The sequence below is a fragment of the Kitasatospora sp. NPDC059160 genome, from assembly GCF_042755465.1.
Lineage (GTDB): Bacteria > Actinomycetota > Actinomycetes > Streptomycetales > Streptomycetaceae > Kitasatospora.
In genome coordinates this window covers 1-57,671 of sequence record NZ_JBHZCN010000040.1, presented here as the reverse complement: position 1 = coordinate 57,671, position 57,671 = coordinate 1, and the positions used below count along the sequence as shown (strand labels likewise).

The 57,671-nt window shown below is 73.3% G+C and carries 52 protein-coding genes and 1 pseudogene (1 of these 53 running past the window's edge); 46 read left to right on the top strand and 7 right to left on the bottom strand.

Going from position 1 to position 57,671, the window contains the following annotated elements; all coding sequences use genetic code 11:
* Together ACFXOZ_RS19110 and ACFXOZ_RS19105 are read left to right on the top strand one after the other, a co-directional pair.
* Positions 1–632, top strand: the 3' portion of a protein-coding gene (locus ACFXOZ_RS19110; RefSeq protein WP_380396348.1) for an NAD(P)H-dependent glycerol-3-phosphate dehydrogenase. It extends 352 nt beyond the left edge of the window; 632 of the gene's 984 nt are visible here — the last part of the coding sequence; its start codon lies off the left edge, out of view; it ends in the stop codon at positions 630–632.
* A 99-nt stretch (positions 633–731) separates the two neighbouring features.
* Positions 732–1,877 (top strand): D-alanine--D-alanine ligase family protein, encoded by a 1,146-nt coding sequence (locus tag ACFXOZ_RS19105; RefSeq protein WP_375891727.1) that lies wholly within the window; start codon positions 732–734, stop codon positions 1,875–1,877.
* Between the two features lie 72 nt (positions 1,878–1,949).
* On the opposite strand, the gene ACFXOZ_RS19100 is transcribed toward ACFXOZ_RS19105, so the two are convergent.
* Together ACFXOZ_RS19100 and ACFXOZ_RS19095 are read right to left on the bottom strand one after the other, a co-directional pair.
* On the bottom strand, positions 1,950–2,471 hold the full coding sequence (locus ACFXOZ_RS19100) for a DUF3515 domain-containing protein (protein WP_375891729.1): 522 nt from the start codon (positions 2,469–2,471) through the stop codon (positions 1,950–1,952).
* A 19-nt stretch (positions 2,472–2,490) separates the two neighbouring features.
* Complete coding sequence (locus tag ACFXOZ_RS19095; protein ID WP_375891731.1) at positions 2,491–2,724, bottom strand: Lrp/AsnC family transcriptional regulator; 234 nt, start codon at positions 2,722–2,724, stop codon at positions 2,491–2,493.
* Between the two features lie 229 nt (positions 2,725–2,953).
* Here ACFXOZ_RS19095 and ACFXOZ_RS19090 point away from each other — a divergent pair, with 229 nt between their 5' ends.
* The 3 genes from ACFXOZ_RS19090 to thiD all read left to right on the top strand — a co-directional run bounded on the left by ACFXOZ_RS19090 (position 2,954) and on the right by thiD (position 5,948).
* On the top strand, positions 2,954–3,919 hold the full coding sequence (locus tag ACFXOZ_RS19090; RefSeq protein ID WP_375891732.1) for a thiamine-phosphate kinase: 966 nt from the start codon (positions 2,954–2,956) through the stop codon (positions 3,917–3,919).
* A 167-nt stretch (positions 3,920–4,086) separates the two neighbouring features.
* Positions 4,087–5,112: an ATP-dependent 6-phosphofructokinase gene (locus ACFXOZ_RS19085; RefSeq protein ID WP_380591578.1), complete on the top strand. Its 1,026-nt coding sequence runs from the start codon at positions 4,087–4,089 to the stop codon at positions 5,110–5,112.
* A 38-nt stretch (positions 5,113–5,150) separates the two neighbouring features.
* Positions 5,151–5,948, top strand: coding sequence for a bifunctional hydroxymethylpyrimidine kinase/phosphomethylpyrimidine kinase (thiD, locus tag ACFXOZ_RS19080; protein WP_380591576.1), 798 nt, complete (start codon positions 5,151–5,153; stop codon positions 5,946–5,948).
* A gap of 157 nt (positions 5,949–6,105) precedes the next feature.
* Here the strand turns inward: thiD and rpmB are convergent, their stop codons facing one another.
* Entirely contained in the window at positions 6,106–6,291 is a 186-nt protein-coding gene (gene rpmB, locus ACFXOZ_RS19075; protein WP_014138233.1) for a 50S ribosomal protein L28, read from the bottom strand.
* A 281-nt stretch (positions 6,292–6,572) separates the two neighbouring features.
* Between rpmB and ACFXOZ_RS19070 the strand changes: the two genes are divergently transcribed.
* From ACFXOZ_RS19070 to mutM, 10 genes are all read left to right on the top strand, one after another.
* On the top strand, positions 6,573–8,204 hold the full coding sequence (locus tag ACFXOZ_RS19070) for a DAK2 domain-containing protein (protein WP_380525276.1): 1,632 nt from the start codon (positions 6,573–6,575) through the stop codon (positions 8,202–8,204).
* A gap of 49 nt (positions 8,205–8,253) precedes the next feature.
* Positions 8,254–10,485, top strand: a complete 2,232-nt coding sequence (gene recG / locus ACFXOZ_RS19065) for an ATP-dependent DNA helicase RecG (protein ID WP_380591574.1) — start codon at positions 8,254–8,256, stop codon at positions 10,483–10,485.
* A gap of 104 nt (positions 10,486–10,589) precedes the next feature.
* On the top strand, positions 10,590–11,123 hold the full coding sequence (locus ACFXOZ_RS19060) for a hypothetical protein (protein ID WP_350508249.1): 534 nt from the start codon (positions 10,590–10,592) through the stop codon (positions 11,121–11,123).
* Positions 11,124–11,255: 132 nt separating this feature from the next.
* Positions 11,256–11,840 (top strand): 16S rRNA (guanine(966)-N(2))-methyltransferase RsmD, encoded by a 585-nt coding sequence (gene rsmD, locus ACFXOZ_RS19055; protein WP_380591572.1) that lies wholly within the window; start codon positions 11,256–11,258, stop codon positions 11,838–11,840.
* A 49-nt stretch (positions 11,841–11,889) separates the two neighbouring features.
* Positions 11,890–12,381, top strand: coding sequence for a pantetheine-phosphate adenylyltransferase (gene coaD / locus ACFXOZ_RS19050; RefSeq protein WP_375891741.1), 492 nt, complete (start codon positions 11,890–11,892; stop codon positions 12,379–12,381).
* Between the two features lie 195 nt (positions 12,382–12,576).
* Positions 12,577–13,827 (top strand): ATP synthase F0 subunit B, encoded by a 1,251-nt coding sequence (locus ACFXOZ_RS19045; protein ID WP_380591570.1) that lies wholly within the window; start codon positions 12,577–12,579, stop codon positions 13,825–13,827.
* A 162-nt stretch (positions 13,828–13,989) separates the two neighbouring features.
* Positions 13,990–14,634: a DUF177 domain-containing protein gene (locus ACFXOZ_RS19040; RefSeq protein WP_375891745.1), complete on the top strand. Its 645-nt coding sequence runs from the start codon at positions 13,990–13,992 to the stop codon at positions 14,632–14,634.
* Between the two features lie 2 nt (positions 14,635–14,636).
* The gene (gene rpmF / locus ACFXOZ_RS19035) at positions 14,637–14,810 is read left to right on the top strand and encodes a 50S ribosomal protein L32 (RefSeq protein ID WP_030056747.1); all 174 of its coding nucleotides are present in this window, start codon (positions 14,637–14,639) and stop codon (positions 14,808–14,810) included.
* A 20-nt stretch (positions 14,811–14,830) separates the two neighbouring features.
* Positions 14,831–15,619 (top strand): ribonuclease III, encoded by a 789-nt coding sequence (rnc, locus tag ACFXOZ_RS19030; protein WP_350508254.1) that lies wholly within the window; start codon positions 14,831–14,833, stop codon positions 15,617–15,619.
* 54 nt (positions 15,620–15,673) lie between these two features.
* Positions 15,674–16,549, top strand: coding sequence for a bifunctional DNA-formamidopyrimidine glycosylase/DNA-(apurinic or apyrimidinic site) lyase (gene mutM / locus ACFXOZ_RS19025; protein ID WP_380591568.1), 876 nt, complete (start codon positions 15,674–15,676; stop codon positions 16,547–16,549).
* A gap of 36 nt (positions 16,550–16,585) precedes the next feature.
* On the opposite strand, the gene ACFXOZ_RS19020 is transcribed toward mutM, so the two are convergent.
* The gene (locus ACFXOZ_RS19020) at positions 16,586–17,506 is read right to left on the bottom strand and encodes a hypothetical protein (protein ID WP_380591566.1); all 921 of its coding nucleotides are present in this window, start codon (positions 17,504–17,506) and stop codon (positions 16,586–16,588) included.
* 318 nt (positions 17,507–17,824) lie between these two features.
* Here ACFXOZ_RS19020 and ACFXOZ_RS19015 point away from each other — a divergent pair, with 318 nt between their 5' ends.
* The 5 genes from ACFXOZ_RS19015 to ftsY all read left to right on the top strand — a co-directional run bounded on the left by ACFXOZ_RS19015 (position 17,825) and on the right by ftsY (position 25,451).
* Entirely contained in the window at positions 17,825–19,174 is a 1,350-nt protein-coding gene (locus tag ACFXOZ_RS19015; RefSeq protein ID WP_380525270.1) for a hypothetical protein, read from the top strand.
* Positions 19,175–19,298: 124 nt separating this feature from the next.
* Entirely contained in the window at positions 19,299–19,598 is a 300-nt protein-coding gene (locus ACFXOZ_RS19010) for an acylphosphatase (protein WP_380525269.1), read from the top strand.
* 411 nt (positions 19,599–20,009) lie between these two features.
* Entirely contained in the window at positions 20,010–20,213 is a 204-nt protein-coding gene (locus ACFXOZ_RS19005; RefSeq protein WP_030243474.1) for a hypothetical protein, read from the top strand.
* A 157-nt stretch (positions 20,214–20,370) separates the two neighbouring features.
* The gene (gene smc, locus ACFXOZ_RS19000; RefSeq protein ID WP_380591564.1) at positions 20,371–23,991 is read left to right on the top strand and encodes a chromosome segregation protein SMC; all 3,621 of its coding nucleotides are present in this window, start codon (positions 20,371–20,373) and stop codon (positions 23,989–23,991) included.
* Positions 23,992–24,230: 239 nt separating this feature from the next.
* Entirely contained in the window at positions 24,231–25,451 is a 1,221-nt protein-coding gene (ftsY, locus tag ACFXOZ_RS18995) for a signal recognition particle-docking protein FtsY (protein WP_375891757.1), read from the top strand.
* Positions 25,452–25,577: 126 nt separating this feature from the next.
* Here the strand turns inward: ftsY and ACFXOZ_RS18990 are convergent, their stop codons facing one another.
* A complete protein-coding gene (locus tag ACFXOZ_RS18990; RefSeq protein ID WP_375891758.1) occupies positions 25,578–26,255 on the bottom strand; it encodes a bifunctional DNA primase/polymerase in 678 nt (225 codons plus the stop codon).
* Between the two features lie 595 nt (positions 26,256–26,850).
* On the opposite strand from ACFXOZ_RS18990, the gene ACFXOZ_RS18985 reads away from it, so the two are divergent.
* From ACFXOZ_RS18985 to ftsH, 7 genes are all read left to right on the top strand, one after another.
* Complete coding sequence (locus tag ACFXOZ_RS18985) at positions 26,851–28,347, top strand: hypothetical protein (protein WP_375891824.1); 1,497 nt, start codon at positions 26,851–26,853, stop codon at positions 28,345–28,347.
* A gap of 336 nt (positions 28,348–28,683) precedes the next feature.
* Positions 28,684–30,081: an ammonium transporter gene (locus tag ACFXOZ_RS18980; RefSeq protein WP_375891760.1), complete on the top strand. Its 1,398-nt coding sequence runs from the start codon at positions 28,684–28,686 to the stop codon at positions 30,079–30,081.
* Positions 30,081–30,419, top strand: a complete 339-nt coding sequence (locus ACFXOZ_RS18975; protein WP_350508264.1) for a P-II family nitrogen regulator — start codon at positions 30,081–30,083, stop codon at positions 30,417–30,419. The genes ACFXOZ_RS18980 and ACFXOZ_RS18975 overlap by 1 nt, the downstream gene beginning before the upstream one ends.
* Positions 30,420–30,594: 175 nt before the next feature.
* Positions 30,595–33,030 (top strand): [protein-PII] uridylyltransferase, encoded by a 2,436-nt coding sequence (locus ACFXOZ_RS18970; RefSeq protein ID WP_380591562.1) that lies wholly within the window; start codon positions 30,595–30,597, stop codon positions 33,028–33,030.
* Between the two features lie 145 nt (positions 33,031–33,175).
* Complete coding sequence (gene ffh / locus ACFXOZ_RS18965) at positions 33,176–34,744, top strand: signal recognition particle protein (protein ID WP_380525289.1); 1,569 nt, start codon at positions 33,176–33,178, stop codon at positions 34,742–34,744.
* Between the two features lie 136 nt (positions 34,745–34,880).
* Positions 34,881–35,423, top strand: coding sequence for a GNAT family N-acetyltransferase (locus ACFXOZ_RS18960; protein ID WP_380525265.1), 543 nt, complete (start codon positions 34,881–34,883; stop codon positions 35,421–35,423).
* Between the two features lie 113 nt (positions 35,424–35,536).
* A complete protein-coding gene (gene ftsH / locus ACFXOZ_RS18955) occupies positions 35,537–37,456 on the top strand; it encodes an ATP-dependent zinc metalloprotease FtsH (protein ID WP_375891766.1) in 1,920 nt (639 codons plus the stop codon).
* A gap of 64 nt (positions 37,457–37,520) precedes the next feature.
* Here ftsH and ACFXOZ_RS18950 read toward each other — a convergent pair whose 3' ends face one another.
* Positions 37,521–38,225 carry a class I SAM-dependent methyltransferase gene (locus tag ACFXOZ_RS18950; RefSeq protein WP_380525264.1) on the bottom strand — a complete coding sequence of 235 codons (705 nt, stop codon included), beginning with the start codon at positions 38,223–38,225 and terminating at the stop codon, positions 37,521–37,523.
* 392 nt (positions 38,226–38,617) lie between these two features.
* Here ACFXOZ_RS18950 and proS point away from each other — a divergent pair, with 392 nt between their 5' ends.
* From proS to ACFXOZ_RS18860, 18 genes and pseudogenes are all read left to right on the top strand, one after another.
* Positions 38,618–40,030, top strand: coding sequence for a proline--tRNA ligase (gene proS / locus ACFXOZ_RS18945; RefSeq protein ID WP_380525263.1), 1,413 nt, complete (start codon positions 38,618–38,620; stop codon positions 40,028–40,030).
* A 444-nt stretch (positions 40,031–40,474) separates the two neighbouring features.
* Positions 40,475–41,053 (top strand): hypothetical protein, encoded by a 579-nt coding sequence (locus ACFXOZ_RS18940; protein WP_375891771.1) that lies wholly within the window; start codon positions 40,475–40,477, stop codon positions 41,051–41,053.
* Between the two features lie 374 nt (positions 41,054–41,427).
* Positions 41,428–41,856: a 30S ribosomal protein S16 gene (gene rpsP, locus ACFXOZ_RS18935; RefSeq protein ID WP_375891773.1), complete on the top strand. Its 429-nt coding sequence runs from the start codon at positions 41,428–41,430 to the stop codon at positions 41,854–41,856.
* Positions 41,857–41,858: 2 nt separating this feature from the next.
* Positions 41,859–42,098, top strand: a complete 240-nt coding sequence (locus ACFXOZ_RS18930; RefSeq protein WP_030056773.1) for an RNA-binding protein — start codon at positions 41,859–41,861, stop codon at positions 42,096–42,098.
* Positions 42,099–42,287: 189 nt separating this feature from the next.
* A complete protein-coding gene (gene rimM / locus ACFXOZ_RS18925) occupies positions 42,288–42,848 on the top strand; it encodes a ribosome maturation factor RimM (RefSeq protein WP_375891775.1) in 561 nt (186 codons plus the stop codon).
* A 170-nt stretch (positions 42,849–43,018) separates the two neighbouring features.
* The gene (gene trmD / locus ACFXOZ_RS18920) at positions 43,019–43,837 is read left to right on the top strand and encodes a tRNA (guanosine(37)-N1)-methyltransferase TrmD (protein WP_380525288.1); all 819 of its coding nucleotides are present in this window, start codon (positions 43,019–43,021) and stop codon (positions 43,835–43,837) included.
* A gap of 154 nt (positions 43,838–43,991) precedes the next feature.
* Positions 43,992–44,342 (top strand): 50S ribosomal protein L19, encoded by a 351-nt coding sequence (gene rplS / locus ACFXOZ_RS18915; protein WP_030243502.1) that lies wholly within the window; start codon positions 43,992–43,994, stop codon positions 44,340–44,342.
* Positions 44,343–44,419: 77 nt separating this feature from the next.
* A complete protein-coding gene (gene lepB / locus ACFXOZ_RS18910) occupies positions 44,420–45,352 on the top strand; it encodes a signal peptidase I (protein ID WP_380591559.1) in 933 nt (310 codons plus the stop codon).
* 136 nt (positions 45,353–45,488) lie between these two features.
* Positions 45,489–46,295, top strand: coding sequence for a signal peptidase I (lepB, locus tag ACFXOZ_RS18905; protein WP_380591557.1), 807 nt, complete (start codon positions 45,489–45,491; stop codon positions 46,293–46,295).
* A 242-nt stretch (positions 46,296–46,537) separates the two neighbouring features.
* On the top strand, positions 46,538–47,542 hold the full coding sequence (gene lepB / locus ACFXOZ_RS18900; RefSeq protein WP_380591555.1) for a signal peptidase I: 1,005 nt from the start codon (positions 46,538–46,540) through the stop codon (positions 47,540–47,542).
* Positions 47,543–47,687: 145 nt separating this feature from the next.
* The gene (gene lepB, locus ACFXOZ_RS18895; RefSeq protein ID WP_375891784.1) at positions 47,688–48,443 is read left to right on the top strand and encodes a signal peptidase I; all 756 of its coding nucleotides are present in this window, start codon (positions 47,688–47,690) and stop codon (positions 48,441–48,443) included.
* Between the two features lie 112 nt (positions 48,444–48,555).
* Positions 48,556–49,029 carry an NUDIX hydrolase gene (locus ACFXOZ_RS18890; protein WP_380591553.1) on the top strand — a complete coding sequence of 158 codons (474 nt, stop codon included), beginning with the start codon at positions 48,556–48,558 and terminating at the stop codon, positions 49,027–49,029.
* Between the two features lie 55 nt (positions 49,030–49,084).
* Positions 49,085–49,411 carry a DUF2469 domain-containing protein gene (locus tag ACFXOZ_RS18885; protein ID WP_030056781.1) on the top strand — a complete coding sequence of 109 codons (327 nt, stop codon included), beginning with the start codon at positions 49,085–49,087 and terminating at the stop codon, positions 49,409–49,411.
* 168 nt (positions 49,412–49,579) lie between these two features.
* Entirely contained in the window at positions 49,580–50,098 is a 519-nt protein-coding gene (locus ACFXOZ_RS18880) for a YraN family protein (protein WP_380591551.1), read from the top strand.
* 1 nt (position 50,099) lies between these two features.
* Positions 50,100–51,815: a YifB family Mg chelatase-like AAA ATPase gene (locus ACFXOZ_RS18875; protein ID WP_375891790.1), complete on the top strand. Its 1,716-nt coding sequence runs from the start codon at positions 50,100–50,102 to the stop codon at positions 51,813–51,815.
* Positions 51,812–52,996 carry a DNA-processing protein DprA gene (gene dprA, locus ACFXOZ_RS18870; RefSeq protein WP_375891792.1) on the top strand — a complete coding sequence of 395 codons (1,185 nt, stop codon included), beginning with the start codon at positions 51,812–51,814 and terminating at the stop codon, positions 52,994–52,996. The genes ACFXOZ_RS18875 and dprA overlap by 4 nt, the downstream gene beginning before the upstream one ends.
* A 694-nt stretch (positions 52,997–53,690) precedes the next feature.
* A pseudogene (whiG, locus tag ACFXOZ_RS18865) lies at positions 53,691–54,446 on the top strand (RNA polymerase sigma factor WhiG); the annotation flags it as partial.
* A 112-nt stretch (positions 54,447–54,558) separates the two neighbouring features.
* Positions 54,559–55,143, top strand: coding sequence for a TetR/AcrR family transcriptional regulator (locus ACFXOZ_RS18860; RefSeq protein WP_380527453.1), 585 nt, complete (start codon positions 54,559–54,561; stop codon positions 55,141–55,143).
* Between the two features lie 106 nt (positions 55,144–55,249).
* Here the strand turns inward: ACFXOZ_RS18860 and ACFXOZ_RS18855 are convergent, their stop codons facing one another.
* Entirely contained in the window at positions 55,250–55,990 is a 741-nt protein-coding gene (locus ACFXOZ_RS18855) for a peptidoglycan DD-metalloendopeptidase family protein (protein WP_380591548.1), read from the bottom strand.
* Positions 55,991–56,587: 597 nt separating this feature from the next.
* On the opposite strand from ACFXOZ_RS18855, the gene rpsB reads away from it, so the two are divergent.
* Entirely contained in the window at positions 56,588–57,490 is a 903-nt protein-coding gene (rpsB, locus tag ACFXOZ_RS18850) for a 30S ribosomal protein S2 (protein ID WP_380591546.1), read from the top strand.
* The last annotated feature ends 181 nt before the right edge of the window (positions 57,491–57,671 follow it).

Sequence of the window (57,671 nt, the reverse complement as noted above, 5' to 3'; positions counted from 1 at the left end):
CCAAGGTCGGCCCGGAGCGGGTCGCGGTGGTCAGCGGGCCCAACCTGGCCAAGGAGATCGCCAACCGGCAGCCCGCCGCGAGCGTGGTCGCCTGCACCGACGAGGCGGTCGCCAAGCGGCTCCAGGCCGCCTGCCACACGCCGTACTTCCGGCCGTACACCAACACCGACGTGATCGGCTGCGAGCTCGGCGGCGCGGTCAAGAACGTGATCGGCCTGGCCGTCGGCATGGCGGCCGGCATGGGGCTCGGCGACAACACCAAGGCCACCCTGATCACCCGCGGACTGGCCGAGACCACCCGGCTCGGCGAGGTGCTGGGCGCCGACCCGCACACCTTCGCGGGGCTGGCCGGGATGGGCGACCTGGTCGCCACCTGCTCCTCGCCGCTGTCGCGCAACAACACCTTCGGGATGAACCTGGGCCGGGGCATGTCGCTGGCCGAGACCATCGCGGCCACCCGGCAGACCGCGGAGGGCGTCAAGTCCTGCGAGTCGGTGCTGGACCTGGCCCGGCGCAGCGGGGTCGACATGCCGATCGTCGAGGCGGTGGTGGACGTGGTGCACAACGGGCGGCCCACCCAGGAGGCGCTGCAGGTGCTGATGTCCCGCTCGGCCAAGGCGGAGCGGCGCTGAGGCCCGGCCCGTCGGGCCCCGCACCCGGTGGTGGGCGCGGACTCTCCGGGCCGGCGTTGACTTCCCGGAAACACCTCGCACGGTAGTCTCAAACCCGATATGAGCATCGAACAGACCACCCCGGACCCGTCCGCCCCCAAGCCGCGCGTCGCGCTGGTCTTCGGCGGGCGCAGCTCCGAGCACGCGATCTCGGTCTCCACCGCGGGCAGCGTCCTCCGGGCGATCGACCGTGACAAGTACGACGTGCTGCCGATCGGCATCACCCACGAGGGCCGCTGGGCGCTGACCAGCGACGAGCCGTCCCGGATGGCCATCACCGACGGCCGGCTGCCGGACGTGGCCCACGTCGCCGAGGCCGTCGACGGGCAGGTCGCGCTGCCGGTCTCGCCGGGCAGCCGGGAGGTGCTGCTGAGCGAGCCGGGGAGCGCCCCCAAGGCCCTCGGCGAGGTCGACGTGGTGTTCCCGCTGCTGCACGGCCCGTGGGGCGAGGACGGCACCCTCCAGGGCCTGCTGGAACTCTCCGGCGTCCCGTACGTCGGCAACGGCGTGCTGGCCAGCGCGGCCGGCATGGACAAGGAGTTCGCCAAGCGGATCCTGGCCTCGCACGGCCTGGGCGTCGGCCACTACACGATCGTGCGGCCGCGCGACTGGGAGACCGAGCAGGGCCGCGCCGCGGTGCGCGAGCGGGTCGCCGAGCTGGGCCTGCCGGTGTTCGTGAAGCCCTGCCGGGCCGGCTCCAGCATCGGCATCACCAAGGTCAAGGACCTGGCCGAGCTCGACGCCGCGATCGAGGAGGCCCGCCGGCACGACCCCAAGCTGATCATCGAGGCGGGGGTCTCCGGCCGCGAGATCGAGTGCGGGGTGCTGGAGTTCGAGGACGGCCCGCGGGCCAGCGTCCCGGCCGAGGTGCTGGTCGGCGAGGGCTTCGACTTCTACGACTTCGAGGCCAAGTACATCGACTCCTCCGAGGTGCGGATCCCGGCCGAGCTGACCGCCGAGGAGGTCGCGGAGATCCGGCGCCAGGCGGTGGCCGCGTTCGAGGCCTTCGGCTGCGAGGGCCTGGCCCGGGTCGACTTCTTCCTGCTGGACGACGGCAGCTGGATGATCAACGAGATCAACACCATGCCGGGCTTCACCCCGATCTCCGCCTACCCGAAGATGTGGGAGGCCAGCGGGGTCTCGTACGCGGAGCTGATCGACCGGCTGCTGCAGACCGCGCTGCGCCGCTCGACCGGGCTGCGCTAGCGGGCCCGTACGCGTGACAGGGGCGGGCCGGGACTTCCCGGCGCGCCCCTTCGGCTCGGGGCGGGTACGGGCTCAGCCCGGGATGTTCGCCTTCACCGCGGGGGTCAGGGCGGCCGCCGGGTCGAAGGGGTTCTGCGCGGCTCCGGCCGGGACGGTCACCTCGACGTAGGCGGCCCGCATGGTCGCCACGAAGCGGTAGCCGCCGTCGGCGAGCTGCTGCGACCACCAGGTGACGTCGTCGACGGTCGGCGACAGGTCCTTGGCGTGCGGGCCGTCCAACTCCTCCGGGCGGTCGATGCCGCACCGCAGCACCACCCGGGGCGAGTCGCCCCAGGCCGCCACGTACGGGGAGGCCGGGGACGGGTCCCGGCGGGCGCGGCCGAGCAACTCCTGGGGCAGGGCGGCGCCCAGCGCCCGGCAGTGGTCCGCGGCCTTCCCGCTCGGCCGCGGGACCTCCACCGCGGGGTCGTCGGCGGAACTCCAACTGCCGATGAGCACCACCACGGTGCAGGTCAGCGCGACCGGCGCGGCCAGCCAGCGGACCGGCGCGGGAAGCGCGGTCAGCGCCCTGGGGATGCGGAGTTCTCTGGCCACCCGCCGATGGTAGCCGGGGTCAGAGGTGCACCACCGGACAGGTGAGGGTGCGGGTGATGCCCTCCACCTTCTGGACCTTGGCGACCACCAGGCGGCCCAGGTCGTCGACCGTGTCGGCCTCGGCCTTGACGATGACGTCGTACGGGCCGGTGACGTCCTCGGCGGTGATCACACCGGGGATCTTCGCGATGGTCTCGGCCACCGCGGTGGCCTTTCCTACTTCGGTCTGGATCAGGATGTATGCCTGTACCACGGGTGACCTCCCGGCGGCCGGTTGGGGGGATCGCCGCCGGGACCGCCCGGGCTGGTGCAGGGGTGGGTGCGGGCGCACCGGCAGGCTGATCACCACGCTACCGCGCAGCGGGCCGGGGAGGGGAGACTTCGGTGCCCCCGGAGGGCGTACGCTGCGCGCGGGGGGGAGCGACGGGGACCGTATCCCGGGCGGCGGTGCCGTCCGGGGAGGAAAGGCGAGAGGACGGCAGATGCAGGGGACCGTGGGCGAGCTCGGCGAGTTCGGTCTCATCAGGGAGCTGACCGCCCGGGTACCGCTCACCGACGCGGTCGACCTCGGCCCCGGGGACGACGCCGCGGTGGTGAAGGCCCCGGACGGCCGGGTGGTGGCCACCACGGACGTCCTGATCGAGAACCGGCACTTCCGCCGGGACTGGTCCACCGCCTACGACGTGGGCCGCAAGGCCGCCGCCCAGAACCTCGCCGACGTGGCCGCGATGGGCGCGGTGCCGACCGCGATACTGCTCGGGCTGGTCGCCCCCGCCGACCTGCCGACCACCTGGGCCACCGAGCTGATGGACGGGCTGCGCGACGAGTGCCAGGTCGCCGGGGCGACGGTGGTCGGCGGCGACGTGGTGCGCGGCGACACCGTCATGCTGGCGATCACGGCGCTCGGCGACCTCCAGGGGCGCCCGGCGGTGACGCGCTCCGGCGCCCAGGTCGGCGACGTGATCGCGGTGTGCGGCTGGCTCGGCTGGTCGGCGGCCGGACTGACGGTGCTGCAACGCGGCTTCCGCTCCCCGCGTGCCTTCGTCGAGGCGCACCGCCGGCCCGAGCCGCCGTACCACGCGGGCCCGGCCGCCGCCGAGTTGGGCGCCACCTCGATGATCGACGTGAGCGACGGGCTGGTCGCCGACCTCGGCCACGTGGCCCGGGCCAGCGAGGTGGACATCGACCTCAGGGCCGCCGACTTCGACGTCCCGGCGCAGATGGCCGACATCGGCCAGGCGGTCGGGGTGGACCCTTTGGTCTGGGTGCTGTCCGGCGGCGAGGACCACGCGATCGTGGCGACCTTCCCGCGCGGGGTCCAACTCCCCTCCCGCTGGCGGGTGGTGGGCGAGGTGACCGGCCGCCCGCGGGGATCGCGCAGCGGACGGGTGACGGTCGACGGCGCACCCTGGGACCGGGTCGGCGGCTGGGACCACTTCGCCGAGTGAGGTACGGAGGACGGCTGACGGGGCGTGGACGCCGGTACGGCGCGTGACGCTCCGGACGTGCGGCGGACGGGCTTCGAGGGTGCGTTCTGCGTAGGCTTGCGCCATCCGAGCCCGCCCGCCGTCGGCTGCGGCCGGGCCGAACCACGGCGAGCGGGAGCACACCACACATGCGCATCGGTGTCCTGACCAGCGGCGGCGACTGCCCCGGCCTCAACGCGGTGATCCGCTCGGTGGTGCACCGGGGCACGGACGTGCACCGCGACGAGATCGTGGGCATCGAGGACGGCTTCCTCGGGCTGATCGAGGGCAGAACCCGGCCGGTCTCGCACGACGACGTCACCGGTCTGCTCACCCTCGGCGGCACCATCCTGGGCTCGGCCCGGGTGCAGCGCGAGCGGATCGCCTGGGCGGTGGAGAACGCCAAGACGCTGGCCCGGGACATCGGCATCGACGCGCTGGTCGCGATCGGCGGCGAGGGGACGCTGACCGCCGCCAAGCTGTTCAGCGACGCCGGACTCCCGGTGGTCGGGGTGCCCAAGACCATCGACAACGACATCGACGCCACCGACGTCACCTTCGGCTTCGACACCGCGGTGCACGTGGCGACCGAGGCGATCGACCGGCTCAAGACCACCGCCGAGTCCCACCAGCGCGTCATGGTGGTGGAGTTGATGGGCCGGCACACCGGCTGGATCACCCTCACCGCGGGCATGGCCGGCGGCGCCCACGGCATCCTCATCCCGGAGAAGCCCTTCGACATCGAGGCGGTGGCCCGGATGGTCGAGGACCGCTTCGCCCGCGGCAAGAAGTTCGCCATCATCGCCGTCGCCGAGGGCGCCGCCCCGACGCCCGGCACCATGCGCTTCGACCACGGCGAGGTCGACCAGTACGGCCACCGGACCTTCGGCGGGATCGGCAACCGGCTCGCCCACGAGCTGGAGAACCTGCTCGGCAAGGAGGCCCGCCCGGTCATCCTGGGCCACACCCAGCGCGGCGGCACCCCGACCGCCCGGGACCGGGTGCTCGCCACCCGCTTCGGCTGGCACGCGGTGGAGGCCGTCCACCGGGGCGCGTTCGGGCACTTCACCGCGCTGCGCCGGACCGGCATCGAGCTGCTGCCGATCGGCGACGCGGTGACCAGGTTGAAGACGGTGCCGCAGGACCGCTGGGCGGAATCGGAAGCGGTGCTCTGACGGCGGCGCCCCGAACGCGCGCGGGTAGGTTGGGGGCCATGGATTCGACCGCACCTCCCCGCGTCCTCACCGTCGCCGGTTCCGACTCCGGCGGCGGCGCCGGCATCCAGGCCGACCTCAAGGCGATGCTCGCCCTCGGCGTCCACGGCATGAGCGTGATCACCGCCGTCACCGCGCAGAACTCGCTCGGCGTCCAGGGCTACTGGGAACTGCCCGCCGAAGCCGTCCGGGCGCAGTTCTGCAGTGTGGTGGACGACATCGGGGTGCAGGCGGTGAAGACCGGCATGCTCGCCTCGATCGAACTGGTCGAGACCGTCGCGGAACTGCTCGCCGGGGTGGACGCCCCGGTGGTGGTCGACCCGGTCGGCGTCTCCAAGCACGGGGACGCGCTGCTGGCCGCCGAGGCGGTCGCCACCGTCCGCGAGCGGCTGCTGCCGGTCGCCACCGTGGTCACCCCCAACCTGCACGAGGTGACGCAGCTCACCGGCCGGACCGTCGAGGACGAGTCGCAGATGCTGGCCGCCGCCGAGGCGCTGCTGGACCTCGGGCCGCGCTGGGTGCTGGTCAAGGGCGGGCACCTGGCCGGCGAGGCGGCCGACCTGCTGTACGGCGGGCCCGGCGAGGTGCACTGGTACCGCGCGCCGCGCTACGACAACCGGCACACCCACGGCACCGGCTGTACCCTGGCCAGCTCGATCGCGGCCGGCCTGGCCAAGGGGGAGTCGGTGCCCGGGGCGGTGGGCTCGGCCAAGGAGTACGTCACCGGCGCGATCGCCGGGGGCTTCGCCCTGGGCGCCGGGATCGGCCCGGTCGACCACGCCTGGCGCTGGCGCTGACCCGCGGCCCCGGCCGGAACGCGGCGACGGGCGGACCCCCGAGGGGGTCCGCCCGTCACGTGTGCGTCCGGAAAGCCTGACCGGTCCCGGAAACAGCGAAGCCGGTCCATCCGGGGATGAACCGACTCACTGGAGGACCGGCATGCCGGTCTGCGCGTCAGCGCGAGACCTTACCGGCCTTGATGCACGAGGTGCAGACGTTGAGCCGCTTCGGCGTACGCCCAATCACAGCGCGCACCGTCTGAATGTTGGGGTTCCAACGACGGGGGGTACGGCGGTGAGAGTGGGAGATGCTGTTGCCGAAGCCCGGCCCCTTGCCGCAGACGTCGCAGTTGGCAGCCACAGGAGTCACTCCAAGACTTCAGATCAGATACTTTCGAAAACCCACTCACCCACCAGAACACTCGCGTGCACCGGACCGGACAAGGGGGTGAGCCTGGACGGTTCCAGGCAACCGGAAGAGCATACAACGCTTGCTTCCGTCCCACGAAACTACCATGACCGGCCGGGTGATCGCTCCGGTCAGGGGCCCCGGCGGCCCTCCCCGAGCCCCGATAACCTGCCGGTATCACCCCTCGCCGCGGCCCCCGGGCCGGTCCGGCGGCCCGTCCCGGAGGAGACCTGGTGCTGCACACGCTCGACGCCCCGGCCGTGCGCACCTGGTGCCAGCTCGCCCTGCGGGCGCTCGGCCAGGCCCGCGAGGAGATCGACGCGCTCAACGTGTACCCCGTCCCGGACGGCGACACCGGCACCAACCTCTACCTGACCGTCGAGTCCGCCGCCGCCGAGGTGGAGAGCCGCTTCGCCGACCCCGAGTCCGGGCCGGCGCCCGGGCTGGCCGACGCCGTCCGCGCGATGGCCCGCGGCGCGCTGATCGGCGCCCGCGGCAACTCCGGGGTGATCCTCGCCCAGTGGCTGCGCGGCACCGCCGAGACGCTGGCCGAGGGCGGCGGCGCCGACCAGCTTCGGGCCGCCTTGCTGCGCGCCGCCGACTCCGCCTACCAGGCCGTCGCGGAGCCCGTCGAGGGCACCCTGCTCACCGTCGCCCGGGTCGCCGCCCGCGAGGCGGTGCGGGCCGGGGACGGGCTCGCCCAGGTCGCCGACACCGCCCACCGGGCCGCCCGGGACGCCCTGCGGCACACCCCCGAGCAGCTCGCCGTGCTGGCCGAGAACGGGGTGGTGGACGCCGGCGGGCGCGGCCTGGTGGCCGTCCTCGGCGCGCTCGCCGACGCCGTCGCCGGGCAGCAGCCGATGGGGCCGGTCGCACTGCGCGGGGACGTCCGGGCGGTGGAGAGCTGCGAGCCGCACCGGCGGCCGCCCGGCCCGGGCCACCCCGCCTTCGAGGTCATCTACCTGCTGGACGCCGAGGACGAGGCGCTGCCCGCGCTGCGCGAGCGGCTCGGCGGGCTCGGCGACTCGCTGGTGATCGGCGGCGGCGACGGCCTGTGGAACGTGCACGTCCACGTGGACGACGCGGGCGCCGCCGTCGAGGCCGGGGTCCGGGCCGGGCGCCCGCACCAGATCCGGATCACCCACTTCGCCGAGGCCGCCGCCCGGTCCGGCACCGCGGCCGAGCGCGGCGAGCGCGAGCACCGGACCCGCGCGGTGCTCTCGGTGGTGTCCGGCGACGGGCTGGCCGACCTGTGCGAGCAGGCCGGCGCCGTCGTCCTGCACGCCGACCCGGACCGCCGCCCGGCCAGCGCCGAACTCGCCGACGCCGTCCGCGGCGCGGCCGCCCGCGAGGTGGTGCTGCTGCTCAACGACCCCGAACTGCGCGCCGCCGCCGGGGCCGCCGCCGACCAGCTGCGTGAGGAGGGCGTGCGGATCGCCGTCCTGCCCACCCGCTCGCCGGTGCAGGGCCTGGCCGCGCTCGCCGTGCACGAGGGCGGCCGCCGCTTCGACGAGGACGTGGTCGCCATGACCTCGGCCGCCGGGGCCACCCGGTACGCCGAACTCGCCGTCGCCGAGGGGGAGTCCTGGACCATGGCCGGGGTCTGCCAGGCCGGCGACGTGCTCGGCCTGATCGACGGGGACGTCGCGGTGATCGGCGCCGGACTGGCCGAGGTCGGCGAGAGCGTGCTCGACCGGATGCTCGGCGCGGGCGGCGAACTCGTCACCCTGATCCTCGGCGAGGGCGCCGACCGGGCGCTCGCCGACCGGCTGGTGGCGCACGTCCGCCAGCAGCGGCCGGAGGTGGACTCGGTGGTCTTCCACGGCGGCCAGGAGTTCACGCCGCTGCTCATCGGCGTGGAGTAGCGGTCCGTTCGTCGGTGTTCGTCGGTGCCTTGGTGTAAACAAGGGCCTGATGGGCGCTCTCGATGAACCACTGACCAAGCTCGTCGGCGACCGCACCGCGAAGGTGCTCGCCGACAGTCTCAAGCTGCGCACGGTCGGGGACCTGCTGCACCACTACCCCCGCCGCTACGTCGAGCGCGGCCAGCTCACCAGCCTGGACGAGCTGGAGGTCGACGAGCACGTCACCGTGCTGGCCCGGATCGAGAAGGTCACCCTGATCCCGTTCCGCGGCCGCAAGGGGGACCGGCTGGAGGTGGTCGTCACCGACGGCCGCAGCCGGCTCTCGCTGGTGTTCTTCAACCAGGGCTGGCGGCAGAAGGAGCTCAGGGCCGGTGCCCAGGGCCTGTTCGCGGGCAAGGTCGGGGTCTTCAACCGCAGCCGCCAGCTGGTCTCGCCCGACTACCAGCTGCTCGACGAGGAAGCGGGCTCCGATGCGGCGAAGCAGTTCGCCGGCCGGCTCATCCCGGTGTACGGCGCCAGCGCCCAGATGCCCAGCTGGAAGCTGTCCATCTGCATCGAGACCGCGCTCACCAAGCACCTCGGCGACGTCGGCGAACCGCTGCCCGCCGAACTGCGCGAGCGCCACGACCTGATCCCGCTGCCGGAGGCGCTGGAGCTGATCCACCGCCCGGGCAGCCAGGCCGACCGCGAGCGCGCCCAGGGCCGGCTGCGCTGGGACGAGGCCTTCGTCCTCCAGGTCGCCCTCGCCCAGCGCCGGGCCGCCGACTCCGCGCTGCCGGCCAAGCCCCGGGTGGCCCGGGCCGGCGGCCTGCTGGACGCCTTCGACGCCCGGCTGCCGTTCACCCTCACCGAGGGCCAGCGGAAGGTCTCCGCCGAGATCGCCGCCGACCTGGCCACCGAGCACCCGATGCACCGGCTGCTCCAGGGCGAGGTCGGCTCCGGCAAGACCTTGGTGGCGCTGCGGGCGATGCTCGCGGTGGTGGACGCCGGCGGCCAGGCCGTGCTGCTGGCGCCCACCGAGGTGCTGGCCCAGCAGCACCACCGCTCGATCGTCGAGATGATGGGCGACCTCGCCCAGGGCGGGATGCTCGGCGGCTCCGAGCACGCCACCCGGGTGGTGCTGCTGACCGGCTCGATGGGTGACCCCGCCCGCCGCCGGGTGATGTCCGACATGGCGTGCGGGAACGCCGGGATCGCCATCGGCACCCACGCGCTGATCCAGGACAAGGTCCAGTTCCAGGACCTCGGCCTGGTCGTGGTGGACGAGCAGCACCGCTTCGGCGTCGAGCAGCGGGACGCGCTGCGCGCCAAGGGGCAGCAGCCGCCGCACCTGCTGGTGATGACCGCCACCCCGATCCCGCGCACCGTCGCGATGACCGTCTTCGGGGACTTGGAGACCTCCGTCCTGGACCAGCTCCCGGCCGGCCGCTCGCCGATCTCCACCCACGTCGTCCCCGCGCTGGAGAAGCCCAACTTCCTCACCCGGGCCTGGGAGCGGGTCCGCGAGGAGGTCGGCAAGGGCCACCAGGCGTACGTGGTCTGCCCCCGGATCGGCGACGAGGAGCCGGCCGCCGACCCGAAGGCCGCCAAGAGGAGGCGGAAGGCGGCCGAAGGGGACTTCGAGGAGGTCGGCGACGCCGACGCCGGCGCCGGGAGCGACGAACGGCGGCCCCCGCTCTCGGTGGTGGAGACCGCCGAGAAGCTGGTGAAGGGCCCGCTGGCCGGACTGCGGGTGGAGATCCTGCACGGCCGGCTCGCCCCCGACGCCAAGGACGACGTGATGCGCCGGTTCGCCGCCGGGGAGGTGGACGTGCTGGTCGCCACCACCGTCATCGAGGTCGGCGTGAACGTCCCCAACTCCACCGTGATGGTCATCATGGACGCCGACCGCTTCGGCGTCTCCCAGCTCCACCAGCTGCGCGGCCGGGTCGGCCGGGGCAGCGCGGCCGGACTGTGCCTGCTGGTCAGCGACATGCCGGCGGCCAGCCCCGCCCGGGCCCGGCTGGACGCGGTGGCCGGCACCCTGGACGGCTTCGAGCTCTCCCGGATCGACCTCGAACAGCGCCGCGAGGGCGACGTGCTGGGCCAAGCCCAGTCCGGGGTGAAGTCCTCGCTCAAGGTGCTGTCGGTGCTGGAGGACGAGGAGGTCATCCTGACCGCCCGGACGGAAGCCACCCGGCTGGTCGCCGAGGACCCGGAGCTGGCCGCCCACCCGGAGCTGCGCACCGCGCTGGAGAGCCTGCTCGACGAGGACCGCGCCGCCTACATGGAGAAGGGCTGAGCGGGCTCCGGCACCGCCCGACTGTCAGACCCCCGGGAGAGAATGTAGTTGTTCAGGGCGCACCCCCAAGGTGCGTTCCTGGCACGACACTTGGGGGTCCTGCCATGGCATTCCGTCATCTCAACGAGCTCCCGCTGGGCGACAAGGTCTTCCGGATCGAACTCGCCAGCGACGACGACCGCGAGGTCACCCTCACCCTCACCGGCTGGCGTGAGGGGGCGGCCGCCGCGCCGCTGGCCTCGGGCAAGCTCCGCCTGCCGGTCGAGGACGTCGCCTCGCTGCGGATCGCGCTCAACCGCGCGCTGCGGGCGCTGGCGATCGTCGCGGACGTCGCCGAACCCATCCCCGACCGCGACGTGCTGCGCGAGCTCTACCCCGGACACGGTGCCCCGTGGGTGCCGCAGCACGAGGAGGAGCTGGTCCGGCGCTTCCACGACGGCGAGACCGTCGCCCGGATCGCCGCCCGCTTCGGCCGCACGCCCGACTCCGTCCGGACCAAGCTGCGCGAGCTCGGGCACGACCCGCGCCGCCCCGAGTTCTGCCCGCCCGACGGCTGCCTGTCGTGGTCCCGCTACGCCTCGCCGGCGCTGCTCGGCGCGGCGGTCCCGAGCCAGGGGGCCGGCTCCGAGGCGAGCTAGCGAGTGTCCGCCGGGGCCCCGCCGACCCGTCGGCGGGGCCCCGGTCGTTATCCACCGCTCGCCGGCGTTTGCCCGCTCGCAGCCGGGGCGGGATAGCGTGGTCGGGCAGCGACGAAAGGACCTCCCACCACCATGACCCGCGTGATCGCCGGGGCGGCCGGCGGCCGCCGACTGGCCGTACCGCCCGGCCGGGGCACCCGCCCGACCTCCGACAAGGCCCGTGAGGCGATGTTCTCCACCCTGGAGGCGTTCCGCGGCACCCTGCACGGGGCTCGGATGCTGGACCTGTTCGGCGGATCGGGCGCGGTCGGCCTGGAGGCGCTCTCGCGCGGCGCCGAGCACGTCCTGCTGGTCGAGGCGGATACCCAGGCGGCCCGGGTGATCCGGGAGAACGTCCGCACGATCGGCCTGCCGGGCACGGAGGTCCGGGCGGCCAGGGCGGAGAAGGTGATCGCCGGGCCGCCCCCGCAGACCCCGTACGACCTGGTGTTCCTCGACCCGCCCTACGTGGTGACGGACGACGAGGTGCGCGAGATGCTGATCACACTGTCGGCTGGGGGCTGGCTCGCGGAGGACGCACTCGTCACCGTGGAGCGCAGCACCCGCGGCGGCGAGTTCGGCTGGCCCGAGGGCTTCGAGGTGCTGCGCTCCCGCCGCTACGGCGAGGGCACGCTCTGGTACGGTCGCGCCGCCGCCGAGGCCAGCGATCAGGAGTAGCGGGCCGCGGCCCGCAGCAGCCGTCACCCCACGAGGGAGCACACACGCCATGCGCCGAGCCGTCTGCCCCGGTTCGTTCGACCCGATCCACAAGGGCCACCTGGAGATCATCGAGCGGGCCTCCAAGCTGTACGACGTGGTGCATGTCGCGGTCCTGATCAACCGCAACAAGCAGGGCATGTTCACCGTCGAGGAGCGGATCGGCCTGATCGAGGAGGTCACCGTCCCGTTCGGGAACGTGGTGGTCGAGTCGCACCACGGCCTGCTGGTGGACTACTGCCGGCAGCGCGACATCCCGGCGATCATCAAGGGCCTGCGGGCGGTCAGCGACTTCGACTACGAGCTGCAGATGGCCCAGATGAACCACGGCCTGACCGGCGTCGAGACGCTCTTCGTGCCGACCTCGCCGACGTACAGCTTCCTCTCCTCGACGCTGGTCAAGGAGGTCGCCTCGTACGGCGGCGACGTCTCGCACCTGCTGCCGGAGACGGTGCACCGCCGGCTGGTGGAGCGGATCGCGGAGCGTAAGGCCGAGCAGTAGGGCCGGACGGCGGGCCGGGCCCCTTTCTGCCGGTTCGTCATGGCTTGTCCGGGGCGGTGGAGGCCGGTTCGGCGCAGGCGTTGTGAGCTCGCCGCGCGGGGGCCGTACAGTCTGTAGTCCTGCCCTGCGGTGAGGTCCACCGCGCCGGGCCTGCCTCCGCCGGACCGTCGGCGGCACACGGAAAGACGAAGCCCCGTGGACGTGCAGAACAAGGTCGACGAGATCGTGGCGGCGGTCGAGAACGCCCGCTCGATGCCGATGTCGGCCTCCTGCGTGGTGAACCGGGCCGAGCTGATCGGCCTGCTCAACGACCTCAAGGCGGCCATGCCCGCCGAACTCGCCCAGGCCCAGTCGGTGATGGCCGACCACGAGCAGGTGGTGGCCGACGCCCAGGCCGAGGCGGACCGGATCATCCAGGGCGCGCACTCCGAGCGCGGTTCGCTGATCTCCGACACCGAGGTGGTCCGCCGGGCCCAGAACGAGGCCGACCGGATCCTGGCCGAGGCCCGGGCCGACGTCGACACCCAGCGTGCCGAGGCCGACGACTACGTGGACAGCAAGCTCGCCAACTTCGAGGTGGTGCTGACCAAGACGCTCGGCGCGGTCGGCCGCGGCCGGACCAAGCTGCGCGGCGACGCCGGCTTCGAGGTCGAGGCCGAGAGCGACGGCGAGGAGTTCCAGCCGCAGCGGCACAGCCCGAGCCCCGAGGTCGACGAGTACGTCGACGTGAAGCTCGCCATGCTGGAGAACGTGCTCAGCGCGACCCTGGAGGCGGTCGGCAAGGGCCGGGACAAGCTGCTCGGCAAGAAGCCGATCGACGACCTGGGCGCCTACCTGGCCGCCGCCGACGAGGCCCAGCAGGCCAAGGAGCGCGCCGAGGCGGTGGCCGCCGGCTTCGCCGAGGACGCCGACGGCGCCGACCTCGCCTGGTACCGCGAGGACGTCCCGCAGCAGCAGACCTGGCCGGAGCAGACCCCGGCCGCGGCGGGCTGGCAGGCCCCCGGCGCGGACCAGTACGCGGCCACCGCCCAGCACCAGACCGGCCAGCACCAGGGCGACCAGCACCAGCACCAGCAGCACCAGACCGGCCAGCACCAGGCCGGGCAGTACGCCGAGGTGTACGGGGGCGGCTTCGACCCGGCCGGCCAGGGCGACCCGTACAACACCCAGTGGGGCCAGCAGCAGGGCGGCTACCCCCAGCAGCAGCCCCACTACGACGGCCAGCAGCACCAGGTCCAGCACCAGGGCCAGCACCAGGACGCCTACGGCTATCCCCAGCAGCAGGACGGCTACGCGGCCCAGCCGTACGACGGCTACGCCTACCCGCAGCAGCCCGCCCTGCCCCCGGCCGTGCCGCACCAGCAGCAGCAGAACCTGGACGAGACCAGCTTCTTCGACACCAGCATGATCGACATGACCAGGCTGAGGGAGCTCGGCGGCCGCTGAGCGGCCGCCCCGGAGCCTCCCGACGGGACCGAAGTTGGGCCTGGCGGGAGACTCCGGTAGTCTGACCACTCCGGCATCCCCATGTCCGGCTGTCGGCTTGCCCTCGCAACGCCGGCGCGTGACGGGGGGCACGGCGTTGATCCCTATGGAAGTCAGGACACCTTGAACCGCCTCGACCACCGCGACCCCCTCGTGTTCGACACGCACGAGCTCGGCCGTCGCCCGGGCTCGATGCGTAAGGTGAGCCGGACCCTGGAGGCCCCCGAGGGCTTCGGGATCATCGACGTGATCGGCGTCCCGGAGAAGAGCCCGATCGAGCTGGAGCTCCGCCTGGAGTCCGTGGTCGAGGGCGTGCTGGTCACCGGCACCGCCGACGCCCACGTCGAGGGCGAGTGCGTCCGGTGCCTGGAGCCCGTCGACTTCGACATCGACGTGGACTTCCAGGAGCTGTACTACTACCCGGAGTCCGACGAGCGTCACCGCGCCCGGACCACCGGGACCGAGGACCTCGACGAGGACTCGGAAGAAGAGACTTACCGCCTGGAGGGCGACCTGTTCGACCTCCAGCCGGTGCTGCGTGACGCGGTGGTGCTCGCACTGCCGCTGCAGCCGGTGTGCCAGGAAGACTGCCTGGGCCTGTGCTCCGAGTGCGGAGCACGCCTGAGCGACGACCCGGCGCACCACCACGACGCCGCCGACCCCCGGTGGGCGGCTCTGCAGGGACTCTCCGCCGCCCCCGGCGACGAGGGTGACGGGATCAAGAACAGCGACACCCGTGAGGGTGCCGCCGAGAACCAGGAGAAGTAGCCGTGGCTGTTCCGAAGCGGAAGATGTCGCGCAGCAACACGCGCCACCGTCGGTCCAACTGGAAGGCCGTTGTTCCGGCTCTCGTGGCGTGCGACCGCTGCCACGAGCCGAAGCTCGGCCACATCGCGTGCCCCAGCTGCGGCACGTACAACCGCCGCCAGGTCCTCTCGGTCTGATCGGCGGGGTGCACGGATCGATGTCGGACGGTAACTCCACCCGCAAGGCGTCCTCTGCCTCGAAGGGTTCTTCGGGCAGCGGCAAGGCCGGTGGGCCGGCTTCGACCGAATACGACGTCCTGGAAGGGCGCCTCGGGTACACGCTCGAGCGCGCCCTTCTGGTACGTGCCCTGACCCACCGCTCGTACGCGTACGAGAACGGGGGTCTGCCCACCAACGAACGCCTGGAATTCCTCGGCGACTCGGTGCTGGGCCTGGTGGTGACGGACACCCTCTACCGCGTCCACCCGGACGTCCCGGAGGGCACGCTCGCCAAGCTGCGCGCCGCGGTGGTCAACTCCCGCGCGCTCGCGGACGTCGGCCGGGGCCTTGAGCTCGGCACCTTCATCCGCCTCGGCAAGGGTGAGGAGGGAACCGGCGGCCGCGACAAGTCGTCGATCCTCGCCGACACCGTCGAGGCCGTGATCGGGGCCGTCTACCTGGACCAGGGCCTGGACGCGGCGACCGAGTTCGTCCACCGACTGTTCGACCCGCTGATCGAGGAGTCCTCTCAGCTGGGTGCCGGACTGGACTGGAAGACCAGCCTCCAGGAGCTCACCGCCTCGGTGGGCATCGGCGTGCCCGAGTACGTGGTCATGGAGTCCGGTCCGGACCACGAGAAGACCTTCACCGCGGCGGCCCGGGTGGCCGGCGAGGACTTCGGCAGCGGCGTCGGCCGCTCGAAGAAGGAAGCCGAGCAGAAGGCCGCCGAGAGCGCCTGGCGCGCGATCAAGGAGAAGTACGCCGACCGGCTGCCCGCCGGGGCCTGACCGGCGAGTAGCCTGGCCTCCTGCCGGATCGTCGTACGCAGGAGGCCTGTTCCCGTGCCCGAACTCCCCGAGGTCGAGGTCGTCCGCCGAGGTCTGGCGAACTGGGTCGCCGGGCGCACCGTCGCCGACGTCCAGGTGCTGCACCCGCGCGCGGTCCGCCGCCAGCCCGGCGGCGCGGCCGACTTCGCGGACCGGCTGACCGGCACCGTCCTCGGCGCCGCGCAGCGCCGCGGCAAGTACCTCTGGGTGCCGCTGGGCGGCCCCGGCGCCGGCTCCTCGCTGATCGGCCACCTCGGGATGAGCGGCCAACTCCTCGTCCAGGACCCGGCGGTGCCGGACGAGACCCACCTGCGGGTCCGGCTGCGCTTCGCCGACGGCGGGCGCGAGCTGCGCTTCGTCGACCAGCGCACCTTCGGGGGCCTGGCCGTCGAGGAGGCCGAGGAGGACGCCGAGGGCACCCCGCTCTCCATCGCGCACATCGCCCGCGACCCGCTCGACCCCCGCTTCGACGACGCGGCCTTCGTCGCCGCGCTGCGTGCCAAGCGCACCACCGTCAAGCGCGCCCTGCTCGACCAGACCCTGATCAGCGGCGTCGGCAACATCTACGCCGACGAGGCGCTGTGGCGCTCGAAACTGCACTACGACCGGCCGACCGCGACCCTCACCCGCCCGCAGTCCGAACTGCTGCTGGCCAACGCCCGGGCCGTGATGACGGCCGCGCTGGCCGTGGGCGGCACCAGCTTCGACAGCCTCTACGTCAACGTGAACGGCGAGAGCGGCTACTTCTCCCGGGACCTCGACGCCTACGGCCGCGAGGACGAGCCCTGCCGCCGCTGCGGCACCGCGATCCGGCGGGCCGCCTGGATGAACCGGTCCAGCTACTTCTGCCCGCGCTGCCAGCGCGTGCCGCGGGACCGCAGCGGGGACTGACACAGCGGGGACTGACGCAGCGGGGGCCGATCGCCGCTACTTGTGGGCGAGTTCGGGACGGTCGGCGGGCGTCCCGCCGGGGTTGCCGTGGGTGTCCTGGCCGAAGTAGGCGACACCGACCGCGGAGACCACCGCGAGCAGGAAGCCGGCCACCCCGAGCCAGCCCAGGCCCGCCTTCGACGAGTCGCCGAGCCAGAGCACGCCGATCGCGCCGGGCAGCACCGTCTCGCCGACCACCAGGGCGGCGGTGGCGCCGTTCACCGAGCCGATCTGCAGCGCCACGGTGTGCACGTACATGCCGCCGAGGCCGCCGACCAGGATCGCGTAGAGCGCCGGGTCGGAGATCAGCCGGACCAGGTCGAAGGGCTCCACGCCGTTCAGGACGCGCACCCCGACGCCCAGCGCGCCGAAGCCGAGGCCGGAGAGCAGACCGGCGACGATCGCCCCCTTGGAGCCCATCCGGCGCACCAGCAGACTGCCGCCGGCCAGCAGCACGGTGGTGACGATCAGCAGCCCCCAGTGGAAGGCCATCGACGCGTGGTGGCCGCCCTCCGGGCCGGCCGAGACCGCCAGCAGCACCAGGGCCGAGCAGAGCACGCCGATCGAGGCCCACTCCAACTGCTTGAGCCGGATGCCCAGCAGCTTGATGCTGAGCACCGCGGTGATCACCAGGTTGGCGCTGATGATGGTCTGGGAGAGGAACAGCGGCAGCAGCCGCGCGGCCAGCGCGCCGAGCCCGAATCCGATCAGGTCGAGCACCGTACCGGTGATGAACTCCCAGGTCACGGCGGCCTTGGCGGTGGAGGACAGACTCGGGCCACCGTGCTCGGTGGTCGAGCCGGCGGCGCCCTTGGCCGCCTCCTCCCGCGCCGAGCGGCGGGATCCGACGGCCTGGAGGACCGAGCCGGTGCCGTAGCAGGCGGATGCCGCCACAGCCGTGACGAGGCCGATGATCACCGAGCGCTCCGATCGGGAGTTGGGTCAAGAAGAAGTAATGGGACCGGCGGTCCGGGAACAGTCTGCCCCGTCGCGCGGTACGGTCGGGACGCCCCCTCGCACCGGGCCGGAGCGGCCCCCACGGTGCCCCCGGGCCCGCCGGGACGTACGTCCGGCCGCCTCATGTGGTTCCCGCGCCCCACCCGTATCGGGGTCGACTCGGGGAAATGTCATCCGCGAGAAGGGGAGCCGTCCGGCCGGACGGCGGGGAATCTTGTCATCACCAGTATGCGAAGGGTATGGCGTGCTCCGCCGCTGGTCACGGTAGCGTCGGGGGTTATGAGAACCCTTGCACGACGTTCCCGGGGCGCCGGGCCACTTGCCCTGGTGGCGGCGCTGCTCGGGGCGCTGCTCATGTTCGCCCCGGCGGCCTCGGCCGCCGGCGGTCTGAGCGACGCCGCAGCCACCCTCAAGAAGGGCCAGGTCTACGTCGCCCCGGCGATGCAGGACCGATTCAGTCAGGCCCAGGCGGACGCCCTGACCAAGAAGATCGAGAAGGCCGACAAGCCGATCTTCGTCGCGGTCGTCCCCGAGGCGGCCAACAAGGCCACCATCGGCACCGACCTGCGCACCCTGGTGGGCATCGACGGCGTCTACGCCGTCTGGCACGGCAACGACGACTTCCTGGCCTACTCGGACCGCGGGGCGATGAGCGCCGGCGCGGCGAGCCGGATCGCGGGCGCCGTCCACCGTGCCGACAAGGGCGACATCAACGCCACCCTGAACGACTTCGTCGACCAGGCCGCCCCGCAGACCAAGGGCAGCGGGGTCAACAGCAGCACCTCGATCGCCTGGGTGATCATCCCGGTCCTGCTGCTGGCCCTGGCCGGCGCCGGTGTCTTCTTCCTCTTCCGCCGCGCCAAGAAGCGCAAGGAGGAGCAGGCCCGGGCCGAGCTGGAGCAGCTGCGCCGCGTCGTCGACGAGGACATCACCGCCTTCGGCGTCGAGCTGGAGCGGCTCGACTTCAACCCGCGTGCCGCCGACGCCGACGACGCCCAGCGCACCGACTACAGCCACGCCCTGGACTCGTACGAGAAGTCCAAGCGGCTGATGGAGGAGGCGAAGAAGCCCGAGGACGTCAAGCAGGTCACCGAGGCGATCGAGGAGGGCCGGTTCCAACTGGCCACCCTGGCCGCCCGGCGCGAGAAGCGCCCGCTGCCCGAGCGGCGCCCCCCGTGCTTCATGGACCCGCGGCACGGCCCGTCCGTCAAGGACGTCGACTGGGCCCCGGCCGGCGGCTCCGCCCGCCCCGTCCCGGTCTGCCAGGCCGACGCGGACCGCGTCGCGGCCGGCCTCGACCCGGCGGTGCGCACCGTCGACACCGAGCACGGCCCGCAGCCGTACTGGAACGCGGGCCCGGCCTACGCGCCGTACGCCGGCGGGTACTACAGCGGCTTCGGCGGCGGCAGCCTGCTGGGCGGCCTGCTGGTCGGCACCATGCTCGGCTCGATGATGAGCTCCCCGGCCTACGCGGCGGCCCCGATGATGGAGGGCGGCCACGGCGGCTACCAGGACCAGTACGAGGGCGGCGACTTCACCGGCGCCGACTTCAACGCCTCCGACTTCAGCGGCGGCGACTGGGGCGGTGGCAGCGGCGGCGACTTCGGCGGCGGTGGCGGGGACTGGTGACCCGCTGATCCGCTGATCCGTCCGCGATCCCCACGGCCCCGCCGGTTCCGACCGGCGGGGCCGTTCGCCGTCCCCGGCAGGCCTGGAGCGGTGACCTGCCCCGGGGCCCGTTAGGGTCGGGGGCATGCACGGTCGCGATGCCCACAGTGATGAACCGGTCCGGGTGACCGCCTGGGTCCGGGGGAAGGTCCAGCAGGTCGGGTTCCGCTGGTGGACCAGGGCGCGGGCGCTGGAGATCGGCCTGACCGGCTACGCGAGCAACCTCGGCGACGGCCGGGTGCAGGTGGTGGCCGAGGGCCTGGCCGCCGACTGCGAGCAGCTGCTGGCCCAGCTGCGCGGCCCCGACACGCCCGGCGCGGTGAGTGGCGTGACGGAGATCTGGACCGCCGTCGGCGCAGGTTACGAGGGTTTCGAGATCCGCTGAGCCGTCTCCCCGCAGGGCGCCGCCGCCGCGCCCCGGAAATGATCGGCAACCGTCGGTGTCATACGGTTGCCATTCGGGCAGACTCGTGGTTGACTCCGCATCGAACGATGATCCACGAGCACGTGGTGGACCCGGGCCCGAGACCCCCAGGCGTGACGACACCGCCGGGCAGGTGACAGGGGCGCGGTAGCGTGCGGTGATCGTGTTGACCCTTTCCGTCTTTGGTGAGACGCTTGAAGCCCGCGCACACGATCGCGTTCCCCGGCAGGCGCATGCTCTCGTGAGCCCAGCTCACGGCGGTTGTGCCGTAGTGCCCAGCCAGCACTTCCGGTGCGCGCCGCGCGTGCGTCCCCCTTCCCCCTAGACCTGTACCGTTCCGGTTCGGTCACTCAGCGTGGAGGACCATTCATCATGGCAAAGGCGCTTCTCGGGTACGTCGGCGGCCCCGACCCGCGAATGCTCTCCGAGATGCGACGGCTTCAGCAGCGCGTCCAGGATCTTGAGTCCGAGCTCCTTCGGATGCAGGCTGAGAACGACGCGCTCACCGCTGTCGCTGACGAGCACTCGCTGCTCAACAGCATCGATCTGGACCAGCGGGAGCCGGCGCTCACCTGAGCCCCGCCCCGGTCCTCCCAGATCGACGCCGCTGTGCACTGAGCCGCCCCGAAAGGGACGCAGCTTTGCAAGGGACGCCCGGATGTGGCGTCCCTTCGTCGTGTCGGACTGCGGATACAGTCGGTTCCCGTCGTGAGCGAATGAGGGGACCGGCCGCGTGCACCTGAAGAGTCTGACGCTGCGCGGGTTCAAGTCCTTCGCCTCCAGCACCACCCTGCGCTTCGAACCGGGCATCACCTGCGTGGTCGGCCCGAACGGCTCCGGCAAGTCCAACGTGGTGGACGCGCTGTCCTGGGTGATGGGCGAGCAGGGCGCCAAGTCGCTGCGCGGCGGCAAGATGGAGGACGTCATCTTCGCCGGGACCAGCGGGCGCGCCCCGCTGGGCCGCGCCGAGGTCAGCCTCACCATCGACAACGCCGACGGTGCCCTGCCGATCGACTACGCCGAGGTGACGATCACCCGGACCATGTTCCGCAACGGCGGCAGCGAGTACGCGCTCAACGGCGAGACCTGCCGCCTGCTGGACATCCAGGAACTGCTCTCCGACTCCGGCATCGGCCGCGAGATGCACGTCATCGTCGGGCAGGGCCGGCTCGACTCCGTCCTGCACGCCGACCCGATGGGCCGGCGCGCCTTCATCGAGGAGGCGGCCGGCGTCCTCAAGCACCGCAAGCGCAAGGAGAAGGCGCTGCGGAAGCTGGACGCGATGCAGGCCAACCTCAACCGGGTCCAGGACCTGGTCGCCGAACTGCGCCGCCAGCTCGGCCCGCTCGGCAAGCAGGCCAGGGTCGCCCGCCGGGCCGCCGGCATCCAGGCGGACCTGCGCGACGCCCGGCTGCGGCTGCTCGCCGACGACCTGCTGGCCCTGCGCCGGGCCGTCGAGGCCGAGGTCGCCGACGAGTTGGCCCTGCGGCTGCGCCGGACCACCGTCGAACAGGAACTGGCCCGGGCGGTGCAGCGCGAACGCGTGCTGGAGGCGCAGGTCCAGCAGCTCGGGCCGGGCCTGGAGGCCGCCCGGCAGACCTGGTACCGGCTCTCCGCGCTCGCCGAACGCACCCGCGGCACGATCGGACTGGCCGAGGCCCGGGCCCGGCACGCCGTCGCCGGGGGCACGGTCGAGGAACGCCGCGGCCGGGACCCGGAGGAGCTGGAGCGGGAGGCCGAACGGGTCCGCGAGGAGGAGGCCGCACTCGCCGAGGCACTGGAGGAGGCCCAGTACGCGCTGGCCGAGGCGGTCGAGCACAAGAGCGGACTCGAATCCGCGCTGGCCGCCGAGGAACGCCGGCTGCGGGACGCCACCCGGGCCATCGCCGACCGCCGGGAGGGCCTGGCCCGGCTCCAGGGGCAGGCCGCCGCCGCCCGCTCCCGGGCCGGTTCGGCGCAGGCCGAACTCGGCCGGCTCACCGAGGCCAGGGACGAGGCCCTGCTGCGCGCCGGGGCCGCCCAGGGCGAACTGGACGAGCTCCAGCAGCAGGTGGACGGCTCGGCCGTCGAGGACGGACGGGCCGAGGACGGCTACCGGCGGGCCCGGGCCCGGCTGGCCGAGGTCGAACGGGAGCTGGCGGCGGCCCGGGAGGCGGCCGGAGCCGCCGAACGCGAGCGGGCCGCGCTGACCGCGCGGCACGAGGCGCTCTCGCTCGGACTGCGCCGCAAGGACGGCACCGGCGCACTGCTGGACGCGGGGGAGCGACTGGCCGGCGTGCTCGGCCCGGCCGCCGCGCTGCTGCGGATCGAACCCGGCCACGAGGTGCCGCTCGCCGCCGCGCTCGGCGCGGCCGCCGACGCCGTGGCGGTCGACTCGCCCGGCGCCGCCGCCGGGGCGCTGCGACTGCTGCGCGCCCAGGACGCCGGGCGGGCCGCACTGTTGGTCGCCGGTGCCGCCGAACTGCCCCGGACCGAGGGCGAGTTGCCCGAAGGAGCCCGCTGGGCCGCCGAACTGGTCGACGGGCCGCCCGAGTTGCTCGCCGCCGTACGCAACCGGCTGGCCGGGGTGGCCGTGGTCGCCGACCTGGACCAGGCGCTGCGCCTGGTCGCCGAACGCCCCGGACTGTCCGCCGTCACCGCCGAGGGCGACCGGCTGGGCGCCGGCTTCGCCCAGGGCGGCTCCGCCGGCGCGCCCAGCGAGCTGGAGACCCGGGCGGCGGTGGACCGGGCCGCCCGGGCGATCACGGAGGTCGACCTGCGCTGCGCCGAGTCGGCCGGGCGGCTGGCCGAACTCACCGCACTGCGCGGGGAGTCGGCCGCCGAACTGGAGCGGCTCGGCGAACAGCGACGGCAGGCCGAGCAGGAACGGGCCCGGGTGGCGGGCTCGCTCGGCCGGCTCGGCGGGCAGGCCCGGGCCGCCGCCGGGGAGGCCGAACGGCTCTCGGCCGCCGCCGCGCGGGCCGAACAGGGCCTGGCCGAACTGCTCGCCGCCGCCGAGGAACTGGCCGAACGGCTGGCCGTCGCCGAGGAGTCGGCGGACGCGGGGGAGGACGAGCCGGACCGGGCCGAGCAGCAGCGGCTCACCGAGGCCGCCTCGGCCGCCCGGCAGGCCGAACTGGAGGCCCGGCTCTCGGTGCGCACCCACGAGGAGCGGGTCCGCGCCCTGACCGGCCGGGCCGACCAGCTGGACCGGGCCGCCCGCGCCGAGCGCGAGGCGCGCGCCCGGGCCGCCGAGCGCCGCCGGCGCGCCGAGCACGACGCCCGGGTGGCGAACGCCGTCGCGGCGGGCGCCCGGCAGCTGCTCGCCTGCCTGGAGGTCTCGCTGGCCCGCGCGGACGCCGGGCGGGCGGCCGTCGAACAGGCGCTCACCGAGCGGGAGCGCGAGCTCCGGGAGCACCGCGAACACGGGCGCGGGCTCAAGGAGGAGCTGGACAAGCTGGTCGACGCCGGGCACCGGGACGAGGTGCTGCGGGCCGAGAAGCGGCTGCGGATCGAGCAGTTGGAGGCCCGCGCGCTGGAGGAGTTCGGCATCGACGGCGGCGAGCTGCTGGCCTCGTACGGGCCGGACCGGCCCGTCCCGCCCTCGGCGGCGGAGGACGGGCAGGAGCCGGGGGAGCCGTACCCGTACGTCCGGGCCGAGCAGGAGAAGCGGCTGCGGGCCGCCGAGAAGGCGTACCAGCAGCTGGGCAAGGTCAACCCGCTGGCGCTGGAGGAGTTCGCCGCGCTGGAGGAGCGCCACACCTTCCTCGGCGAGCAGCTGGACGACCTCAAGCGCGGCCGGCGCGACCTGCTGGACATCGTCCGGGACGTGGACCAGCGGGTCGAGCAGCTGTTCAGCGCCGCCTACCACGACACCGCCGCCCAGTTCGAGGGCGTCTTCGCCCGGCTCTTCCCCGGCGGCGAGGGGCGGCTGGTGCTGACCGACCCGGACGACATGCTCACCACCGGGGTCGAGGTGGAGGCCCGTCCGCCCGGCAAGAAGGTCAAGCGGCTGTCGCTGCTGTCCGGCGGCGAGCGCTCGCTGACCGCGGTGGCCCTGCTGGTGGCGATCTTCAAGGCCCGGCCCAGCCCGTTCTACGTGATGGACGAGGTGGAGGCGGCGCTGGACGAGACCAACCTGCGCCGGCTGGTCGGGATCATGGAGGAGCTCCGGGAGAGCTCCCAGCTGATCGTGATCACCCACCAGAAGCTGACCATGGAGTCCGCCGACGCCCTGTACGGCGTGACCATGAAGGGCGACGGGATCTCCCAGGTGATCAGCCAGCGACTGCGCGAGGGGCACCGGGAGCGGAAAGCACTCTCGGTGCCTCCCCGGCAGCACGACGAGGCGATCACCTCAGGGCCGATGGTCTGATCCAACGGCCTACGCCGGGGCAGATGCTCCCGGACGACCCGATCACGGATACTGGTCGGGTTGTGACTCCTCCCCCTCGCGCGCGAGGGGGCTTCTCACTCAGCCGCTTGACGACCTCATGACGGCCAAGCCCTGACCGGTGCCGGGTGGCACGCGGCCAGCGTAAGGGAGGCGGCGGCGCCCCGTGCGTCGGTGACCGAAGGATCACTCTGTCGTGGGATCCAGTGAAGGAGATTGATGTGGAATACGTGATCCTTGCCGTAGTCATCGCCGTGGTCGCCGTCGGCGCGATCGCGGGCCTCGTCGTTTCCGGCAGACGACGCCAGCAGCTGCCCCCGAAGTCGCAGGCGCCGGTCATCACGGCGCCGAAGACCACCCCGCAGGAGCCCCAGGTCGGCGAGGAGGCCGCGCCGCCGACCGAGGAGCCCCGCCGTACCGTCGAGGAGGTGCCGCTCCCCGAGGCCGTCGAGCCCGCCGAGGAGGTGGTGGTCGAGGCCCCGGCCGAGGCCGAGGCGGCGCCCGCCGTCGAGGTCCCCGAGCCCACCGCCGGCCGGCTGGTCCGGCTGCGCTCCCGGCTCTCCCGCTCGCAGAACTCGCTGGGCAAGGGCCTGCTCTCGCTGCTCTCCCGCGAGCACCTGGACGAGGACACCTGGGAGGAGATCGAGGAGACCCTGCTCACCGCGGACGTCGGCGTCGCCCCGACCCAGGAGCTGGTCGAGCGGCTGCGCACCCGGGTGAAGGTGCTCGGCACCCGTACCCCCGACGAGCTGCGCGCCCTGCTGCGCGAGGAGCTGGTCGAGCTGGTCGGCAAGGACGCCGACCGCACCGTCCGCTCCACCAAGCACGAGGAGGGCCCGGCCGTGGTCCTGGTCGTCGGCGTCAACGGCGTCGGCAAGACCACCACCACCGGCAAGCTGGCGCGCGTGCTGGTCGCCGACGGCCGCACCGTGGTGCTCGGCGCGGCCGACACCTTCCGCGCCGCCGCCGCGGACCAGCTGCAGACCTGGGGCGAGCGGGTCGGTGCGCGCACCGTGCGCGGCCCGGAGGGCGGCGACCCGGCCTCCATCGCGTTCGACGCGGTCAAGGAGGGCATCGCCGAGGGCGTCGACACGGTGCTGATCGACACCGCCGGCCGGCTGCACACCAAGACCGGCCTGATGGACGAGCTGGGCAAGGTCAAGCGGGTCGTCGAGAAGCACGGCCCGGTGGACGAGGTGCTGCTGGTGCTGGACGCCACCACCGGTCAGAACGGCCTGATCCAGGCCCGGGTGTTCGCCGAGGTGGTGGACATCACCGGCATCGTGCTGACCAAGCTGGACGGCACCGCCAAGGGCGGCATCGTGGTCGCGGTCCAGCGCGAGCTGGGCGTGCCGGTCAAGCTGATCGGTCTGGGCGAGGGCGCGGACGATCTGGCGCCGTTCGAGCCGGGTGCGTTCGTGGACGCGCTGATCGGGGACTGACCGGGACTTCCCGTCGGTCGGGGTCCGCTCCTTCGGGGGCGGGCCCTTTCGCCTGTCCGGGGTCCGGGGAGGCCGGGGGGCGGGTGCCGGCGTCCGGCGTCCGACGTTCGGCGTCCGAGAGGAGTCCTACGAGGCGATCCAGGCGGGCTCGGCGGTGCGCTCGCGGCTGCGGTGGCAGGCGTACGCGAGGGTGCCGAGCAGCAGCCGGGCCTCGGGCGGGCAGCCGGCGTTGTCGCGGGTGGGGCGGCGCAGCCAGCGGACCGGGCCGAGCTCGCCGAGCACGGTGGGCGGGGCGGCGACGTAGCTGCCCTCGCCGTGGCAGGTGAGGTCGAGCGCGGCGTCGTCCCAGCCCATCCGGTACAGCAGGTCGGGCAGTCGGCGGGCGGTGCCGGCGGAGACCAGGAACTGCAGTCGGCCGGTGGGCGGGGCCAGTACCGGGCCGACCTGGGTGCCCATCCGCTCCAGCCGGACCAGGGCCTGGAGGCCGGCCGGCTCGGGGACGTCCAGCACGTCGAAGGCGCGGCCGGTGGGGAACAGCACCGAGCCCTCGGCGTCGGCGGCGTCGGCCGGCCCGGTGGTGCCGGGCACGGGGTGCAGGCCGGGGGCGGCGCAGCGGCGGGAGCCGCAGGGACAGCGGGTCGGGGCGGTGGCGCCGGCCGCCGGTTCGCCGGTGGCGACGGTCCAGCCCCAGCGGCCGGTGTACTCCGCGGCGGCCCGGGACGCGGTGACCTTGGTGCGGCGGCGCGCGCCCAGCGGTGCCAGCCGCAGGTGCCCCAGTCGAAGTTCGCCGAACAGGTTGTCCATGCCTCCCCCAACAGGTTCTCGTTGCCGATGGTTACGGGACGGTGACTGTGTGTTGATTGTCCGGTGTGTGGTGCGTGGTGCGGTGGCGGCGCGCAGCGCTTGGCGTGCGCCTGTTGTGGCGGTGTGCCTCGGGCGCCGCCTTGTGGGCGCGGCGCCGATGCCGGATCGTCGTGTGCGCGGGACGGTTGCCGTCCCGAGTGGGCGCCGAACTCGCCTGGGACTGCGATGGATTGCGGGGTCTGCCGGGTCTGCCGGGGTTGGCCGGGGGACTTGGCGGCCCGCATATGCCGGACCGTCGCGACTACCCAGTCAAGCGTGTGCCCCCGGGGTTCGGTTCACTCCTGGGGGTGGCGAAAGGTGGCGTTTCGCCAGGGGCGCTCCCACGGGTGCCTCACGGGGCACTACGTTCAGCACACGGACGTCGTCGAAGCGCCTGCTCCGAGCCGTCGGGGAACGGGAGTTGGGGATCTGACGGACCGTCCGGGACGATGGCACACCAGTACGACGAGCGGTACCGCGAGGACAGGACGGGCGGCACCGCGACACCTCAGGCACGGCACGTCTGGCAAGAGCCCGCAACCGTCGGGCGGTCACGATCGGGGGCCCCGCAGGGGCCGGGCGGGATGGGGACGTTCCCATGGCAGAGAAGCAACCCAACGAGAAGCTGACCACGTGGTTCGCCCGCAGCGGCTGGTCCAAGGGTGAGTTGGCCCGCCAGGTCAACCGCCGGGCCCGGCAGATCGGCGCCCACCACGTGTCCACCGACACCTCCCGGGTGCGCCGCTGGCTCGACGGGGAACAGCCGCGCGAGCCGATCCCCAAGATCATGTCCGAGCTGTTCTCGGAGCGCTTCGGCTCGGTGGTCTCGGTCGAGGACCTCGGCCTGCGCGCCGCCGTCCCGGTCTCCACGGTCGGCGGCGGCGTCGACCTGCCGTGGAGCGCCCCGCAGACCGTCCAGCTGATCAGCGACTACTCCCGCAGCGACCTGATGCTCAACCGCCGGGGCTTCCTCGGCACCTCCCTCGCGCTGACCGCCGGCGCCGCGCTGATCGAGCCGATGCAGCGCTGGCTCACGCCCGGCCCGACCGGCGTCCCCACCCCGATCCTCACCGCGGCCAACGGCGGCGAGGCGTTCACCGGCCGGCTCTCCGAGCCGGAGCTGGAACTGCTGGAGCAGACCACGGTCATGTTCCGTCAGTGGGACGCCCAGAACGGCGGCGGGCTGCGCCGCAAGGCCGTGGTCGGCCAACTCCACGAGGTCACCGACCTGCTGCAGGAGACGTACAGCGAGGACACCACCAAGCGGCTGTTCCGGCTCACCGCCGAACTCGCCCACCTGGCCGGGTGGATGTCGTACGACGTCGGGATGCACCCGAGCGCGCAGAAGTACTACGTGCTGGCGCTGCACGCGGCCAAGGAGGCCGGCGACCGCCCCTTCGGCGCGCTGATCCTCACCGACATGAGCCGCCAGATGATCCACCTCAACCGGGGCGAGGACGCCCTGGAGCTGATCCACCTGGCGCAGTACGGCAGCCGGGACACCGCCACCCCGCGCCAGCAGTCCCTGCTGTACGCGATGGAGGCGCGCGCCTACGCCACCATCGGCGAGATCAACCGCTGCGCCCGGGCGATCCGGCTGTCCGAGGACACCTTCACCGACATCCGTGACGGTGACGGCGACCCGGACTGGCTGAAGTTCTTCTCGCCGGCCGAGCTGAACGCCGAGAACGCCCACTCCTACCGGGACCTCGCGTACCACTCGGACAACGCCCAGCTGTACGCCTCGCTGTCGGCGCCGGTGATGGAGCGCGCGGTCGACCTGTTCCGGCAGGACGACGACCACGTGCGGTCGTACGCCTTCAACCTGATCGGCATGGCCAGCGTGCACCTGCTGCAGCGGGAGGCCGAGGAGGCGGCGAGGTACGCCGAGCAGGCGGTCGACATCGCGACCAAGGTGCGTTCGGAGCGGCTGAACTCCCGGGTGCGAAAGACCACGGAGGCCGCGGCGGCCCGGTTCCAGGGCGTGGACGCGGTGAGCCGGCTCAAGGAGCGGGTGGTCCAGGACATCCCGGAGTTCGTCTCGGTGGTCTGAGCGACTCCGGCGGGGCTCCACCGACCGTGACGGCCGCCGCCGTCACGGTCGGTGGCACGTCCGGGGCGGCCCGGGCGCTGCGGTGAGGCGGTACCGGGCAGTGCGGTGAGGCGGTACCGGACGGTGCGGTGAGGCGGCACGGTAACCCATCCGGCCCCGCGTCCGGGCCGCGGTTCACGTGCCCGTAACCCGCGCGACGCACGCGTCACGGCCGCGAAACAACCGGTCGCACTGGCCGAAACCAGCCTTCGGCACTCTCCTCTTCATCGCCGCCACCCCGGGTGGCACGGGACAGGTACCCGGGGGTGGAGCGGCACTCACGCAGAGGAGACGCCGATGCCGGACGGCTTCAGCGCGGGCGACACCGCCTTCGTACTCATCAGTGCGGCCCTGGTCATGGTGATGACCCCGGGCCTGGCCTTCTTCTACGGGGGCATGGTCAGGGCCAAGAGCACACTGAACATGCTGGCGATGAGCTTCCTCTCGCTCGGCATCGTCAGCGTGCTCTGGGTGCTCTACGGCTACTCGCTCAGCTTCGGGCCCGACTCCTTCGCCGGTCTGATCGGCAACCTGGACTTCCTCGGGATGCGCAACATCGGGCTGAACGAACTCACCGGATCGATCCCGGTCACGGCGTTCGCGGTCTTCCAGCTGATGTTCGCGATCATCACCCCGGCGCTGATCAGCGGTGCGATCGCGGACCGGGCCAAGTTCTCCGCCTGGGGCCTGTTCATCGCGCTCTGGGTGACGGTGGTCTACTTCCCGGTCGCGCACTGGGTGTTCTTCTTCGACAACGGCAACGGCGGCTGGCTGGGCGACCGCAACGGCGTGATCGACTTCGCCGGCGGCACGGCCGTGCACATCAACGCCGGTGTCGCGGGCCTCGCGCTCTGCCTGGTGCTGGGCAAGCGGGTCGGCTTCAAGAAGGACCCGATGCGCCCGCACAGCCTGCCGCTGGTGATGCTCGGCTCCGGGCTGCTCTGGTTCGGCTGGTTCGGCTTCAACGCGGGCTCGGCGCTGGCCGCCAACGGCGTGGCCGCGATGGCGATGGTGAACACCCAGGTCGCCACCGGTGCGGCGCTGGTCGGCTGGCTGGTCTTCGAGAAGCTCAAGCACGGCGCGTTCACCACGCTGGGCGCCGCCTCCGGCGCGGTGGCCGGGCTGGTCGCGATCACCCCGGCCTGCGGCTCGGTCAGCCCGCTCGGCGCGGTGGCGATCGGCCTGGTCGCGGGCGCCGTCTGCGCCGCCGCCGTCTCGCTCAAGTACCGCTGGGGCTTCGACGACTCGCTCGACGTGGTCGGCGTGCACGCGGTGGGCGGGGCGATCGGCTCGCTGCTGATCGGCCTGTTCGCCACCGGCGGGGTCGGCCAGACCGCCAAGGGCCTGTTCTACGGCGGCGGGCTCGGCCAGCTCGGCAAGCAGGCGATGGGCGTGGCGGTGGTCGCCGCGTACTCCTTCGTGCTGTCCTGGCTGCTGGCCAAGGCGGTCGACAAGCTGGTCGGCTTCCGGGTCCCCGAGGAGGTCGAGGTGGCCGGCATCGACCAGGCCGAACACGCCGAGTCCGCCTACGATTTCAGCGCCGTCGGCGCGGGGCTGGCCCGGGCGCTCCCGACCGTGGGCGCCGGTGCCGCGTCCGGTGGGAAGCCCGCCGGGAAGCCCGCCGACCCGCCCGCCGGAAAGTCCGCCGACACGTCCGTCGGGACGTCCGTTGAGAAGACCGAGGTCGACGCCTGATGAAGCTCATCACCGCCGTGATCAAGCCCTACCGCCTGGACGAGGTGAAGGCCGCGCTGCAGGCCTTCGGGGTCCACGGCCTGACCGTCACCGAGGCCAGCGGCTACGGCCGCCAGCGCGGCCACACCGAGGTCTACCGGGGCGCCGAGTACACCGTCGACCTGGTACCGAAGGTCAGGATCGAGGTCCTGGTCGAGGACGAGGACGCCGACGACCTGATCGACGTCCTGGTGAAGGCCGCCCGCACCGGCAAGATCGGCGACGGGAAGGTGTGGAGCGTCCCGGTCGACACCGCCGTCCGGGTCCGCACCGGCGAACGCGGCCCGGACGCCCTGTGAGGCACTGACCGATCCGGCGGATCCGCCCCCTGCCCGGGGCGCGGGTCCGCCCGTCGGCGCATCCCCGCTCAGCCGTACGACGGCTCGGCCCCGCGACGCCCGGCCCCGCGACGGCCCAGCCCCACCGGCCGGCCCCCACGACGGCTCATCCGCACCACGGACGGGACCCACGCGCATGACCACCGAGACCAGCCCCTCCGACCCCCTCGGCCACGCGGCGGCAAGGACCGCGCTGCTGGAGCGGCCCGGGCTGACCGGCCGCCCGCGCCGGGCCGCGCTCGCCCGGCTCACCGACGACTGGCTGGCCGCGCTGCTCGCCGACGCCGGGGCGCCGGCGTCCGGCGTCGCGCTGGTCGCCGTCGGCGGCTACGGCCGGGGCGAGCTGTCCCCGCGCAGCGACCTGGACGTCCTGCTGCTGCACTCCGGCCCGGTCCCGCGCGAGCTGCCGGAGCGGATCTGGTACCCGGTCTGGGACACGGGTGCCAAGCTCGACCACTCGGTGCGCACCGTCGCCGAGGCCCGGGCGGTGGCCGCCGCCGACCTCAAGGCCCAGCTCGGCCTGCTGGACGCCCGGCACCTGGCCGGGGACCGGGACCTCACCGCCGCGCTGCGGTCCGCGGTGTTCACCGACTGGCGCGCGAGCGCCCCCGTGCGGCTGCCCGAACTGCGCGAGCTGGGCCGGGAGCGGGCCGAGCGGCACGGCGAACTGTCCTTCCTGCTGGAGCCCGACCTCAAGGAGGCCCGGGGCGGTCTGCGCGACCTGGTCGCGCTGGACGCCGTCGCCGCCACCTGGCTGGCCGACGCGCCCCGGGACGGCCTGGACACCGCCGCCCTGCGCCTCGCCGACGTCCGCGACGCGCTGCACCTGGTCACCGGCCGGGCCACCGAGCGGCTCGGCCTCCAGGACCAGGACCAGGTCGCCGAGCGGCTCGGCGTGCTGGACGCCGACACCCTGCTGCGCCAGGTCTACGAGGCCGCCCGGACCATCGCCTACGCGAGCGACGTCACCTGGCGGGCGGTGGACCGGGTGCTCGCCGCCCGCTCCGGCCGCGGCCGCCGGGCGGTCCGGCTGGGCTTCCCGTTCACCGGCGCCGGGCGGGGCGCCGGCGCGGTGGCCCGGGGCGCCGTCGCCCGCCGCCCGCTCGCCGAGGGCGTGGTCGAGCAGGACGGCGAGGCGGTGCTCGCCCAGGCCGCCCGTCCGGCCGCCGACCCGGTGCTGCCGCTGCGCGCCGCGGCCGCCGCCGCGCAGAACGGGCTGACCGTCTCGTACGCGACGGTGCGCCGACTGGCCGCCGAGTGCCGCCCGCTGCCGGTGCCCTGGCCGGACGAGGCGCGCGAGCAGCTGGTGACCCTGCTGGGGGCGGGGGAGGCGGCCGTCCCGGTCTGGGAGGCGCTGGAGGCGGAGGGGCTGGTGACCAGGCTGCTGCCGGACTGGGAGCGGGTCCGCTGCCGTCCGCAGCGCAACGCGGTGCACCGCTGGACGGTGGACCGGCACCTGGTCGAGACGGCGGTCCGGGCCGCCGCGATGACCCGCCGGGTGGCCCGACCGGACCTGCTGCTGGTGGCCGCGCTGCTGCACGACCTCGGCAAGGGCTGGCCCGGCGACCACAGCGAGGCCGGCGAGGTGATCGTCCGCGACCTGGCCGTGCGGATGGGCTTCCCCGCCGAGGACACCGAGACCCTGGCGGTGCTGGTCCGCCACCACCTGACGCTGGTGGACACCGCCACCCGGCGCGACCCGGACGACCCGGCCACCGTCGAGACGATCACCAAGGCGGTCGGCACCCTGCCGGAGCTGGAACTGCTGCACGCCCTCACCGAGGCCGACGCGCTGGCCACCGGCCCGGCCGCGTGGAGCAGCTGGCGGGCCTCCCTGGTGGACGGCCTGGTGGCCCGGGTCGCCGTGCAGTTGGCCGGCGGCGGGGCCGCGCCGGTGGAGGCGGAGCCCGGCGCGGAGCAGGAGCGGCTGGCGGTCGAGGCCGCCCGCACCGGCGCCCCCGCGCTGTTGCTGCTGGCCCAGGCCGAGGGGGCGGACCCGGGCACCGAGCCGATGGGCGTCGAGCTGAACCTGGCCGTCCCGGACCGGCCCGGGCTGCTCGGCACGGTCGCCGGGGTGCTGGCGCTGCACCGGCTGACCGTCCGCTCGGCGGGCCTGCGCGAGCTGGACCCGATCGGCGCCGGCCCGGTGCTGCTGCTGTCCTGGCGGGTGGCGGCCGAGTTCGGCGAGCTGCCGGAGGCGGCCCGGCTGCGCGCGGACCTGCGCCGGGCGCTGGACGGCACGCTGGACGTCTCCCGCCGGCTCGCCGAGCGGGACGCCGCCGCCCCGCGCCGCAAGGGCATCCCGACCCCGCCGCCGCTGGTCACGGTGGCGCCCGCGGTGGCCTCGGCGACCGCGACCGTGCTGGAGGTCCGGGCGCACGACGCCCCCGGGCTGCTGCACCGGATCGGCCGGGCGCTGGACGGGGCGGGGGTGCGGGTGCGCACCGCGCACGTCTCCACGCTGGGGGCGGAGGCCGTCGACTCCTTCTACCTGACCGATCCGGCCGGCCTGCCGCTGGCCGCCGAGCGGGCCCGGGAGGTGGCGGCGGCGGTCCGCTCGGCGCTGGGCTGAGGGCCTCCCGCACGGGCGGCCGAGGGCCTCCCGCACGGGCGGCGGAGGGCCGCTCGCCCGGGGGTGGAGACCGTACCCGGGGCGGCCGGATACCCTGGGGACGACGACCGTACCGATACCGATGCCGCAGAGGACCCGCGACGACGTGTTCGACACCCTTTCCGATCGCCTCGCAGCGACGTTCAAGAACCTCCGGGGCAAGGGCCGCCTGAGCGAGGCGGACATCGACGCCACCGCCCGCGAGATCCGCATCGCGCTGCTGGAGGCGGACGTCGCGCTGCCGGTCGTCCGGGCCTTCATCAAGCAGGTCAAGGAGCGTGCGGCCGGCGTCGAGGTCTCCGGTGCGCTGAACCCGGCACAGCAGATCATCAAGATCGTCAACGAGGAGCTCATCGCCATCCTCGGCGGCGAGACCCGCCGGGTGCGGTTCGCCAAGAACGGCCCGACGGTCATCATGCTCGCCGGTCTGCAGGGTGCCGGTAAGACCACCCTGGCGGGCAAGCTCGGCCACTGGCTGAAGCAGCAGAAGCACACCCCGCTGCTGGTCGCCTGCGACCTCCAGCGCCCCAACGCGGTCAACCAGCTCCAGGTGGTCGCCGACCGCGCCGGCGTGGCCTTCTACGGCCCGCAGCCGGGCAACGGCGTCGGCGACCCGGTGCAGGTCGCCCGGGACTCGATCGAGTACGCCAAGCAGAAGCAGTACGACGTCGTCGTCGTCGACACCGCCGGCCGCCTGGGCATCGACGCCGAGCTGATGCAGCAGGCCGCCGACATCCGCGCCGCGGTGAACCCGGACGAGGTCCTGTTCGTCGTCGACGCGATGATCGGCCAGGACGCGGTCACCACCGCGCAGGCCTTCCTCGAAGGCGTCGACTTCACCGGTGTCGTGCTCTCCAAGCTCGACGGCGACGCCCGCGGTGGCGCCGCCCTGTCGGTCGCGCACGTCACCGGCCGCCAGATCATGTTCGCCTCCAACGGCGAGAAGGTCGACGACTTCGACGCCTTCCACCCGGACCGGATGGCCTCGCGCATCCTGGGCATGGGCGACGTCCTCTCGCTGATCGAGAAGGCCGAGCAGACCTTCTCGCAGGCCGAGGCCGAGAAGATCGCCGCCAAGCTGCGCGGCGGCCCGAAGGCCTTCACGCTGGACGACTTCCTGTCCCAGCTGGAGCAGGTCCAGAAGATGGGCTCGATCTCCAAGCTGCTCGGCATGCTGCCCGGCATGGGCCAGATCCGCGAGCAGATCAACAACATCGACGACAAGGACGTCAACCGGGTCGGCGCGATCATCAAGTCGATGACCCCGACCGAGCGCGCCGAGCCGGAGCTGATCAACGGCTCCCGCCGGGCCCGCATCGCCAAGGGCGCGGGCGTCCAGGTCGGCGAGGTCAAGAACCTGGTCGAGCGGTTCTTCGACGCCCGCAAGATGATGTCCGCGATGGCCTCCGGCAAGGGCATGCCCGGCATGCCGGGGATCCCGGGCATGGGCGGCGGCGCCAAGAAGTCCGGCAAGAAGGCCCCGCAGGCCAAGGGCAAGCGCAAGAGCGGCAACCCGTTGAAGCGGGCCCAGGAGGAGGCCGCGGCCGCCGAGCGCCGCGCGCTCGGCCCGGGCGCCGACCAGGGCCCGGCCGACGGCGGCGGCGCGTTCGGTCTCGGCGCGGGCAAGGGCCCGGCCGACTTCGAACTGCCCAAGGAGTTCAAGGACCTGCTGTAGTCCTCGGTTTCCCGCTGTTGCGGCCCGTCGTCCGGAGTCCTCCGGGCGGCGGGCCGCACGCGTGTCCGGGGCGACGCCGGTGGGACGGTGGGTGCCGCCGTGTCCGACGGGCTTCGCGGTGCCGGATGATGTCGGCATGCCAGATGATGTCGCCGTGCGAGTGATGATCAGGGCCCCGAGGGCCGAGGACGAGGTTGTGTACGCGGAGGCGGTCCGCCGGTCCGCCGATCACATCGGACGGTGGAACCCGGTCGAGCCGGACGGGCTGCCCGAGCTGCTGGGACGCCAGGGCGCCGGCCTGCGCACGTTCCTGATCCTCGACCGGGAGAGCGGCGGGCTGGTCGGCAAGGTGAACGTCGCCAACATCGTGATGGGCCGGTTCTGCAACGCCTCGCTGGGCTACGACTCGTACCTGCCGTACGCCGGCACCGGGCGGATGACCGAGGGCCTGCGGCTGGTCCTGGACCGCTGCTTCGCCCCGCAGTCGGCCGACGGGCTGGGCCTGCACCGGCTGGAGATCAACGTGCAGCCGGAGAACGAGCGCTCGATCGCGCTGGCCAAGCGGCTGGGCTTCCGGCACGAGGGCTACACCCCGCGGATGCTGTTCCTCCAGGGGGACTGGCGCGACCACGAGCGGTTCGCGCTGACCGCGGAGGAGTGGCCGGGCGGCGCGGCGTAGCCCACTGACAGGAGGTCATATCCGCTGGTCGGAGGCGTCGGTGCGGCCGTACGGACGGTCCGGCGCGGCGTTGCGGTTGGCCCGCCCCAGTGGCTGTCCGTATCGTCCGGTGGGTGACCGAACCCGTGCCGCCGCGCCAGACCCCCGACCAGCCCTGGCGGTCCGAGGGCGCCCCGCCCCCGCCGCCGCCCCGCCGCCGGATGCCCGGCGGCTGGGCGGGCCTCGTCCTGACCGCACTCGTGGTGTTCCTGATCTCCGACCTGCTGCTGTCGTTCTTCGGCAACGAGGGCGCCACCACGATCTCCTACACCGAGTTCAACAACCAGCTGAACAAGGGCAACATCACCAAGATCTACTCCAAGGGCGACGCGATCGAGGGCACCCTCAAGAGCGCCCAGCCCAAACCCGACGGCGGCAAGGGCGACTACACCGACTTCGACACCCAGCGCCCCTCCTTCGCGGGCGACAACCTGTGGACCACCCTGCAGCAGCAGGGCGTCGAGGTCACCGCCACCTCCCCGGTCCAGCAGCGCAGCTTCCTGACCAACCTGCTGCTCTCGCTCGCCCCGATGCTGCTGCTGGTCTTCATCTGGGTGCTGCTGGCCCGTCGGATGGCCGGCGGGCTCGGCGGCGGACCGCTCGGCCGCAAGGCCCCGCCCAAGCCGGTCACCGCCGACCAGGGCAAGCGCACCACCTTCGCCGACGTGGCCGGCATCGACGAGGTCGAGGCCGAACTCACCGAAGTGGTCGACTACTTGAAGCACCCCGAGCGCTACCGCAAGCTCGGTGCCAAGATGCCGCGCGGGGTGCTGCTCAGCGGCCCGCCCGGCACCGGCAAGACCCTGCTGGCCCGGGCCGTGGCCGGCGAGGCGGACGTGCCGTTCTTCTCCGCCTCCGCCTCCGAGTTCATCGAGATGATCGTCGGCGTCGGCGCCAGCCGGGTCCGCGAACTGTTCGCCGAGGCCCGCAAGGTCGCCCCGGCGATCATCTTCATCGACGAGATCGACACCATCGGCCGCCAGCGCGGCGCCGGCGGCGGCATGGGCGGGCACGACGAGCGCGAGCAGACGCTCAACCAGATCCTCACCGAGATGGACGGCTTCACCGGCTCCGAGGGCGTCATCGTGATCGCCGCGACCAACCGGGCCGACGTGCTCGACCCGGCACTGCTGCGCCCCGGCCGCTTCGACCGCCGGATCACCGTCAGCCCGCCCGACCGGGAGGGGCGCGCCGCGATCCTGCGCATCCACACCCGTACCGTCCCGCTGGCCGGCGACACCGACCTCACCCAGCTGGCCAAGGTCACGCCCGGGATGACCGGCGCCGAACTCGCCAACCTGGTCAACGAGGCGGCCCTGCTGGCCGTCAAGCGGGAGCAGGACGCGGTCAACGAGCGGGACCTCTCGGACGCCCTGGAGAAGGTCCAACTCGGCGCCGTGCGACCGCTGGTGATGCCGCAGGAGGAGCGCGAGCGGACGGCGTACCACGAGAGCGGCCACGCGCTGCTGGGCATGCTCCAGCCGGGCGCGGACCCGGTCCGCAAGATCACCATCGTGCCGCGCGGCCGGGCCCTCGGCGTCACCCTCTCCACCCCGGAGAACGACCGCTACTCGTACACCGAGCCCTACCTGCGCGGCCGGATCATCGGCGCGCTCGGCGGGATGGCCGCCGAGCAGGTGGTCTACGGGGTGATCACCACCGGCGCGGAGAGCGACCTGGAGCAGGTCACCAACATCGCCCGCGGGATGGCCGGGCGCTGGGGGATGAGCGAGCGGGTCGGGCGGCTCACCGCCGTGCCCGCGGACGCCCAGGGCGCGTACGGGCTCTCGGCGGCGCCGACCACGCTGGACGCGGTGGACGAGGAGGCCCGGCGGATCGTCGCCGAGTGCTACGAGGACGCGGTGCGGATCCTGAACGAGGAGCGGCAGCGGCTGGACGCGCTGGCGGCGGCGCTGCTGGAGGCGGAGACCCTCGACGAGGAGGCGGCCTACCGGGCCGCCGGGGTGCCGCGGAAGGCCTCCGAGGAGGCGTGAGCCGGGGAGCCGGGGGCGCCCGCCGTGGTGGCGGGCGCCCCCGGTTTCCGTTGCTCGGGGGCCTTCAGCGCGGCCGCTCGGCGATCAGGTAGCGGAAGACGTTCTCCATCCGGACCGAGCCGTCCGGGCGCAGGTACGGCTGCAGCGCCTCCTCCAGCTCCTTGGCCACCAGCGGGGCGCCGGAGAACTCCTCGGCCGCCTCGAACAGTCCGGTGGAGAGCAGGCCGCGCACCGCGCTGTCGAGGTCCGGGTAGGCGAACGGGCAGCTCACCCGGCCGCTGCCGGCCGGGCGCAGGCCGGCCGGGGCCAGCAGGTCCTCCAGCGTTCCCGGCGCGCTCAGTTCGAACGGGTCGCGGGCGGTGGTCCGCCCGGCCATCCGGCGGGCCGCGTCCAGCACCGGGGCGCTCTCGCAGTGCTCCGGCGGGCCCCAGGCGGCGAGCACCACGTGCCCGCCCGGGAGGGTGTGCCGGGCCGCCTCGGCGACCACCGGCCCGGGCTCGGCGGAACCGGGCAACTGGTCGAAGACCGTCACCAGCGAATGGGCCGAGCGGGGGACGGCGGCGGCCGGCCGGGCCCCCGCGCACACCCGCAGCCGACGCCCCCGGGCCAGCTCGCGCAGCTCGTCCCGCGGCTCCTGCCCGGCGACCTGGGCGCCCCGTCCGGCGGCCAGCAGCAGGGCCAGTCCGGACCGGCAGCCCAGTCCCAGCACGCTGCTCGCCGGGCCGACCTCCAGGCGGTCGTGCACCGCCTCGTAGAGCGGCACCAGCATGCGCTCCTGGATCTCCGCCCAGTCGCGCGCCCGCGCGGGCCCCGCGGCCTCCTGCGGGGGGTGGTGCGGTCGTGCGCCGGTCGGTCGTGCGCCCGCCGGTCGTGCGGTCCCTGGTCGTGCGGTCGTGCCGGTCGTCCGAGCTGAAGCCATCGCGGCCTCCCATCCGGTCCTTCGGTGTGCAGCTACGGCTCCCCCAAAGTCCCGCCCCACTCCAGCGAACAGCGGGTCGGGCCCGGCGTCCAGAGGGGTGCAGGGTGGTGCGCGCGTGTCGCGGTCGTGCGCCCCCTGCGGACGGACCGCGGTCGGCGTGCCACGACTGAGGGTGTCCTCACCCCCTCATCGGTGTGATACCGATTCGAAGTGAGGGGGCCGATCCCCGTACCATTCCGCCCATGGCTAAGGCACCCGTTCTCACCCCTCAGGCGGAAGACTTCCCGCGCTGGTACCAGGACCTCATCAACAAGGCCGAGCTGGCCGACAACGGTCCGGTGCGCGGCACCATGGTCATCCGACCGTACGGCTACGGGCTGTGGGAGCGGATGCAGCAGGAGATGGACGCGCGCATCAAGAAGGCGGGCGCCCAGAACGCCTACTTCCCGATGTTCATCCCGCAGTCCTACCTGACGAAGGAAGCCGAGCACGTCGAGGGCTTCGCACCCGAGCTCGCGGTCGTCACCCACGGCGGCGGCAAGCAGCTGGAGGAGCCGGTCGTCGTCCGGCCGACCTCCGAGACCATCATCAACGAGTACTTCTCGAAGTGGGTGCAGAGCCACCGCGACCTGCCCCTGCTGATCAACCAGTGGGCCAACGTGGTCCGTTGGGAGCTCCGCCCGCGCGTCTTCCTGCGCACCACCGAGTTCCTCTGGCAGGAGGGCCACACCGCCCACGCCACCTACGAGGACGCCCGCGCGTACGCGTCGATGATCCACACCCAGGTCTACGGCGACTTCATGACCAACGTGCTCGGCATCGACGTCGTGCTCGGCCGCAAGACCGCCAAGGAGCGCTTCGCCGGCGCCATCAACACCCTCACCCTCGAAGGCATGATGGGTGACGGCAAGGCGCTGCAGATGGGCACCAGCCACGAGCTGGGCCAGAACTTCGCCAAGGCGTTCAACACCACCTACCAGCTGCAGGGCGCCGAGCGCGAGCACGTCTGGCAGACCTCCTGGGGCGTCTCGACCCGCATGGTCGGCGGCCTGATCATGTCCCACGGCGACGACAACGGCCTGCGGGTGCCCCCGCGCCTGGCCGCGGTCCAGGCCGTGGTGCTGGCCATCAAGGGCGACGACGCCGTCATCGCCAAGGTCCGTGAGATCGGCGCCCAGCTGGAGGCCGTCGGCATCCGGGTCGTGGTCGACGACCGCACCGACACCCCGTTCGGCCGCCGCGCCGTCGACTGGGAGCTCAAGGGCGTTCCGGTGCGCATCGAGGTCGGCCCGCGCGACCTGGAGAACGGCACCGCGATGCTGGCCCGCCGCATCCCGGGCGGCAAGGAGCCGGTCTCCATCGACGCGCTGGCCGCCCTGCTGCCGGGCCTCCTGGAGGAGGACCAGGCGCTGCTGCTGCGCCAGTCCCGCGAGCGCCGCGAGTCCCGCACCGTCGACGTCAAGACCCTCGACGAGGCCGTGGAGGCCGCCGCGACCGGCTGGGCCCGGATCTCCTGGGCCGACCTCGGCCCGGCGGGCGAGGCCAAGCTGGCCGAGCAGGGCGTCACGGTGCGCTGCATCGTCGCGGCCGACGGTTCGGTGCCGCAGGCGGACGACCAGGACGGCAATATCGCGATCGTCGCGCGTTCGTACTGACGTCATCGCGGCGTGCGCGTACTGATCGCGTGCCGCCCACCGATGTCGGCGGTCGTCGGGTAATGACCGGTGGCGGCGACATTTGCCCGAAATGCGGGCGGGTAAGAATCCGGTAACTCTGCCGGAGGGGGCCGAGTAGGTGACATCCCTACTGGCCGGTCAACTGCCGGTATTAACGGAATAGCGGTACGGTGTACGGCCCGTGGCCCTGTCAACTTCGACGGGTCCACGGGCCGTACGTCCAGGGGGCGACAGCCCGCTCCCCGGACGGAATTCACGAGGCCCGCCGACGTTGCGACGGGCCGAAACCCGCAGGGGGTTGGTCTTGCCTCAGATCCGGAACGCGCAATTCGCGCGCAGTCGTGCATTCCTGGGAGTTCCCTGGGAATTCCCGGAGAACGGGAACATGCGGAACATCGGCGCACTCTGCATCGTTGGTCTAGCGTGAGCACGACACAGCCCCTCGTCCTCGCGGCCGAACTGGCCGCCGCCTGGAGCGACATCCAGGCCTACCACCAGGACCTCCCCGACCTGGCCTCGCCCGAGGCACTGATCGGCGAGTCCTCCTCGGCCTGTGGCACGCGGCTCGGTTTCGAGCGGCTCCTCCACGAGGCTGCCCACGGTCTGGCCGCGGCCCGGGACATCCGGGACACCTCGCGGGCCGGCCGCTACCACAACCGGCGCTTCCTGATGCTCGCCTCCGAGCTGGGCCTGGCGCACCCGGTCGAGCCGCACGCCAGCAGCGGCTTCTCCCAGGTGACCATGCTCAAGGAGACGCAGGAGCGCTACGCCGACACCATCGAGCGACTGGACCGCGCCCTCGGCGCGCACCAGGAGGCGGTGGCCGGCGACGGCGCCAACCGCGCGTTCCGCGGCCCGGCCGCCCGGCACGGCTCCTCCGGGGGCGGCGTCCGGGTCAAGGCGGTGTGCGGCTGCGGGCGCAACGTCCGCGTCGTGCCGTCGGTGCTCGCCCAGGCGTCCATCGTCTGCGGCGCGTGCCAGCAGCCGTTCAAGATCGCGTAATCCGGGGTCGGGACCGGTCGGCGACTGTGCGGGCAGTCGGCTCGGCCGGGGTGATCGACACCGGTGGCATCGGTGAGTCTGTGGGCTGACCGGGAGCGGGGGCTCCCGGTCGATCCCTGAACCGTCCCCCCTGAAACCGTCCCCCTGCTCCGGCCCGGTCGCCCCGGCCGCGGCACAGGTGCTCCCCGGCTCCGTCTGCGAAGGCCGGGTGAAGAGCCCTGCCGCCGATATGGCAGAATGGACAGCTGAGTACTCGGCAGCCGAGCAGGACCCCTCTCTCCTACGGCTGGCGTGTCCCTTGAGCGGACCGCCCCGCAACCCCACGCGGACGGCGAGACCGCTCACCCACGTCAACACCAGGAGAATCCACTCCCGTGGCAGTCAAGATCAAGCTCAAGCGTCTCGGCAAGATTCGCGCCCCGCACTACCGCATCGTCGTCGCCGACTCGCGCACCAAGCGTGACGGCCGCGCGATCGAGGAGATCGGCATCTACCAGCCGACCTACAACCCCTCGAAGATCGAGGTCGACACCGACCGCGCCCAGTACTGGCTGTCCGTCGGCGCCCAGCCGACCGAGCCGGTGCTCGCCATCCTCAAGCTGACCGGTGACTGGCAGAAGTTCAAGGGCCTGCCGGCCCCGGCGCCGCTGCTGGTCGCCGAGCCCAAGGTCGAGGACTTCTCGCACCTGTTCGCGAAGGCCGTCGCCGGCTTCGAGGACGCCACCACCGGTGTTGCCATCACCCCGAAGGCCAAGAAGTCGGACAAGGCCGAGGCTGAGGCCGACGCCGGCGCCGAGGCCTGATCGTGATCGAGGACGCCCTCGACCATTTGGTGAAGGGCATCGTCGAGCACCCCGACGAGGTGCAGGTGCGCTCGCGCAACCTGCGTCGGGGGAACACCATCGAGGTGCGGGTGCACCCCGATGACCTCGGCAAGGTGATCGGCCGGGGTGGCCGCACGGCGCGCGCACTGCGCACCGTGGTCGGCGCCCTCGGCGGTCGCAACGTCCGGGTCGACCTGGTCGACGTGGACAACATTCGCTGACGCAGCTGCTCGTTCAGCCGTCGGGCTTGAGGCCGACCGGGACGCATGTCGTCCCGGTCGGCCTTTTTCTGTCTCCGGCTTTCTGCCTCCGGCCGCTGTCCTCGGCTGTCGTCACCGGTCTTCGTGACCGCTTCTGTCTCTGCCTTTGTCTCTGCCTTCTCGCCCAGCAACTCCAGGAGAACGATCACCGTGCAGCTCGTCGTCGGCAGGATCGGCCGTGCCCACGGCATCCGGGGGGACGTCAGTGTCGAGGTCCGCACCGACGAGCCGGAACTCCGGCTCGGCCCCGGTGCCGTCCTGCTCACCGACCCGGCCTCGGCCGGGCCCCTGACCGTCGAGTCCGGCCGGGTGCACAGCGGCCGGCTGCTGCTGCGCTTCGCCGGCGTCAAGGACCGCAACGCGGCGGAGGCGCTGCGGGGCACCGTGCTGATCTCCGAGGTCGACCCGGAGGAGCGTCCGGACGACCCGGAGGAGTACTACGACCACCAGCTGGTCGGCCTCGACGTGGTGCTGCTCGACGGCACCCCGGTCGGCGAGCTGACCGCGGTCGTCCACCTGCCGTACCAGGACCTGCTCACGGTGGAGAAGGCCGACGGCACCGAGGTGCTGGTGCCCTTCGTCACCCAGATCGTGCCGACCATCGACCTGGAGAACCAGCGGGCCGTGATCACCCCGCCGCCCGGGCTGATCGACCTCGACGAGGCCGAGGTCGTCGGCAGCGCCTCGGAGGAGCCGGAGGAGTCGGAGTGAGCGCCGAGCAGGACCTCGCGTCGACGGCCGCTCCCGAGCCCGCTCCCGTGCCCGCCCCGGAGAGTGCCTCGGAGAGTGCTTCGGCGGCTGCCCCCGGTGGGCAGTCGGGGATGGTGCAGCCGGGGACCGTGCAGTCGGGGGCCGTCCAGTCGGGGGCCGTCCAGTCGGGGATGCGGATCGACGTCGTCTCGATCTTCCCGGAGTACCTGGAGCCGCTGAACATCTCGCTGGTCGGCAAGGCCCGGGCCCGCGGCCAGCTGGACGTGCACGTCCACGACCTGCGCGGATGGACCCACGACGTGCACCGCACGGTGGACGACAGCCCGTACGGCGGCGGCCCCGGCATGGTGATGAAGCCCGAGCCGTGGGGCGAGGCGCTGGACGCGGTGGTGGCCGGCGGCCCCGAGGGCGAGCTGCCCACCCTGGTCGTTCCCACGCCCAGCGGGCGGCCGTTCACCCAGGAGCTCGCCCAGGAGCTCGCCGGGCGCCCCTGGCTGGCGTTCACCCCCGCGCGTTACGAGGGCATCGACCGCCGGGTCATCGAGGAGGCGGCCACCCGGATGCCGGTGGTCGAGGCCTCGATCGGTGACTACGTGCTGGCCGGCGGCGAGGTCGCGGTGCTGGTGATGGTCGAGGCGATCGCCCGGCTGCTGCCCGGCGTGCTCGGCAACGCCGAGTCGCACCGGGACGACTCCTTCGCGCCCGGCGCGATGGCCGACCTGCTGGAGGGCCCGGTCTACACCAAGCCCGCCGAGTGGCGAGGCCGGACCGTCCCGGACGTCCTGCTCAGCGGCAACCACGGCAAGATCGCCCGCTGGCGGCGGGAGCAGGCCTTCGCCCGCACCCTGGCCAACCGGCCCGACCTGGTCGGGCGCTGGCAGTACGGAGCCTTCGACAAGAAGGACCGGGCGGCGCTCGACGTCCTGGGCCTGGCCTGGGACGAGGAGCTCGGCCGATTTCGGTCCACGGCCGTCGATGTGGAAGAATAGGCCGCTGCTGTCTGTCGCTGGCCCCCTTCCGTAGGGGGCACGTGGACCGGCGCCCTCGCCACGGGGGGATCGCCGTCAGCCGATGCGGCCCGCAGCTCACCCCATTGTGACGAACTTCCGTGGGCGGCCCGTGGCGCCTGCGATGGAGAGCAACATGAGCAACAAGCTCGCTGCTGTCGACGCGGCCTCGCTGCGCACCGACATCCCGGCCTTCCGCGCCGGTGACACCCTGAAGGTTCACGTCCGGGTCATCGAGGGCAACCGCTCCCGTGTCCAGGTCTTCCAGGGCGTCGTCATCCGCCGCCACGGCGCCGGCGTCGGTGAGACCTTCACCGTCCGCAAGGTCAGCTTCAACGTCGGCGTGGAGCGCACCTTCCCGGTGCACACCCCGGTCGTCGAGAAGATCGAGGTCGTGACCCGCGGTGCGGTTCGCCGCGCCAAGCTGTACTACCTGCGTGACCTCCGCGGCAAGGCCGCGAAGATCAAGGAGAAGCGCGACCGCTGATCCACCGCCCCCCGGCCGCGCCGGGGGACCGGAGCGCTCCGAGGGGCCGGGCCACCGCAAGGTAAGCTCTGCGCCCGATGAGCACGCACGAACCACCCGCGGACCGCGACGGCAGTCCCGCACCCACCGGTGCGGACTCGCTGTCGCGGTCCGCGGTCGTTTCCGAGCCGGATCGGGCTGCGCGGCCGGAGCGGCTCGGACAGCCGGAGCGGCTCGAAGGGCCGGAGCGGCTCGAAGGGCCGGGGGCCTCGGGGGCCGCGGAGGGGTCCGAGGCCTCGGGGGTCGCGCGGGCGGAGCCCGAGCCGGGGGCCGAGGACGAGGCCGAGGAGCCCGGGCGGTCCCGCTCGCGGGACCTGCTGCTGTTGGCCGGGATCTGTCTGGCGGCCCTGCTCCTGGTGAACGCCTTCGTGGCCCGTCCGTTCACGGTGCCCTCGGGCTCGATGGAGGACACCCTGCGGCCGGGCGACCGGTTGATCGCCAACCAGCTCGCCTACGCCTTCGGCGGGCACCCCCAGCGCGGTGACGTGGTGGTCTTCGACGGGACGGGCTCCTTTCTCCGCGATTCGGCCGAGCCGCCGGGGTTCTGGGACGACCTCCGCTCGGTCGGCCGGGACCTGGGGCTGGTCCCGGCCGGCGACACGGTCTACGTCAAGCGCGTGATCGGCGTCGCCGGGGACCGGGTGCGGAGCACCGGCCCGGGGGCGCCGCTCACCGTCAACGGCGTGCCGGTGGACGAGAGCGCCTACCTGGCCCCGGGCGACCAGCCGTCCGCCGTGGCCTTCGACGTCCTGGTGCCGAACGGCAAGCTCTTCGTGCTGGGCGACCACCGGAGTGCCTCCCGGGACTCCCGGGACCACCTCGGGGAGCCCGGTGGCGGCTTCGTGCCCGAGGACAAGGTGATCGGCCGGGCGGACTGGGTGGTCTACCCGTTCTCGCGCCTGACCGGACTGGACCGGCCCGCGGCCTTCACCGCGGTCCCGGGGACGGGTGGCCGTGGGGACCAGGGGTAGGGGCCGGGTCGCCGACCGGCCGGCTCCCGAACCGGGCGGGGACGGGGGCGGGAGCGGGGGCGAAGCAGCGGAGTCCGGGGCGGAACCGGTCGCGCCGGTCCGCGGCCGCGCCGATCGTCGGCGCAGTGCCCGCCGCGTGGCCCGGCGGCGCAAGCGCTCGCTGCTGCGCGAGTTCCCGCTGATCATCCTGGTGGCCCTGCTGGTGGCACTGGTGATGAAGACCTTCATGATCCAGGTGTTCGTGATCCCCTCGGGCTCGATGGAGCAGACCATCCAGGTCGGGGACCGGGTGCTGGTGGACAAGTTGACCCCCTGGTTCGGCAGTGAGCCGCAGCGCGGCGACGTGGTGGTGTTCAAGGACCCGGGCGGCTGGCTGGAGAGTGACCACACGGCGGCCGACGACGGTCCGGTCCTGGCCCCGGCGAAGCACGTGCTGACCTTCGTCGGGCTGCTGCCGTCCGACAACGAGCAGGACCTGATCAAGCGCGTGATCGGTGTCGGCGGGGACACCGTCGAGTGCTGCGACCCGCAGGGGCGGCTCAGCGTCAACGGCCGTGCGGTGGACGAGCCGTACCTCGCGGCGGGCAACCCGCCGTCCCGCCAGCCGTTCAAGGTGACGGTGCCGAAGGGGCGGCTGTGGGTGATGGGGGACCACCGCGACGTCTCCGCCGACTCCCGCTTCCACATGGGCAACCCCGGGCAGGGCACCGTGCCGCTGAGCGACGTGGTCGGTCGCGCCTTCATGATCGGGTGGCCGCTGGGCCGGCTCCATCAACTCGACGAGCCCGGTTCACTCTCCTCTCTCGCCGCGACCTCGCGGCCCGGCGGAACTGCGCCGCAATCGATGGGCATTGGGCCGGTTCCATTGGAACCACCGCTCGTTATGGGTGTGTTGGGCATCCTTCCGTTCGTCGTTCGCCGGTCGGGGCGGCCTCCGCGGTGAGCCGCTCCGGTCGTCGGACGGCCGGACGGCGCGTGTGGAACCGCGGGCCGGATGCCCTGGAGTGATAGAGAAGTGCAGGTGCGGCCGGGAGCGGTCCCGGTCGTGAGCCGGGGTCGGGTTGGTGTCAGGAGAGCCTGCTGTGGGCAATCCTGATGCGTTCACGGTCGTGGTGAGCGTGGTGCCCGCTGTGCGGCACTCTGAGCGCGGGCGCGCAGGCGTCCGCACAGCAGGGAGGAGACGTTGTGGGGGATTTGGTGATCGGCGCCCGCTCAGGCGCCGGGGAACCCGAGGGCCCGGGCGGTCGGGTGACCCGGTCCGCCGAGTCCTCGGCGCCGTCCGCCGCGGTCGAGGACACGGCTGCCCAGACCGCCGACGAGCACGGGAGCGGGGCCGACGGCCCGGCGGAGCCCGGGCGGCCGGAGAGCGGGCCGACCGACGAGTCGGAGTCGGAGGCTCCGGCCAAGCCGCGCAAGCAGCGCTCCTTCCTGAAGGAGTTGCCGATCCTGGTCGGCATCGCACTGATCCTGGCGTTGGTGATCAAGACCTTCTTCGTCCAGGCGTTCTCCATTCCGTCCGAGTCGATGCAGAACACGCTGCAGGTCGGCGACCGGGTGCTGGTGGACAAGCTGACCCCGTGGTTCGGCGCCGAGCCCGAGCGCGGGGACGTCGTGGTGTTCCACGACCCGGGCGGCTGGTTGGGCGACGAGCCGACCCAGCAGAGCAGCAACTCCTTCGTCCGCGGTGTCCAGGACGTGCTCAGCTTCGTCGGGCTGATGCCCTCCGCCAACGAGAAGGACCTGATCAAGCGGGTCATCGCGGTCGGCGGCGACACCGTCGAGTGCGCGGACGACGGTCCGGTCAAGGTCAACGGCGTCGCGCTCAACGAGCCGTACATCTACCCGGGCAACACTCCTTGTGGGACCCACCCCTTCGCTCCGGTGAAGGTACCGAACGGCCGGATCTGGGTGATGGGCGACCACCGCGCGGACTCGCTGGACTCCCGCTTCCACATGGACCAGCCGGGCGGCGGGACCGTACCGGTGGACAACGTGATCGGGCGTGCCTTCGTGGTGGCCTGGCCGGTCGGCCACTGGTCCACGCTCCCGGTGCCGGGCACCTTCGACCAGAAGGGCCTGGCGGCGGCCTTGCCGGCCGCGCCTCCCGTGGCCGGTGCGGTGGGTGCCGTCGCCCTGCTTCCGCTGGTGCGTCGGGCGCGGGCCCGAACGGAGCGCCGGAAGGAGTCCTGAGCTCCACCTGCTCCTCCCCGACCCTTGCGCGGGCCGTGGTACCGACGAGTAATCTGCTCGGACGTGCCACGGCCCGCCGGCGTTCGCGCCCGAGCCACCGGCGTGCCAGTGGTGTTCTCCGGTCGGCCAAAGGTGGACGGTGTCGATGAGCAGTGTCGTGGAACAGCCGGCCGACCACTCGGCCGCGCCCGCCCGGTCCGGCCGCCGGCCCGCCGCGGTGCTGCAGGGGGTCGCGATCGCGCTCGGGCTGGTGTTGATGATCGGCGGATTCGCCCTCATCGCGGTCGACTACCGGCCGTACAAGATCCCCACCGCCTCGATGCACCCGACGCTCCGGATCGGCGACACCGTGCTCGCCCGCAAGGTCGACGGCGGCGCCGTCGGCCGGGGCGACGTGGTGGTCTTCCGCGACCAGGCCTGGGGCGGGGAGCTCATGGTCAAGCGGGTGGTCGCGGTCGGCGGCGACACCGTCGCCACCACCGCCGCGGACCACCGGCTGACGGTCGACGGGCAGCCCGTGGACGAGCCGTACCTCGCGACCCAGGGCCGCCAGGGCGATGCGTTCAGCGTGACGGTGCCGCAGGGCCGGCTGTTCCTGCTCGGTGACAACCGGGTCGGCTCGCTGGACTCCCGCACCCACCTGGAGGTCGACGGCGGGACCGTCCCGGCCACCGCCGTCGAGGCGAGGGTCGAGGCCACCCTGCTGCCCCTCGGCCGGACCGCCCTGCTGGAGCGGACCTCGGCCTTCGACGGCTTCGCGGGCCCCCGGGCCGCGGAGCCGGGCCCGCTGGAGCCCGCCGCCTACGCCAGCGTCGCGGGCGCGGCGCTGATCGTGCTGACCTCGGCGGTGGGCGGGGTGGCCGGCCTGGCGCGCCGGCTCGGCCGGGGGCGCAGCTCCTGAGCACGGCCGTCGCGGGTCGGGCCGCTCTGCCGAACATCGCCCCGGACGGCCGCGCCGGGTGGCAGGATCGGTAGCACCACCGATGCGAACCGAAGGAGCGTGGAGCGCCGCGATGACTGCACAGCGTCGCCGGGCGGCGCGGATCCTGCTGCTGGACGGGCTGGACCGCATCCTCCTGTTCCTGGGCGTCGATCCCGCGGTGCCCGACGAGACGTGGTGGTTCACGCCCGGGGGCGGCTTGGAGCCGGGGGAGGACGTGCGGGCGGCCGCCGAGCGGGAGCTCGCGGAGGAGACCGGCTTGCGGGGTGTGGCCCTGGGGCCCTTGGTGGCGTACGGCACGGTGTCGTTCTCCTTTCGGGGACAGCGTTACGAGCAGGAGCAGTGGTTCCACCTGGCCCGGACCACGGAGACGGGCCTGGACCACTCGGACATGGGCGAGGACGAGCACGCCCAGCTGCTCGCGGCGCGCTGGTGGACGGTCGAGGAACTGCGGGGGACCGCCGAGACGGTCCATCCGGCCGGACTGGCGGACTTCCTGGAGCGACTGCTCGCCGAGGGCCCACCGGTCGATCCGGTACGGCTCTGAGCGTGGGTGCGGTGGTCCACAATGGGTGGACGTGACAAGTTGAGGGGACGCCTGGATGAGTGCCGAAGATCTCGAGAAGTACGAGACCGAGATGGAGCTCAAGCTCTACCGGGAGTACCGGGACGTCGTCGGCCTGTTCAAGTACGTGATCGAGACCGAGCGACGGTTCTACCTCACCAACGACTACGAGCTGCAGGTGCACTCGGTCCAGGGCGAGGTGTTCTTCGAGGTGTCGATGGCGGATGCGTGGGTCTGGGACATGTACCGGCCGGCCCGGTTCGTCCGTAAGGTCCGGGTGCTGACCTTCAAGGACGTGAACATCGAGGAACTCGCGAAGAGCGATCTGGAGCTGCCCTCGGACGAGTCCGGCTTCGGGAACTGACGTTGGACGACTCCGTCCCGCGTTGTCCAGCCGATTTTCGCGTGACGGGGGCTTCTCACTCCTGCGGGTGACAAGAGTTGTCCACAGGCCCGGGTTATCCACAGGGGAACGGAATTTCCCGGCATCGGTGTGCACGGTGGTGCAGCCTCCTCGGCGGAGGTGGTCACCGTGCAGAACACCATCGAGCAGGACCAGACCGTGCAGGACCTGGCCGTACCGAACGCGGCCGCGACCGGGGCGGACGGCGGGGCCGGGGAGGACCGCAGCACCAGGAACGGGCTCGGCCGCTACGGCGAGCGGGTCGCCGCCCGGCACCTCACGGACGCCGGGCTCCGCATCCTCGACCGCAACTGGCGCTGCGTCGAGGGTGAGCTGGACATCGTCGCCCTCGACGGCGACACCGTCGCGGTCTGCGAGGTGAAGACCCGCTCCGAGCGGGGCTTCCAACAACCCAGCGAGGCCATCGACCGGGCCAAGGCCGCCCGGCTGCGGCGGCTCGCCGAGCGCTGGCTGGCCGAACGCTGGCCCGAGCACTTCGCCCGGCTGGCCGGGCCCGGGTACGACCCCGGGCCGTCCGATCCGCAGTGGCCGCCCGCCCCACCGGGCGGGGTGCGGATCGACCTGGTGGCCGTGGTCAACCGGGCACGGGGTGCGGCCCTGGTCGACCACCTGCGGGGGGTGGTCTGAGATGGCCTTCGCCCGTACCTGTTCCGTCGCGCTGGTCGGGGTCGACGGAGTGATCGTCGAGGTCCAGGCCGATCTGGAGCCCGGGGTGGCCGCGTTCACCCTGGTCGGCCTGCCCGACAAGGCACTCACCGAGGCCCGCGACCGGGTCCGCGCCGCGGTCTGCAACAGCGGGGAGGCCTGGCCGCAGCGCAAGCTGACCGTCGGGCTCAGCCCCGCCTCGGTGCCCAAGAGCGGCAGCGGCTTCGACCTCGCGGTGGCCTGCGCCGTGCTGGCCGCCGCCGAACGGCTGGACCCGTCCGCCATCGCCGACCTGCTGTTGATCGGCGAGCTGGGGCTGGACGGCCGGGTGCGGCCGGTCCGCGGGGTGCTGCCCTCGGTGCTGGCCGCGGCCGACGCCGGGTACGAACGGGTCGTGGTCGCCGAGCAGACGGCGCCCGAGGCCTCGCTCGTGCCGGGCGTGACGGTGATCGGGGTGCGCAGCCTGCGCCAGCTGGTCGCCGTCCTGACCGGGGCGGAGGCGCCGGAGGAGCCGCCGGACCTGCTCGGCGGCCGGCCGGATCCGCTGATGGCCGGGCTGATGCTGCCCAGCGCGGGCGTCCGGGGCCTGCCCGACGAGCGGACCCTGCGCCTGGACATGGCGGACGTGGCCGGTCAGTACGAGGCCCGGCGGGCTCTGGAGATCGCCGCCGCCGGAGGCCACCACCTCTACCTCAAGGGGCCGCCGGGCGCGGGCAAGACGATGCTGGCGGAGCGGCTGCCCGCGCTGCTCCCGCCGCTGACCCAGAAGGAGTCGCTGGAGGTCACGGCCGTCCACTCGGTGGCGGGCCTGCTCCCGGTCGGGCGCCCGCTGATCGACACCGCGCCCTACTGCGCCCCGCACCACTCCACCACGATGCCCGCGATCGTCGGCGGCGGCAGCGGCCTGCCGAGGCCGGGCGCGGTCTCCCTCGCCCACCGGGGCGTGCTCTTCCTGGACGAGGCGCCCGAGTTCCCCGTGCGGGTGCTCGACGCGCTGCGCCAGCCGCTGGAGTCGGGCGAGGTGGTGATCGCCCGTTCGGCCGGTTCGCTGCGGCTCCCGGCGCGGTTCCTGCTCTGCCTGGCCGCCAACCCCTGTCCGTGCGGCCGGTACTCACGGCGGGGCGAGGGCTGCGAGTGCACTCCGGTGATGGTCAGCAGGTACCAGGGGAGGCTCTCCGGGCCGCTGCTGGACCGGGTCGACCTCCAGGTCCAGGTCGCCCCGGTGACCAGGATCGAGTTGATGGAGCGGGACACCACGGCGGAGACCACCGCGACCGTCGCCGCCCGGGTGCTGGAGGCGCGGGAGCGGGCCGCCGCGCGGCTGGCGCACACCCCGTGGCGGACCAATGCGGAGGTGCCGGGCCACGAACTGCGCACCCGTTGGCAGCTCTCGGCCGGAGCGCTCAACGACGTCGCCCGCCAGCTGGAGCGCGGGCTGCTGACGGCCCGCGGCCTGGACCGGGTGCTCCGGGTCGCCTGGACGGTCGCGGACCTGGCCGGCCGCGACCGGCCGGACCAGCGGGACGTGCGCACCGCCCTGGTCCTGCGCACCGGTGTCGAGCAGGGGCTGCCGCTGCCCGAGCGCGGGCACGGCCGCCTCGGCGGCATCCCGGCCCAGCGCCGGAGCGGCCCCGACGACCGGCCCGGACCACGGTCGGAGCCCGAGGGGCTCCCGGCGAAGGACGAGGAGGCGGCATGAACCAGCTGTTGCGGCACTCCCGGGCAGCCCACGCGGACGAAGCCGGTCCGGCGGCCGCGCCCGAGGCGGAGCGCCTCGCCCGGGTGCTGCTCAACCGGCTCAGCGAACCGGGCGACGCCGTGGTCGGCCGCTGGCTCGACGGACTCCCCGCCGTGGACGTGGTGCGGGCGATCCGGGAGGGCGCCGTCCCCGACCACCCCGGGCTGGACCAGGCCCGGCTGGCCGCCTACCAGGCCCGACTCCCCGGGCTCGACCCGGTGGCCGACCTGAAACGGGTGCGGGACGTCGGTGGACGCTTCATCATTCCGGGGGACACGGAATGGCCCAGTCAACTGGACGACCTGGGCGACGGACGCCCGATCGGGCTGTGGACGACCGGTACCGGTTCACTGCGGCTGCTCGCCCTGCGCTCGGTGGCGGTGGTGGGCTCCCGGGCCTGCACGGCCTACGGCGCCCACGTCGCGGGCGAGCTCGCGGCCCAACTGGCCGAGCGCGGTTGGGTGGTGGTGTCCGGGGCCGCGTACGGGATCGACGCGGCGGCCCACCGCGGGGCACTGGCCGTCGGCGGGATGACGGTCGCGGTGCTCGCCTGCGGGGTCGACGTGGCCTACCCGAAGGGGAACGCCGAACTGATCCGGCGGATCGGCGAACAGGGCCTGCTGGTCAGCGAACTCCCGCCCGGCGAGCACCCGAACCGGTTCCGCTTCGTGCTCCGCAACCGGGTCATCGCGGCGCTGACCCGGGGCACGGTGGTGGTCGAGGCGGCCGTGCGCAGCGGCGCCCTGAGTACGGCCAGACGGGCGCGGGACCTCAACCGCCACACCATGGGCGTCGCGGGGCCCGTCACCTCCGAGCTCTCCGCCGGGGTGCACGCGCTGATCCGCAGCGGCGGCGCCACGCTGGTCACCGACGCGGCCGAGATCACCGAACTGGTCGGGGCGATCGGGGACGACCTGGCCCCGCAGCGCGGCGGACCGGTGCTGCCGCGGGACTTGCTGGAGCCACCGGTGGCCCGGGTGTTGGAGGCCGTACCGGCCACGGCCGAAGGCGCTCCGGTCGAGCGACTGGCCCGGCAGTCCGGCCTCCCGCCGGACGAAGTCCTGCAACGGCTCTACGAGTTGGCCTCGCTCGGCTTCGTGGAGCGGCACGGCGCGCACTGGCGCGTGGTGCGGAGGAGGTGAGCGCCCGGGGGCACGAACACGGGTGCGCCCGCGGGAGGCGGGGCGGGACGGCCCGGCTGACCTGCTGATCCGGTTCTTCCGCTCGTCTGCCCGGATCCGATGGGTGAACGCCACCGGATCGGGGGACGACCGAGTGGCGGTAGCGCTTTGCAGTGAGTCGGTCACGCTACGCTCCACATGCCTTCCCTATCAGCACATGACTCGGCAGAACGGCGCAGACCTACGTATGCCCACACACATTCCCGGACACAGAGTGACCGGTGGCGCTCGGTCCGCGGGAGGGCCGCGGACCGAGCGGCGACCCGCGACCGAGTTCCCGTCCAAGGCGGCGGGGACGAAGGGGGGCCTGTCGCGTCAGGGCGGCCGGCCGACGGTGGTGCCGGGCCAGCCCGCGGACACGACCAGGGACGCCGACCCGGCCCAGCGTGCCGACGCCGCGTGCGGTGTCGAGACGGTCCACGGCACCGGGGCGCTCGGCGAGGCGGACGCGCCGGGGGGTGCGGCCGTACCCCGCGCCCCCCGGTTGCCTTCGAGCGCCCCGGCGCCGGACGCCACCTCCCCACCCGGGCCCCGGCCCCGCCGGGACCAGCCCGGGGCGGGGCGGGGGGCGCAGGTCAGGGACACCCGGAGCGCCCAGGAGCCCCGTAACGCCCGGGAGACCCGCGATGCTCGGGAGCCCGGTGCCCAGGGGCGCAGCGCGCTCGAAGAGCTCTGGCGCTCCTACAAGGAGACCGGCGACCAGCGGCTGCGCGAGCAGCTGATCCTCCACTACTCACCACTCGTCAAGTACGTGGCGGGGCGGGTCGGGGTCGGCCTGCCCTCCAACGTCGAACAGGCCGACTTCGTCTCCTCCGGGGTCTTCGGGCTGATCGACGCGATCGAGAAGTTCGACATCGACCGCGCCATCAAGTTCGAGACCTACGCGATCAGCCGCATCCGCGGCGCGATCATCGACGAGCTGCGTGCTCTGGACTGGATCCCCCGCTCGGTGCGGCAGAAGGCGAAGGCCGTCGAGCGGACGTACGCGACGCTGGAGGCCCGGCTGCGCCGGACGCCGCACGAGCCCGAGGTCGCGGCCGAGATGGGCATCGCGATCGAGGACCTGCACGCGATCTTCAGCCAGCTGTCGCTCGCCAACGTGGTGGCCCTGGACGAACTGCTGCACCCGGTGGGGGAGGGTGGCGACCGGCTCAGCCTGGTGGACACCCTGGAGGACCACGGCGCGGACGACCCGGTCGAGGTGGCCGAGGACCGCGAGCTGCGCAGACTGCTGGCCCAGGCGGTCAACACCCTCCCCGAGCGGGAGAAGACCGTGGTCACGCTCTACTACTACGAGGGCCTCACCCTCGCCGAGATCGGCCAGGTGCTGGGGGTGACGGAGAGCCGGGTGAGTCAGATCCACACCAAGTCCGTCCTCCAGTTGCGGGCCAAGCTCTCGGACGTCCGGTAGCGGGCGTCGGAGCCGCCCGCCGGGCCGGCTCCTCCTTCGAATGCGCGGCGCCGTTCCGGCCGCGCGCGCGGCTCCGTACAGTGGGTCCGTGCCGAAGATCCGAGCGGCCACGGTGGCCGAGCATCGCCAGCTGCAGCGGGCAGCCCTCCTGGACGCTGCCCGCGCCCTGCTCACCGAGGGCGGCATGGAGGCCCTGACCTTCCCCTCGCTCGCCGCCCGTACCGGGCTGGCGCGTTCCTCCGTCTACGAGTACTTCCGCTCCCGTGCCGCCGTGGTCGAGGCACTGTGCGAGGTGGACTTCCCGCTCTGGGCGGCCGAGATCGAGGCCGGGATGGCGAGCTGCGAGACCGCCGCCGAGCGGATCGAGGCGTACGTCCGGGGCCAGCTGGCGCTGGCCGGGGACCCCAGGCACCGGGCGGTCACGGCCATCTCGGCGCTGGAGTTGGACGAGGCCGCGCGCGAGCGCATCCGGGCGGCGCACGGCGGGCTCGTCGGCCTGGTCGTCCGGGCGCTGGAGGAACTGGGCCACGACCAGCCCCGACTCGCCGCGGCACTGCTGCAGGGGATCGTGGAGGCGGCCGTCCGCCGGACCGAGCAGTTCGCCGGCGGGGACCGTACGGGCTGCCCGGTGGAGTCCCCGGAGGCGGTCGCGGACGCGGCGGTGGCCCTGGCGTTGCACGGCCTCGACCGGACCTGACCCGCCCCCGCCCGTTCCTCGTCCCGTCCTGCCGCGAGCCCGCCCCTGCCCCGCCGCGAGCCTCTGCCCCGTCCGTTCCGCCCTGCCGCGCCGCCGTTGCGCGCGTTCACGTTCCGCCCAGCGGCAGCAGACGGGCCCGTCCCGTGCCCAGCAGGGCCAGTGGATCGAGGTAGCGGCCCCCGCGCAGCAATCCCCAGTGCAGGCAGTCCCGTGCGCCGCAGTGCCGTCCGTCGGGGGCGAGCCGTCCGACGACCTGCCCGGCGGCCACCCCGGTGCCGACCGGGACGGTGCCGGTGACGGGGAGGTAGGTGGTCCGCAGCGGGGGAGTCCCGGAGCCCGGATGGACGACGGTCACCACCGGCCGCCCCGCCACCAGCCCGGAGAACGCGACCACCCCGGCGGCCGCCGACCGCACCTCCGCCCCGGGCGCGGCGGCGAGGTCCACGCCCCGGTGCCCGGCCGCCCACGGCTTGGCCGGCGGCACGAAGCGCCCCAGCACCCCGCCGGGCCCGCCCACCGGCCAGGCCCGCACCGGCCCCCGGCCGGTGGAACCCCCGCCCGCGCCTCCCGCGCCCGTGCCACCCGCGTCCATGCCTGTACCCACGCCACCCGCACCCGCGCCGACCTCGCCCGCCGCGGCGGCCCGCGCCACCCCCGCACCCGCCATCAGGGCGAGCACCACCCCCAGCGCGATCCCCCGCACCACCCGCGTGACCACCGCACCGGCCACCCCGCCCACCCCCACCGGTCGGCCACGCGCCCACCCGGCCATCCACCTGGCCACCCACCCGGCCATCCATCCGATCGCCTCCGCGACCGCCCCTCGAACCCCGCTGCGCCCAGTCATGCCCCGAGGCTGGCCGGGCCCCGCTGCCCAGACCACCCCCTTCCGGATTCCTGTGGACAAACCGCCCCCACCGCCGGTCGCCGTCCCCCCGACGGGTGTACGGATGCCGCCGTCCGGTGGACAAACGGCATACGAGAACCGGTCGGTGGGCAGGGAGCCGACCAGCCGGCGCCCGTTCGCCGGTCGCCGCGGCCCCGTCCGCCGCGGTCGTTTCCCGGGCTTCCCCCAGGCCATCCGCCGCTCGGGCGCGGTCCGCCCGCGGGCCCCCGGGCGCCCGAGAAGTCGCTCGCCGCTCGGCGCTTCCCGTACACTTCACACGCGACCCGGTCCACCGGGTCGACTTCGCACGCCCCGCCACCGGTGGTCGGACACGGTTCTTCCGCGGCCTCCGCCAGGTGCGAGTGCCGCTCGGTCCGCCGAGCCCGACCGGTCCCCGGACCGAGCGGGTGGAAGCGGCTCGGCACGATCGGGGCGTCAGGCGTGGCTGTCACCTGGCCGCCACGGACAACCGAGACTGACCCGGCCGTAGGCATCTCGCCCGAGGGGAACCCCCCGAGGGCGGCCACAGTCGGGCCGTAACACCTGAGGAGCACGGCAATGGCCGTCGTCACGATGCGGGAGCTGCTGGAGAGCGGCGTCCACTTCGGTCACCAGACCCGCCGCTGGAACCCGAAGATGAAGCGCTTCATCATCACCGAGCGCAACGGCATCTACATCATCGACCTGCTGCAGTCGCTGAACTACATCGACCGCGCCTTCGAGTTCATCAAGGAGACCGTTGCCCACGGCGGCAGCGTCCTCTTCGTCGGCACGAAGAAGCAGGCCCAGGAGGCCATCGCCGAGCAGGCCACCCGCGTGGGCATGCCCTACGTGAACCAGCGCTGGCTCGGCGGCATGCTGACCAACTTCTCGACCGTCTACAAGCGCCTGCAGCGCCTCAAGGAGCTCGGCGAGCTGGACTTCTCGGACGTGGCCGGTTCCGGCCTCACCAAGAAGGAGCTCCTGGTCCTCCAGCGCGAGCACGACAAGCTGGAGAAGACCCTCGGCGGTATCCGCGACATGCAGCGCGTTCCCAGCGCTGTCTGGATCGTGGACACCAAGAAGGAGCACATCGCGGTCGGCGAGGCCCGGAAGCTCAACATCCCGGTCGTCGCCATCCTCGACACCAACTGTGACCCGGACGAGGTCGACTACAAGATCCCGGGCAACGACGACGCGATCCGCTCCGTCACCCTGCTGACCCGCGTGATCGCCGACGCCGTCGCCGAGGGCCTGAAGTCCCGCGCCGGTGTCGCCAAGGGCGACACCAAGGCCGAGCCGGGCGCCGACCAGCCGCTGGCCGACTGGGAGAAGGACCTCATCGAGGGCGAGAAGAAGGCCGAGGAGGCCCCCGCCGCCGCCGAGGCTCCGGCCGCTGAGGCCCCCGCCGCCGAGGCTCCGGTTGCCGAGACCCCGGCCGTCGAGGCTCCGGCCACCGACGCGCCGGCCGAGCAGGCCTGACGTACCACGGGTGAGGGGCACTCGCCGGTACGACACCGGCGGGTGCCCCTCTCTCCCGCGCCAGGGCCCAACCCAACCAAACCCCCCCACAACAAACCGACAACAGAGAAACCAGAAATAAGTAAAACAAAAACGAACAAAACAACCCCAATATATTAAACAAAAAACACAACACCCAAAA

Coding starts and splice junctions, on each gene's coding strand:
- ACFXOZ_RS19105 (WP_375891727.1), top strand. CDS start 732: ATGAGCATCGAACAGACCACCCCGGACCCGTCCGCCCCCAAGCCGCGC.
- ACFXOZ_RS19090 (WP_375891732.1), top strand. CDS start 2,954: ATGCAGGGGACCGTGGGCGAGCTCGGCGAGTTCGGTCTCATCAGGGAG.
- ACFXOZ_RS19085 (WP_380591578.1), top strand. CDS start 4,087: ATGCGCATCGGTGTCCTGACCAGCGGCGGCGACTGCCCCGGCCTCAAC.
- thiD (WP_380591576.1), top strand. CDS start 5,151: ATGGATTCGACCGCACCTCCCCGCGTCCTCACCGTCGCCGGTTCCGAC.
- recG (WP_380591574.1), top strand. CDS start 8,254: ATGGGCGCTCTCGATGAACCACTGACCAAGCTCGTCGGCGACCGCACC.
- ACFXOZ_RS19060 (WP_350508249.1), top strand. CDS start 10,590: ATGGCATTCCGTCATCTCAACGAGCTCCCGCTGGGCGACAAGGTCTTC.
- rsmD (WP_380591572.1), top strand. CDS start 11,256: ATGACCCGCGTGATCGCCGGGGCGGCCGGCGGCCGCCGACTGGCCGTA.
- coaD (WP_375891741.1), top strand. CDS start 11,890: ATGCGCCGAGCCGTCTGCCCCGGTTCGTTCGACCCGATCCACAAGGGC.
- rnc (WP_350508254.1), top strand. CDS start 14,831: ATGTCGGACGGTAACTCCACCCGCAAGGCGTCCTCTGCCTCGAAGGGT.
- ACFXOZ_RS19015 (WP_380525270.1), top strand. CDS start 17,825: ATGAGAACCCTTGCACGACGTTCCCGGGGCGCCGGGCCACTTGCCCTG.
- ACFXOZ_RS19010 (WP_380525269.1), top strand. CDS start 19,299: ATGCACGGTCGCGATGCCCACAGTGATGAACCGGTCCGGGTGACCGCC.
- ACFXOZ_RS19005 (WP_030243474.1), top strand. CDS start 20,010: ATGGCAAAGGCGCTTCTCGGGTACGTCGGCGGCCCCGACCCGCGAATG.
- ACFXOZ_RS18990 (WP_375891758.1), bottom strand. CDS start 26,255: ATGGACAACCTGTTCGGCGAACTTCGACTGGGGCACCTGCGGCTGGCA.
- ACFXOZ_RS18980 (WP_375891760.1), top strand. CDS start 28,684: ATGCCGGACGGCTTCAGCGCGGGCGACACCGCCTTCGTACTCATCAGT.
- ACFXOZ_RS18975 (WP_350508264.1), top strand. CDS start 30,081: ATGAAGCTCATCACCGCCGTGATCAAGCCCTACCGCCTGGACGAGGTG.
- ACFXOZ_RS18970 (WP_380591562.1), top strand. CDS start 30,595: ATGACCACCGAGACCAGCCCCTCCGACCCCCTCGGCCACGCGGCGGCA.
- ACFXOZ_RS18960 (WP_380525265.1), top strand. CDS start 34,881: ATGCCAGATGATGTCGCCGTGCGAGTGATGATCAGGGCCCCGAGGGCC.
- ACFXOZ_RS18950 (WP_380525264.1), bottom strand. CDS start 38,225: ATGCTGGTGCCGCTCTACGAGGCGGTGCACGACCGCCTGGAGGTCGGC.
- proS (WP_380525263.1), top strand. CDS start 38,618: ATGGCTAAGGCACCCGTTCTCACCCCTCAGGCGGAAGACTTCCCGCGC.
- trmD (WP_380525288.1), top strand. CDS start 43,019: ATGCGGATCGACGTCGTCTCGATCTTCCCGGAGTACCTGGAGCCGCTG.
- rplS (WP_030243502.1), top strand. CDS start 43,992: ATGAGCAACAAGCTCGCTGCTGTCGACGCGGCCTCGCTGCGCACCGAC.
- lepB (WP_380591559.1), top strand. CDS start 44,420: ATGAGCACGCACGAACCACCCGCGGACCGCGACGGCAGTCCCGCACCC.
- lepB (WP_375891784.1), top strand. CDS start 47,688: ATGAGCAGTGTCGTGGAACAGCCGGCCGACCACTCGGCCGCGCCCGCC.
- ACFXOZ_RS18890 (WP_380591553.1), top strand. CDS start 48,556: ATGACTGCACAGCGTCGCCGGGCGGCGCGGATCCTGCTGCTGGACGGG.
- ACFXOZ_RS18885 (WP_030056781.1), top strand. CDS start 49,085: ATGAGTGCCGAAGATCTCGAGAAGTACGAGACCGAGATGGAGCTCAAG.
- ACFXOZ_RS18875 (WP_375891790.1), top strand. CDS start 50,100: ATGGCCTTCGCCCGTACCTGTTCCGTCGCGCTGGTCGGGGTCGACGGA.
- dprA (WP_375891792.1), top strand. CDS start 51,812: ATGAACCAGCTGTTGCGGCACTCCCGGGCAGCCCACGCGGACGAAGCC.
- ACFXOZ_RS18855 (WP_380591548.1), bottom strand. CDS start 55,990: ATGACTGGGCGCAGCGGGGTTCGAGGGGCGGTCGCGGAGGCGATCGGA.
- rpsB (WP_380591546.1), top strand. CDS start 56,588: ATGGCCGTCGTCACGATGCGGGAGCTGCTGGAGAGCGGCGTCCACTTC.